Source organism: Pseudomonas paraversuta (genome assembly GCF_904063065.1).
Taxonomy (GTDB): Bacteria; Pseudomonadota; Gammaproteobacteria; order Pseudomonadales; family Pseudomonadaceae; genus Aquipseudomonas; species Aquipseudomonas paraversuta.
This window is the reverse complement of the sequence record NZ_CAJFCL010000006.1, coordinates 1-56,630: the sequence shown is the minus strand read 5'-3', so window position 1 is coordinate 56,630 and position 56,630 is coordinate 1. Positions and strand designations below refer to the sequence as shown.

General features: G+C 59.0%; 57 protein-coding genes (1 of these 57 running past the window's edge). 49 read left to right on the top strand and 8 right to left on the bottom strand.

Translation table 11 applies throughout. The features are described from left to right. From JQ845_RS13500 to JQ845_RS13475, 6 genes are all read left to right on the top strand, one after another. Positions 1-698, top strand: the 3' portion of a protein-coding gene (locus JQ845_RS13500) for a fatty acid desaturase (protein WP_203009144.1). 244 nt of this gene lie to the left of the window's left edge; 698 of the gene's 942 nt are visible here — the last part of the coding sequence; the start codon falls outside the window, past its left edge; it ends in the stop codon at positions 696-698. A gap of 18 nt (positions 699-716) precedes the next feature. After that, positions 717-1,508 carry a phosphate/phosphite/phosphonate ABC transporter substrate-binding protein gene (locus JQ845_RS13495; protein ID WP_161718151.1) on the top strand — a complete coding sequence of 264 codons (792 nt, stop codon included), beginning with the start codon at positions 717-719 and terminating at the stop codon, positions 1,506-1,508. A gap of 124 nt (positions 1,509-1,632) precedes the next feature. Further along, positions 1,633-2,181: a sigma-70 family RNA polymerase sigma factor gene (locus JQ845_RS13490; protein ID WP_003442573.1), complete on the top strand. Its 549-nt coding sequence runs from the start codon at positions 1,633-1,635 to the stop codon at positions 2,179-2,181. Next, on the top strand, positions 2,178-3,200 hold the full coding sequence (locus tag JQ845_RS13485; protein WP_003442572.1) for an ABC transporter substrate-binding protein: 1,023 nt from the start codon (positions 2,178-2,180) through the stop codon (positions 3,198-3,200). Before JQ845_RS13490 ends, JQ845_RS13485 begins: the two co-directional genes overlap by 4 nt. Before the next feature lie 26 nt (positions 3,201-3,226). Continuing rightward, positions 3,227-4,078, top strand: a complete 852-nt coding sequence (locus tag JQ845_RS13480) for an ABC transporter permease (protein WP_003442571.1) — start codon at positions 3,227-3,229, stop codon at positions 4,076-4,078. Further along, positions 4,075-4,908: a quaternary amine ABC transporter ATP-binding protein gene (locus JQ845_RS13475; RefSeq protein ID WP_127196186.1), complete on the top strand. Its 834-nt coding sequence runs from the start codon at positions 4,075-4,077 to the stop codon at positions 4,906-4,908. Before JQ845_RS13480 ends, JQ845_RS13475 begins: the two co-directional genes overlap by 4 nt. Here JQ845_RS13475 and JQ845_RS13470 read toward each other — a convergent pair. Beyond that, positions 4,901-5,527, bottom strand: a complete 627-nt coding sequence (locus tag JQ845_RS13470) for an alanyl-tRNA editing protein (protein ID WP_203009143.1) — start codon at positions 5,525-5,527, stop codon at positions 4,901-4,903. The two genes, JQ845_RS13475 and JQ845_RS13470, sit on opposite strands and share 8 nt — an antisense overlap. An 87-nt stretch (positions 5,528-5,614) precedes the next feature. Between JQ845_RS13470 and JQ845_RS13465 the strand changes: the two genes are divergently transcribed. Continuing rightward, positions 5,615-6,541, top strand: coding sequence for a LysR family transcriptional regulator (locus JQ845_RS13465; RefSeq protein WP_003442568.1), 927 nt, complete (start codon positions 5,615-5,617; stop codon positions 6,539-6,541). Positions 6,542-6,631: 90 nt separating this feature from the next. Here JQ845_RS13465 and JQ845_RS13460 read toward each other — a convergent pair whose 3' ends face one another. Together JQ845_RS13460 and JQ845_RS13455 are read right to left on the bottom strand one after the other, a co-directional pair. Then, positions 6,632-7,048 (bottom strand): PA2817 family protein, encoded by a 417-nt coding sequence (locus tag JQ845_RS13460; RefSeq protein WP_003442567.1) that lies wholly within the window; start codon positions 7,046-7,048, stop codon positions 6,632-6,634. Positions 7,049-7,110: 62 nt separating this feature from the next. Beyond that, a complete protein-coding gene (locus JQ845_RS13455; RefSeq protein WP_003442566.1) occupies positions 7,111-9,558 on the bottom strand; it encodes an acyl-CoA dehydrogenase in 2,448 nt (815 codons plus the stop codon). A gap of 149 nt (positions 9,559-9,707) precedes the next feature. Between JQ845_RS13455 and JQ845_RS13450 the strand changes: the two genes are divergently transcribed. From JQ845_RS13450 to JQ845_RS13440, 3 genes are all read left to right on the top strand, one after another. Next, complete coding sequence (locus tag JQ845_RS13450; RefSeq protein WP_003442564.1) at positions 9,708-10,331, top strand: glutathione S-transferase family protein; 624 nt, start codon at positions 9,708-9,710, stop codon at positions 10,329-10,331. Positions 10,332-10,477: 146 nt separating this feature from the next. Then, a complete protein-coding gene (locus tag JQ845_RS13445; protein ID WP_003442562.1) occupies positions 10,478-11,410 on the top strand; it encodes an ABC transporter ATP-binding protein in 933 nt (310 codons plus the stop codon). Further along, on the top strand, positions 11,407-12,186 hold the full coding sequence (locus JQ845_RS13440; RefSeq protein ID WP_003442560.1) for an ABC transporter permease: 780 nt from the start codon (positions 11,407-11,409) through the stop codon (positions 12,184-12,186). Before JQ845_RS13445 ends, JQ845_RS13440 begins: the two co-directional genes overlap by 4 nt. Positions 12,187-12,404: 218 nt before the next feature. Here JQ845_RS13440 and JQ845_RS13435 read toward each other — a convergent pair whose 3' ends face one another. Beyond that, complete coding sequence (locus JQ845_RS13435; protein ID WP_003442559.1) at positions 12,405-12,920, bottom strand: DUF2062 domain-containing protein; 516 nt, start codon at positions 12,918-12,920, stop codon at positions 12,405-12,407. A 133-nt stretch (positions 12,921-13,053) separates the two neighbouring features. On the opposite strand from JQ845_RS13435, the gene JQ845_RS13430 reads away from it, so the two are divergent. The 9 genes from JQ845_RS13430 to JQ845_RS13390 all read left to right on the top strand — a co-directional run bounded on the left by JQ845_RS13430 (position 13,054) and on the right by JQ845_RS13390 (position 20,549). Then, on the top strand, positions 13,054-15,270 hold the full coding sequence (locus JQ845_RS13430; RefSeq protein ID WP_203009142.1) for a DNA internalization-related competence protein ComEC/Rec2: 2,217 nt from the start codon (positions 13,054-13,056) through the stop codon (positions 15,268-15,270). 118 nt (positions 15,271-15,388) lie between these two features. Further along, positions 15,389-16,024, top strand: a complete 636-nt coding sequence (locus JQ845_RS13425; RefSeq protein WP_003442555.1) for a MotA/TolQ/ExbB proton channel family protein — start codon at positions 15,389-15,391, stop codon at positions 16,022-16,024. Then, the gene (locus tag JQ845_RS13420; protein ID WP_003442553.1) at positions 16,021-16,449 is read left to right on the top strand and encodes an ExbD/TolR family protein; all 429 of its coding nucleotides are present in this window, start codon (positions 16,021-16,023) and stop codon (positions 16,447-16,449) included. The genes JQ845_RS13425 and JQ845_RS13420 overlap by 4 nt, the downstream gene beginning before the upstream one ends. Further along, the gene (lpxK, locus tag JQ845_RS13415) at positions 16,449-17,459 is read left to right on the top strand and encodes a tetraacyldisaccharide 4'-kinase (protein ID WP_202210361.1); all 1,011 of its coding nucleotides are present in this window, start codon (positions 16,449-16,451) and stop codon (positions 17,457-17,459) included. Before JQ845_RS13420 ends, lpxK begins: the two co-directional genes overlap by 1 nt. A 26-nt stretch (positions 17,460-17,485) precedes the next feature. Beyond that, positions 17,486-17,671, top strand: coding sequence for a Trm112 family protein (locus JQ845_RS13410; RefSeq protein ID WP_003442540.1), 186 nt, complete (start codon positions 17,486-17,488; stop codon positions 17,669-17,671). Then, positions 17,668-18,432, top strand: a complete 765-nt coding sequence (gene kdsB / locus JQ845_RS13405) for a 3-deoxy-manno-octulosonate cytidylyltransferase (RefSeq protein WP_003442538.1) — start codon at positions 17,668-17,670, stop codon at positions 18,430-18,432. The genes JQ845_RS13410 and kdsB overlap by 4 nt, the downstream gene beginning before the upstream one ends. Continuing rightward, positions 18,432-18,896, top strand: coding sequence for a low molecular weight protein-tyrosine-phosphatase (locus tag JQ845_RS13400; RefSeq protein ID WP_003442536.1), 465 nt, complete (start codon positions 18,432-18,434; stop codon positions 18,894-18,896). The genes kdsB and JQ845_RS13400 overlap by 1 nt, the downstream gene beginning before the upstream one ends. Then, complete coding sequence (gene murB, locus JQ845_RS13395) at positions 18,893-19,912, top strand: UDP-N-acetylmuramate dehydrogenase (RefSeq protein ID WP_010655786.1); 1,020 nt, start codon at positions 18,893-18,895, stop codon at positions 19,910-19,912. The genes JQ845_RS13400 and murB overlap by 4 nt, the downstream gene beginning before the upstream one ends. Before the next feature lie 25 nt (positions 19,913-19,937). After that, positions 19,938-20,549 (top strand): transglycosylase SLT domain-containing protein, encoded by a 612-nt coding sequence (locus JQ845_RS13390; protein ID WP_029612302.1) that lies wholly within the window; start codon positions 19,938-19,940, stop codon positions 20,547-20,549. A gap of 121 nt (positions 20,550-20,670) precedes the next feature. Here the strand turns inward: JQ845_RS13390 and rne are convergent, their stop codons facing one another. Further along, positions 20,671-23,916: a ribonuclease E gene (gene rne, locus JQ845_RS13385; protein ID WP_459565135.1), complete on the bottom strand. Its 3,246-nt coding sequence runs from the start codon at positions 23,914-23,916 to the stop codon at positions 20,671-20,673. A 698-nt stretch (positions 23,917-24,614) separates the two neighbouring features. Between rne and rluC the strand changes: the two genes are divergently transcribed. Genes rluC through JQ845_RS13370 form a run of 3 tightly spaced genes read left to right on the top strand, consistent with a single transcriptional unit; the run spans position 24,615 to position 27,233 of the window. Continuing rightward, on the top strand, positions 24,615-25,574 hold the full coding sequence (gene rluC / locus JQ845_RS13380) for a 23S rRNA pseudouridine(955/2504/2580) synthase RluC (protein ID WP_003442528.1): 960 nt from the start codon (positions 24,615-24,617) through the stop codon (positions 25,572-25,574). Further along, positions 25,564-26,226, top strand: coding sequence for an HAD-IA family hydrolase (locus JQ845_RS13375; RefSeq protein WP_003442527.1), 663 nt, complete (start codon positions 25,564-25,566; stop codon positions 26,224-26,226). The genes rluC and JQ845_RS13375 overlap by 11 nt, the downstream gene beginning before the upstream one ends. 20 nt (positions 26,227-26,246) lie before the next feature. Next, positions 26,247-27,233 (top strand): S49 family peptidase, encoded by a 987-nt coding sequence (locus JQ845_RS13370; RefSeq protein ID WP_003442525.1) that lies wholly within the window; start codon positions 26,247-26,249, stop codon positions 27,231-27,233. Between the two features lie 49 nt (positions 27,234-27,282). On the opposite strand, the gene JQ845_RS13365 is transcribed toward JQ845_RS13370, so the two are convergent. Then, positions 27,283-27,861 (bottom strand): Maf family protein, encoded by a 579-nt coding sequence (locus JQ845_RS13365; protein WP_161718135.1) that lies wholly within the window; start codon positions 27,859-27,861, stop codon positions 27,283-27,285. 105 nt (positions 27,862-27,966) lie between these two features. Here JQ845_RS13365 and JQ845_RS13360 point away from each other — a divergent pair, with 105 nt between their 5' ends. The 25 genes from JQ845_RS13360 (at position 27,967) to JQ845_RS13240 (ending at position 51,117) form a co-directional block, all read left to right on the top strand. After that, positions 27,967-28,494 (top strand): YceD family protein, encoded by a 528-nt coding sequence (locus tag JQ845_RS13360; RefSeq protein ID WP_003442521.1) that lies wholly within the window; start codon positions 27,967-27,969, stop codon positions 28,492-28,494. A gap of 13 nt (positions 28,495-28,507) precedes the next feature. After that, positions 28,508-28,690 carry a 50S ribosomal protein L32 gene (gene rpmF, locus JQ845_RS13355; protein WP_003442519.1) on the top strand — a complete coding sequence of 61 codons (183 nt, stop codon included), beginning with the start codon at positions 28,508-28,510 and terminating at the stop codon, positions 28,688-28,690. Between the two features lie 4 nt (positions 28,691-28,694). Next, the gene (gene plsX, locus JQ845_RS13350) at positions 28,695-29,705 is read left to right on the top strand and encodes a phosphate acyltransferase PlsX (RefSeq protein ID WP_127196192.1); all 1,011 of its coding nucleotides are present in this window, start codon (positions 28,695-28,697) and stop codon (positions 29,703-29,705) included. Positions 29,706-29,831: 126 nt separating this feature from the next. After that, complete coding sequence (gene fabD, locus JQ845_RS13345) at positions 29,832-30,770, top strand: ACP S-malonyltransferase (protein WP_029612305.1); 939 nt, start codon at positions 29,832-29,834, stop codon at positions 30,768-30,770. 16 nt (positions 30,771-30,786) lie between these two features. Further along, positions 30,787-31,530 carry a 3-oxoacyl-ACP reductase FabG gene (fabG, locus tag JQ845_RS13340; RefSeq protein WP_010655790.1) on the top strand — a complete coding sequence of 248 codons (744 nt, stop codon included), beginning with the start codon at positions 30,787-30,789 and terminating at the stop codon, positions 31,528-31,530. 191 nt (positions 31,531-31,721) lie between these two features. Then, positions 31,722-31,958: an acyl carrier protein gene (acpP, locus tag JQ845_RS13335; protein ID WP_003442511.1), complete on the top strand. Its 237-nt coding sequence runs from the start codon at positions 31,722-31,724 to the stop codon at positions 31,956-31,958. Between the two features lie 111 nt (positions 31,959-32,069). After that, positions 32,070-33,314: a beta-ketoacyl-ACP synthase II gene (fabF, locus tag JQ845_RS13330; RefSeq protein WP_010655791.1), complete on the top strand. Its 1,245-nt coding sequence runs from the start codon at positions 32,070-32,072 to the stop codon at positions 33,312-33,314. Beyond that, positions 33,314-34,132 (top strand): aminodeoxychorismate lyase, encoded by an 819-nt coding sequence (gene pabC / locus JQ845_RS13325; protein WP_010655792.1) that lies wholly within the window; start codon positions 33,314-33,316, stop codon positions 34,130-34,132. The genes fabF and pabC overlap by 1 nt, the downstream gene beginning before the upstream one ends. Positions 34,133-34,135: 3 nt before the next feature. Continuing rightward, positions 34,136-35,221 carry an endolytic transglycosylase MltG gene (mltG, locus tag JQ845_RS13320; protein WP_203009140.1) on the top strand — a complete coding sequence of 362 codons (1,086 nt, stop codon included), beginning with the start codon at positions 34,136-34,138 and terminating at the stop codon, positions 35,219-35,221. 22 nt (positions 35,222-35,243) lie between these two features. Then, positions 35,244-35,876: a dTMP kinase gene (gene tmk / locus JQ845_RS13315; RefSeq protein WP_003442480.1), complete on the top strand. Its 633-nt coding sequence runs from the start codon at positions 35,244-35,246 to the stop codon at positions 35,874-35,876. Continuing rightward, positions 35,869-36,855, top strand: a complete 987-nt coding sequence (locus tag JQ845_RS13310; RefSeq protein ID WP_160626956.1) for a DNA polymerase III subunit delta' — start codon at positions 35,869-35,871, stop codon at positions 36,853-36,855. Before tmk ends, JQ845_RS13310 begins: the two co-directional genes overlap by 8 nt. A gap of 32 nt (positions 36,856-36,887) precedes the next feature. Beyond that, positions 36,888-37,673: a TatD family hydrolase gene (locus JQ845_RS13305; protein ID WP_203009139.1), complete on the top strand. Its 786-nt coding sequence runs from the start codon at positions 36,888-36,890 to the stop codon at positions 37,671-37,673. A 357-nt stretch (positions 37,674-38,030) separates the two neighbouring features. Continuing rightward, positions 38,031-38,672, top strand: a complete 642-nt coding sequence (locus tag JQ845_RS13300; RefSeq protein ID WP_003442473.1) for a TetR/AcrR family transcriptional regulator — start codon at positions 38,031-38,033, stop codon at positions 38,670-38,672. Positions 38,673-38,767: 95 nt separating this feature from the next. Next, positions 38,768-39,736 carry a GTP 3',8-cyclase MoaA gene (locus JQ845_RS13295; protein WP_060781734.1) on the top strand — a complete coding sequence of 323 codons (969 nt, stop codon included), beginning with the start codon at positions 38,768-38,770 and terminating at the stop codon, positions 39,734-39,736. 297 nt (positions 39,737-40,033) lie between these two features. Beyond that, positions 40,034-40,852 carry an SDR family oxidoreductase gene (locus tag JQ845_RS13290; RefSeq protein WP_203009138.1) on the top strand — a complete coding sequence of 273 codons (819 nt, stop codon included), beginning with the start codon at positions 40,034-40,036 and terminating at the stop codon, positions 40,850-40,852. A gap of 60 nt (positions 40,853-40,912) precedes the next feature. Further along, the gene (locus JQ845_RS13285) at positions 40,913-41,917 is read left to right on the top strand and encodes a substrate-binding domain-containing protein (RefSeq protein WP_010655797.1); all 1,005 of its coding nucleotides are present in this window, start codon (positions 40,913-40,915) and stop codon (positions 41,915-41,917) included. 12 nt (positions 41,918-41,929) lie between these two features. Continuing rightward, positions 41,930-43,462 (top strand): L-arabinose ABC transporter ATP-binding protein AraG, encoded by a 1,533-nt coding sequence (gene araG / locus JQ845_RS13280; protein WP_203009137.1) that lies wholly within the window; start codon positions 41,930-41,932, stop codon positions 43,460-43,462. 25 nt (positions 43,463-43,487) lie between these two features. Continuing rightward, positions 43,488-44,456, top strand: a complete 969-nt coding sequence (gene araH / locus JQ845_RS13275; protein WP_203009136.1) for an L-arabinose ABC transporter permease AraH — start codon at positions 43,488-43,490, stop codon at positions 44,454-44,456. Between the two features lie 113 nt (positions 44,457-44,569). Continuing rightward, a complete protein-coding gene (locus JQ845_RS13270) occupies positions 44,570-45,175 on the top strand; it encodes a DUF4823 domain-containing protein (protein ID WP_003442451.1) in 606 nt (201 codons plus the stop codon). A 15-nt stretch (positions 45,176-45,190) separates the two neighbouring features. Next, positions 45,191-45,757, top strand: a complete 567-nt coding sequence (locus tag JQ845_RS13265; protein WP_003442449.1) for a DUF1285 domain-containing protein — start codon at positions 45,191-45,193, stop codon at positions 45,755-45,757. A gap of 244 nt (positions 45,758-46,001) precedes the next feature. Then, complete coding sequence (locus tag JQ845_RS13260) at positions 46,002-46,991, top strand: 2-dehydro-3-deoxygalactonokinase (protein ID WP_203009135.1); 990 nt, start codon at positions 46,002-46,004, stop codon at positions 46,989-46,991. A gap of 1 nt (position 46,992) precedes the next feature. Further along, positions 46,993-47,622, top strand: coding sequence for a 2-dehydro-3-deoxy-6-phosphogalactonate aldolase (locus JQ845_RS13255; protein ID WP_003442445.1), 630 nt, complete (start codon positions 46,993-46,995; stop codon positions 47,620-47,622). 38 nt (positions 47,623-47,660) lie between these two features. Further along, a complete protein-coding gene (gene dgoD, locus JQ845_RS13250) occupies positions 47,661-48,809 on the top strand; it encodes a galactonate dehydratase (RefSeq protein WP_003442443.1) in 1,149 nt (382 codons plus the stop codon). A 108-nt stretch (positions 48,810-48,917) separates the two neighbouring features. After that, complete coding sequence (locus JQ845_RS13245; protein ID WP_003442438.1) at positions 48,918-50,228, top strand: MFS transporter; 1,311 nt, start codon at positions 48,918-48,920, stop codon at positions 50,226-50,228. Positions 50,229-50,325: 97 nt separating this feature from the next. Then, positions 50,326-51,117: an IclR family transcriptional regulator gene (locus JQ845_RS13240; protein WP_003442435.1), complete on the top strand. Its 792-nt coding sequence runs from the start codon at positions 50,326-50,328 to the stop codon at positions 51,115-51,117. Between the two features lie 70 nt (positions 51,118-51,187). Here the strand turns inward: JQ845_RS13240 and calA are convergent, their stop codons facing one another. Beyond that, positions 51,188-52,240, bottom strand: coding sequence for a vanillin reductase (gene calA, locus JQ845_RS13235; protein WP_003442432.1), 1,053 nt, complete (start codon positions 52,238-52,240; stop codon positions 51,188-51,190). A 179-nt stretch (positions 52,241-52,419) separates the two neighbouring features. On the opposite strand from calA, the gene JQ845_RS13230 reads away from it, so the two are divergent. Further along, positions 52,420-53,313, top strand: a complete 894-nt coding sequence (locus JQ845_RS13230) for an AraC family transcriptional regulator (RefSeq protein WP_003442430.1) — start codon at positions 52,420-52,422, stop codon at positions 53,311-53,313. 612 nt (positions 53,314-53,925) lie between these two features. Here the strand turns inward: JQ845_RS13230 and JQ845_RS13225 are convergent. After that, positions 53,926-55,590, bottom strand: a complete 1,665-nt coding sequence (locus JQ845_RS13225) for an electron transfer flavoprotein-ubiquinone oxidoreductase (RefSeq protein ID WP_003442427.1) — start codon at positions 55,588-55,590, stop codon at positions 53,926-53,928. Positions 55,591-56,207: 617 nt separating this feature from the next. Between JQ845_RS13225 and JQ845_RS13220 the strand changes: the two genes are divergently transcribed. Further along, on the top strand, positions 56,208-56,630 hold a 423-nt coding region (locus tag JQ845_RS13220), incomplete at its 3' end, for an electron transfer flavoprotein subunit beta/FixA family protein (RefSeq protein ID WP_203009134.1).

Here is a 56,630-nt window from a genome sequence, read left to right as displayed (position 1 = left end):
GGTTCAACAAGCTGCTGGGCTATGCCCCTTTTGCCGTGTGGTATCCATACACCCTGTACCGCGACAGCCATTTGTTGCATCACCGCGACCATGACCTGACTGTGCCGGGGGTTGATCCGGAAAGCCGCTATTTGAGCCAGGCGCGCTGGCAAGGCAGCTCTAAAATGCTGCGCGGCGTGCACTGGTTGAACAAAACCGTGCTGGGACGACTGCTGCTGGGGGCGCCTCTGTCGTTGGCCGGCCTGGCTGGACAAGAACTGCAACGCTTGCTCAGTGGTGATGCCCGGGCCTGGCGCATGTGGCTGACCCACGGTTGTCTGACGCTGCTGATGTTTGCTTTTATTGCCCGCTACAGTGAAGTGACAGTTTGCCAGTATGTATTTTTTGTCAGCGTGCCGGCGCTGTCGGTGGGCGCCATTCGCTCCTTTTATGAACATCGGCCCGCTGTACGTCCCGAGCAGCGCACGGTGCTTAACGAAGCGGGCTGGCCCTGGACCTGGCTGTTCCTGAATCTGAACCTGCATCTGGTGCACCATGATCTGCCTGGTGTGCCATGGTTTTACTTGCCCGCAATCTATCAGGCGCGGCGTGCCCAATGGCAACATCGCAGTGGCGGCTTTCTGGTACGGGGGTATGGCGAATTGATTCGTGGTCACGGCCTGCAGCCGATTGATAGCCCGCAGCACCCGTTCAATTGAACCCACAGGGAGCACCCGATGCCGGGACGTTATGCAGAACTCGTGATGTACGTTGCGCCGCAACCGGTGAAGGTTGCCAGTGAGCAGTGGCTGACTCGAATTGTGGAGCTACTGGATGTACCTCGGCGTGATGGCCGGGGGCTGGAGTTGCTTGAGTTGTTCAGGTCCCCGGATCTGTTGCTGACCCAGACCTGTGGTTACCCGCTGATGACCCTGTTGCGCGGTCAGGTGCAGCTGGTGGGTCGCCCGCGCTATGAACTGAATGACAGCAGCGCGGGCAACCACTGCAGTTTGATCGTCAGCCGCGCCACCGACCCGCGTACCGATCTGGCTGACTTCAAGGGCAGTCGCGGGGTGATCAACGACCTGCACTCCAACAGCGGCATGAACCTGTTTCGTCACCGTCTGGCGCCGTTGCAGCAGGGTGGACGATTCTTTGCCAGCGTGGCCATCAGCGGTGCCCATCAACAAAGCCTGCGCCATGTGCGTGAAGGATGGGCTGACCTGGCTTGCATCGACAGTGTCACCTTTGACTGTCTGGCCCGTTACGCCCCGGCAGAGGTTGCGGGCTTACGCACTGTGGCACGTACCGAAAACAGCCCCACCTTGCCTTACATCACCGCGCTCGGCACCGGGCGCGGTGGTGCAGAGCAGATTCGCCGGGCAATGAATCAGGCTTTGCAGCAATTGCCGCAGGTCAGGGCTGTATTGGGTGTGCAGGAGGTATTGCCGGTCAGCGAAGTGGATTATCAACCTGTACTCGATCTTCAGCGAGTCGCCACCGAATGTGGGTATGCAGTACTGGCTTAGATGTTTTTTAGTCAAATAACGAATAACTAAATGTGTTTTTAGTATTTAAATTGAATAAAGGCCTTTGATAGGATCGCCGCACCGGATCACCGGACATACCGTTTTTACTTCTTTTGGAGCCTTTATGTCCGGCGCCGACACCTCTCACCGAGACTATGTGGGACTGCTTTATCGCACCCATCATGGCTGGCTGCAGGCGCGTTTGCGCCGCTACCCCGGTTCCAGCAGCTACGCTGAAGACATTGCGGCCGAAACCTTTACCCAGCTTTTGAGCGTCGGGCAGGGGATGTCGATCCGCGAACCCCGTGCCCTTTTGACCACCATTGCCCGACGCTTGATTTACCAGCGCTGGCGCCGCCGAGACGTGGAGCAGGCGTATCTGATGAAGATGCAGCATGAACTTGCGCTTTGTTCGCCATCACCCGAGGCGCTGGCCCAGGCTCATCAAGCCTTGCAGATGATTGATGCGCTGCTCGACGGCTTGCCGCAAAAGGTTCGGAACACTTTTCTGCTCTCAAGGGTCAATGGTCTTACGTATCCAGAAATAGCGGCGCAGTTGGGTATTTCCCGGCGCTCTGTCAGCGATTACATGAGCCTTGCCCTTGGCCGCTGCTTGATAAGCGACGCTGCACTGCCGAAACAAAGCCCCTTCATAACAAGAGACTCGCTATGAACAACCTTAAACAATGGCTCGGCGGCACGCTGCTGGCACTGGGGATCGCAACGCAACCGGTATTGGCCGCGCCTGCGGCTGCACCCGTGCACTTCGGTGATATCACTTGGGAAAGCGGCAGCCTGATCACTGAAGTACTGCGTTTAATTACCGAAAAAGGCTACGGCGTTGCCACGGATACCTTGCCCGGCAGTACCGTCAGCCTCGAAGCGGCGCTGGCCAAAAACGACATCCAGGTGATTGGCGAAGAATGGGCAGGGCGCAGCCCGGTGTGGGTCAAGGCCGAGGCTGAAGGCAAGGTGTTCGGTCTGGGTGACATCGTCAAAAACGCCAGTGAGGGTTGGTGGGTGCCGGAGTACGTGGTCAAGGGCGACCCTGAAAAAGGCATCAAGGCCGTGGCCCCCGACTTGAAGTCGGTAAAGGATCTGGCGCGCTATAAAGAAGTATTCCGCGATCAGGAAGACCCGAGCCGCGGGCGTTTTCTCAATAGTCCGACCGGCTGGACCTCTGAAATTGTAAACAGTCAAAAGCTCAAGGCTTATGGCCTGGACAAGGATTTTGTAAATTTCCGCACCGGCTCGGGCGCTGCGCTGGACGCAGAAGTCAGTTCTTCGATTCGCCGTGGCAAGCCCGTGTTGTTTTACTACTGGTCGCCAACCCCGCTGATCGGGCGCTATAAGCTGATCAAGCTGGAAGAACCGGCGTTTGATGCCGAGGCCTGGAAAACCCTGGCTGATGCCAGCAACCCCAACCCCAAAGGTACGAGCTCATTACCGGCAAAACTGGCCATTGGTGTATCGGCCCCCTTTAAAGCTCAATACCCGCAGTTAGTGGAGTTCTATGAAAAAGTCGATTTCCCTATCGACCTGTTGAACACCACCCTGGCCCGGATGAGCGAAAAACGTACCGAGCCACGCAAGGCGGCAGAAGCCTTTTTACGTGAACAGCCGCAGATCTGGCATGCCTGGGTCACCCCCGATGCCGCGGCCAAGGTCGATGCGGCCCTCAAAGCCGATTAACGCTTTCAATCAAGCAAGAGCACGGCATGTTCCCTGAAAATTTGACGTTTTCCATCGCCGGTTGGGTCAATGATGGAGTTGATGCACTGGTGAGCAATTACGGGGATGTGTTCCGGCACATTTCCGACACTTTGCTTTGGGCCATTATCAACCTCGAAACCCTGCTGCGCCTGACACCCTGGTGGTTGATGCTGGCCATTGTCGGTGCCATAGGCTGGCACGCCACACGTAAAATCCTCAGTACCCTGTTGATTGTCGGCCTGTTGTTTTTAGTGGGGGCGGTCGGCCTGTGGGACAAACTCATGCAAACCCTGGCATTGATGATGGTGGCCACGGTTATTTCGGTGTTGCTGGGGATTCCGCTGGGGATTCTGGCGGCCCGCAGCAATCGCTTGCGTGCGGTGATGATGCCGTTGCTGGACATCATGCAAACCATGCCCAGTTTTGTGTACCTGATTCCGGTGCTGATGCTGTTCGGCCTGGGCAAGGTTCCGGCGATCTTTGCCACGGTGATCTATGCCGTGCCGCCACTGATCCGTCTGACTGATCTGGGCTTGCGCCAGGTCGACCGGGAGGTGATGGAAGCGATCAACGCTTTTGGTGCCAATCCATGGCAGCAACTGTTCGGTGTGCAATTGCCGCTGGCCATGCCCAGCATCATGGCCGGGATTAACCAGACCACCATGATGGCGCTGTCGATGGTAGTCATCGCCTCAATGATCGGTGCCCGGGGGCTGGGTGAGGATGTGCTGGTGGGCATTCAGACACTCAACGTCGGCAAAGGCCTTGAAGCGGGGCTGGCGATTGTGATTCTGGCCGTGGTTATCGACCGGATCACCCAGGCCTATGGCCGTACTCGGCACGGGGAGCAAAAATGACCCCGGTGGCCCTCGACAAGATCGAAGTACGCAACGTTTTCAAGGTGTTTGGCAGCCGCGAAAAAGAAGTCATGACCCTGCTCCGGGAGGGCCTGAAAAAGGAACAGGTACTGGCGCAAACCGGTTGTGTGGTGGGGGTCAATGATCTGTCCTTGTCGATTCGCGCGGGTGAGGTGTTCGTCATCATGGGGTTGTCCGGCTCGGGCAAGTCGACGCTGGTGCGCCACCTCAACCGTCTGATCGACCCCACCAGTGGCCAGATCCTGGTGGATGGTGAAAACATCCTGGATTACGACATGCCTGCCTTGCGCCAGTTTCGACGGCACAAAATCAGCATGGTGTTTCAGGGCTTTGGCTTGCTGCCCCATCGCAACGTGCTGGAAAACGTGGCCTACGGCCTCAAGGTGCGCGGCGAGAGTAAAGGTCAGTGCAATGAGCGGGCGCGGCACTGGATATCGATGGTCGGGCTGCAGGGCTATGAACAGGCGTTCGTGCAGCAACTGTCGGGAGGCATGCGCCAGCGAGTAGGGCTGGCGCGGGCTCTGGCGACTGACACCGACATTATTCTGATGGATGAAGCCTTCAGCGCGCTGGACCCGTTAATCCGTGCAGAAATGCAGGATCAGCTGCTGGAGCTACAGCGAACCCTGGAAAAAACCATTGTTTTTATCACCCACGACCTGGATGAAGCGCTGCGTATTGGTAATCGCATCGCCATGCTCAAGGACGGGCAGCTGATTCAGGTGGGGACGCCGCAGGAAATCCTGCTGAGCCCCGCGGACGATTACGTGGAGCGTTTTGTACAACGTCACCGGGCCAGGCTTATTTGACCTCATAGCGCACGGACAGCACGCCCTTTTTCTGGCCAACCGACAGCACGCTGACGGCATGTAACGCGGCCAATGAGCGGACATGGGTGCCGCCACAGGGATAACCCGGCAAGTCGCCAAAGCGGATAACCCGTTGCGCGGAGTCGTGCTGCATGTGCCTTGGCAAGTCGGCTCTGATCCATTGCTCAAGATGCTGTTCGATGGTTTCGGGCTCCAGCTCTTGCGGATTATCGCTTGGGGTGAAGCTTACCCGGCATTCACCCGGCCAGTGGTGGGCCTTGGCGGGAATCCAGCCTGCCTGCTCACCCAGCACGCCAATCAAGTGCCCGGCCGAGTGCAGGCGCGCATTTAGATGGCGGCGTGTCGCGTCAACTTCTGCCCGTGCCGGGCCTGGCAAAACCGGCTGTTTGAGGTAATGCACGATGGCGTCCTGTTCTTGCAGTACTTTCACCACTTCACTGTCTGCAATCCAGCCAGTATCAGATGGCTGCCCGCCGCCCTGAGGGTGGAAGGGCGTGGCATTGAGGACCACTGCAAAGCCGTCTTCGTGGGGCGTACAGCGCAGAACCTCGACCTCTGCGGTCAGTGCGTCATCGGTAAAAAACAGGCGTTGGGTCATGGTTCTATCCTGGAGGGTTTCTTTTTCCAGTATAGGGGCGGCCCTTGAGTGTGATAATCCATCCAAATTTCAATGGACCTGTGCGTTGTGAGCATAAATCTCCCGCTGTCGTTATTGGCTGAAATGGTGATTTTCGTAAAGGTGGTCGAGGCCGGGAGTTTTTCCGCAGCTTCGCGTCAGCTTTCAATGTCGCCTTCAGCGGTCAGTCGCAGTATTTCGCGGCTGGAAAAAGCTCTGGCCATCCGTTTGCTGCAACGGACTACGCGCAAGTTGCGCCTCAGCGATGCCGGAGAAGAGGTTTTCAAGCGCTGCCTTGAGGTAACGGGCGCGGCGCAGTCAGTGATGGATTTAAGCGGGCGCTTTACCCTGGAGGCCGAAGGGCTGATCCGGGTCAGCGTGCCCAAAGCCGTGGGGCGCTATGTGATACACCCGCATATGCCCGAGTTCTTGCGGCGCTATCCCGGGGTTGATGTGCAATTAATTCTTGAAGATCGCTATGTCGACCTGATCGATGACAACGTTGACCTGAGCATCCGCATTACCGATCAGCCGCCACCGGGCCTGGTGGGACGCCAGCTGTTTGTGATTGAGCATTTGCTGTGTGCCACGCCGGGTTATCTGGCAGAGCACGGGGTGCCGCAACAGCCCGAGGACTTGCGTGATCACAGCTGTATTTATCTGGGGGAGACCCCGGCGGATGCGCGCTGGAAGTTCAGGCAGGGCGCCAAGTCAGTGACAGTCGGGGTACGTGGCCGTTATGCGGCCAACCATACGGGCGTAAGGCTGGACGCGGTGTTGCAGCATATCGGGATTGGCAGTCTGCCGTACTTCACGGCGTGTCAGGCGCTGGAGCAGGGGCTGATTGTACAAGTGCTGCCGGCGTGGAATTTTATCGCCTCCTACCACGGAGCTGCGTGGTTGTTGCATGCCCCTTCGCGCTATATGCCACCCAAATTGCGGGTGTTTATCGATTATCTGGTGGAGCGCCTGGGGCAAGAACCGCTGCGGCCCTGACAGTGGCATGGGGGCATCAGTACTGGAGGCACAAAAAAGCCCGCCAGGTAAACCGGGCGGGCTTTTAGAATCGGGCGCCTGGCGCGTCAATCAGTGCTGCGGGCTGTCTTCGTTGGTCGGCAGCGCCATAAATTGCTTTTCCTGGTTCCAGTCGAATGGTTCGCCGTTTTGTTCGGCTTCAAAGCGACGTTCTTCCAGGGCTTCGTACATGTCCAGCTCTTCATCGGACAAGAAGTTAAAGCACGCGCCGCCGAAGAACCACAGCAAATCGCGAGGTACCAGGTGGGCGATTTGCGGATAGCGTTCGATCACCTGACACAGGATGTCCTGGCCCAGATACTGGCTGCTGTCAAAGTCGGTCAGCAGGCCGCTTTTCATTTCATCGAAGCGTTCCAGGAACAGGGCATGGCTTTCTTCCGGGATCTGTTCGGCATCACCGACAGCAACCAGGATACTGCGCAACATATCGAGCAGGGCTAGGTTATGGTTGAGATCGTTGGTGGCCATTGCGGTGTCCTCTAGAGCAAAACGGGCGCCGGAGTATAAAGCCCCCGGCGCCTGCTGTCCTGCTAGCGAATCTTTCCTTCGCTGTGGGTGAGCTGCTCTTTGCTGAAGTCATCCACGTCGATCACCTTGCGCCGCGCGGCTTCTGCGGTGCGTAAAGTCTCGGCTTCGGCCGGTTGCAGTACACCTGCCTGCAATGCCGAATCGATAGGCGGTTCGCCCGCAGCCGGTTTGACCTGGCCGCTTTTCAATCCGTCGTGGAGTTTTTTGTGCAGTGGATGTGCGGCTTTGAGCAGGTCGCAGGCGTGTTGCAGGGCGCCTACCGCATCGTCCGGTGACTGCGGGCGATAGCAGCCGGCAAGCACGGCTTCCAGGGCCGGATCGCCTTTGGTGCGACCCAGTACGGCGGCCACTTCAGCATCCAGTGCATCCGACGGTCCGGTATGGCGACGGCCGAACGGGAACACCACGACCCGCAACGCACAGCCCAGCGCACGGCTCGGGAAGTTTTTCAGCAGTTCGTCCAGGGCACGTTCGGCGTGGCCCAGGCTTTCTTCCATGGCCCACCGGAACAGCGGGTTGAGGTACTCGGGGGAGTCCAGATCGTGATAGCGCTTCAGGGCGGCCGAGGCCAGATACATGTGGCTGAGCACATCACCCAGGCGCGCCGACAAGCGCTCGCGACGTTTAAGTTCACCACCGAGCAGCATCATGCTCAAGTCTGCGAGCATCGCAAAGGCCGCTGCCTGACGGTTCAGGGCGCGGAAGTAACCCTGGCTCAGGGCATTGCCGGGGGCGTGTTCGAAACGGCCAAGGCCCAGGTTCAGCACCAGGGTGCTGGCCGCATTACTCACGGCAAAGCCGATGTGCTTGAGCAGCAGGCCATCAAACTCCAGCAGGGCCTGGTCTTTGTCTTCACGCCCGGCCAGGGCCATTTCCTTGAGTACAAAAGGATGGCAACGAATCGCGCCCTGACCAAAGATCATCAGGTTGCGCGACAGAATGTTCGCACCTTCCACGGTGATGAAAATCGGCGCCCCTTGCCAGTTGCGCCCCAGGTAATTGTTGGGCCCCATGATGATGCCCTTGCCGCCATGCACGTCCATGGCGTGGCCGATGCATTCACGGCCGCGCTCGGTGAGGTGGTACTTGAGGATGGCCGACAGCACTGAAGGTTTTTCGCCCAGGTCCACGGCATTGGCAGTCAGCATGCGCGCGCTGTCCATCAGCCAGGCATTGCCGCCAATCCGTGCCAGGGCTTCCTGGATGCCTTCAAAAGCGGCCAGGGGCACGTTGAACTGTTCACGTACTTGCGCGTACTGGCCGGTCACCAGGCTGGTGAACTTGGCAGCCCCGGTGCCGACCGCGGGCAGTGATATGGAGCGCCCGACCGACAGGCAGTTCATCAACATCATCCAGCCTTTGCCGAGCATTTCCTGACCACCGATCAGGTAGTCCAGCGGGATAAACACGTCTTTGCCCGAGTTCGGGCCATTCATGAAGGCCGCGCCCAGCGGCAAGTGCCGGCGCCCGATCTCAACCCCCGGGGTATCTGTGGGGATCAGTGCCAGGCTGATGCCCAGGTCTTCTTTGTCGCCCAGCAGGTGGTCCGGGTCGTGGGCCTTGAACGCCAGGCCCAGCAGGGTGGCAACGGGGCCCAGGGTGATATAGCGCTTTTCCCAGTTCAGGCGCAGGCCGAGTACTTCTTCGCCTTGCCACTGGCCTTTGCAAATGATCCCGGTGTCGGGCATGGCGCCCGCATCGGAGCCCGCCAGTGGACCGGTCAGGGCAAAACAGGGGATATCATCGCCGCGGGCCAGTCGTGGCAGATAATGGTTGCGCTGCTCGTCGGTGCCGTAATGCAGCAGCAGTTCCGCCGGGCCCAGGGAGTTGGGGACCATTACCGTAGAGGCCAGATCACCGCTGCGGGTAGCCAGTTTCATGGCGACCTGGGAGTGGGCGTAGGCCGAGAAACCCTTACCGCCGAACTCCTTGGGAATGATCAGGGCAAAAAAACCGTGGGTTTTGATATGGGCCCAGGCCTCGGGTGGCAAATCCATGGCCTGACCGATTTCCCAGTCGCTGACCATTGCGCACAGTTCTTCGGTCGGGCCATCGATGAAGGCTTGCTCTTCTTCGGTCAACTGCACCTTGGGGTAGGCCAGCAACTGTTCCCAGTCGGGACGGCCACTGAACAGCTGGCCATCCCACCATACGGTCCCGGCATCGATGGCATCGCGTTCGGTTTGCGACATGGGCGGCAGGGTTTTCTGAAACCAGCTGAACAGGGGCGCGGTGAACAGTTTGCGGCGCAGGTCGGGCAGCAGAAGCAGGGCAGCGGGAACCGCCAGTAATACCCACAAAATAACCAGTAGCCAGCCTGGTACATGGCCGATGATGCCCATGGCCAGCAGATAAACCGCCACCACGGCCATGGACGTCAGGGGCGCGATGCGGCGGTGGGCCAACCAGGCTACACCCACGATCAAAACCAGAATCCACAACAACAGCATATTCAATCCTCCGTGAGGCCATTCAGGCACCCTTGTGAGCTTAGTCGCAAGTCCATATCAAGGTAGTTGCAATAGTGACCTCATGCGGGAGACGGAGTTCGACGTCCCGGCGTAGACTCCTGTGGCGTCTATCAATCAGGAGTTGAGTCATGCTGAAAGTGTGGGGTCGCAAGAATTCGTCAAATGTCAGAAAGGCCTTGTGGTGTATTGAAGAGCTGGCACTGCCCTACAGTCGGGAAGAGGCAGGTGGTGCGTTCGGCGTGGTAAACAGCCCGCAATACCGGGCGTTGAACCCGAATGGACAAGTGCCGACGATCGAGGATGACGGCTTCGTGCTGTGGGAATCCAACGTCATCGTGCGTTATCTGACCGCCCAATATGGCGCGGACACGTCCTGGTATCCCACCGATCCCAAGGTGCGGGCCCAGGCGGACAAATGGATGGACTGGACCAGCACTTCCTTTGCCGCAGCCTTCCGCCCGCTATTTTGGGGTGTCTTGCGTACTCCGGCCGAGCAGCAGGACTGGGTGGCGATCAATGCCGCCATCCAGGCTTGCGGGCAGTTGCTGGAAATCGTGGATCAGGCCCTGTCTGAAAAACCTTACTTGTCGGGTGATGAAATCGGTATGGGTGACATCCCGCTTGGCTCGTTCATCTACGCCTGGTTTGAAATGCCCATCGAACGTCCGTCCCTGCCGCATCTCAATGCCTGGTATGAGCGTTTGAAACTGCGTCCGGCCTACCGCAGTGCGGTCATGACTGCGTTGACTTAATACCTACTATTAATACGGGCGACTGTACTTGTGCGGCCGGGCCAAGCACCATACGAGGTGTTTAAAGGCCTTGCCGGACTTGTCATGCAGACAGTTCGTCCTTACTTGGGTCTCTCCCTTTCCTTCATCTTGGTGCGTAATCCGATATGAGTTCCGCTCTGTCCATACGGCAGCTAACCAAAACCTACGGCAACGGTTTCCAGGCCCTGAGTGGTATCGATCTGGATGTTGCTGAAGGTGACTTTTTTGCCTTGCTGGGCCCCAACGGCGCCGGCAAATCCACCACCATCGGCATTCTCTCTACCCTGGTCAACAAGACCAGCGGCACAGTGAATATCTTCGGCCATGATCTCGATCGTGACCCTGCGGCACTCAAACGCTGTATTGGCGTGGTGCCGCAGGAGTTCAATTTCAATCAGTTTGAAAAGACCTTCGATATCGTGGTGACCCAGGCCGGGTATTACGGTATCCCGCCGAAAATCGCCAAGGAACGCGCCGAGAAGTACCTGACGCAACTGGGGCTCTGGGACAAGCGCGAAACCCCTTCGCGTTCGTTGTCGGGCGGCATGAAGCGGCGCCTGATGATTGCCCGGGCACTGGTGCACGAGCCGCGGCTGTTGATTCTCGACGAGCCCACTGCAGGCGTGGACATTGAGCTGCGTCGTTCAATGTGGACCTTCCTCACCGAATTGAATGAGCAGGGCACCACCATCATCCTCACCACGCATTACCTGGAAGAGGCTGAGCAGCTGTGCCGCAACATCGGGATCATCGATCACGGCACCATTGTCGAGAACACCAGCATGCGTCAATTGCTGGGCCAGCTGCATGTCGAGACCTTCTTGCTTGACCTGAAGAAGCCGCAGGCGGTGCCGGTGCAACTGATCGGTTATCCGAGCCAGTTGCTCGACGATCACACCCTGGAAGTGCAGGTGGATAAAGCGGTGGGCATTACCGGTCTGTTCACTCAGTTGGCCGCTCAAAACGTTGAAGTGGTCAGCCTGCGTAATAAAACCAATCGTCTTGAGGAGTTATTCGTGTCGCTGGTCGAGAAAAACCTGGCAAAGGTGGCGATATGAGCTCGGAGCTGCGCCCCAACCTGATTGCGTTGAACACCATTATTTATCGTGAGGTGCGGCGTTTTACCCGCATCTGGCCGCAAACCCTGCTGCCGCCTGCGATTACCATGGTTTTGTATTTTGTAATTTTCGGCAACCTGATCGGTCGGCAAATCGGTGATATGGGTGGCTTCACCTATATGGAGTACATCGTACCGGGCCTGATCATGATGTCGGTGATCACCAACTCCTACGGCAACGTGGTGTCGAGCTTCTTTGGCGCCAAGTTCCAGCGCTCGATTGAAGAGCTGATGGTATCGCCGGTATCGCCCCACACTATTTTGATCGGCTTCACGGTCGGCGGGATTCTGCGCGGGTTGATGGTGGGCGTGATCGTGACCCTGCTGTCACTGTTCTTCACCCATTTGCAGGTGCATCACCTGGGCCTGACCATAGTTGTGGTGGTGCTGACGGCAACGATCTTCTCTCTGCTGGGGTTTATCAACGCCGTATTTGCGCGCAACTTCGACGATATCTCGATCATCCCGACGTTCGTGCTGACGCCGCTGACGTACCTGGGCGGGGTGTTTTATTCAATTACCCTGCTGCCGCCGTTCTGGCAGACCGTATCGCTGGCCAACCCGGTGCTGCACATGGTCAACGCCTTCCGCTACGGCATTCTTGGGGTTTCGGACATCAAGATCAGCGTGGCCCTGACTTTTATGGTGGTGGCAACGATCGTGCTGTACATCGCTTGCGCACGCTTGCTGGTCAGTGGTCGCGGGATGCGCCAGTAGTCTTTCATCAGCATGCAAAAGGCCCCGTAGCGGCTAATGCTGTTCACATGAATAAACCCTGCCTTGGCAGGAGCGAGCTTGTCTCGCGATGATTGTTAACAAGAATGCGTGTTTACAGGTTGAACACGGCGCTCTGGAGACCATCGCGAAACAAGCTCGCTCCTGCAGTTGAGACAGCAGGCGTTTAAGTGAGCAGCATTACCCTTACGGGGCCTTTTTTATGGGCGCTTGTTATGTCGGCGTTTCCATTGGCGGCTGACCCACCAGCGCCAGTACAACTGGGTCAGGCAATAGGCCAGCGCCCCGAGTACGACGCCACACACCACTGACCCAAGCAAAAATGGCTGCCACAGGGTGGACAACTGGCTGCTGATCCATTCCCAGGTCAGTTCGTCGGGCAGTGAGCGGGCCGGGACATTCATCAGCCATGCCCCCATTTGGTAAGTGCAATAGAACACGGGCGGCATGGTGATCGGGTTGGTCAGCCAGACCAGACTCACCGAAATGGGCATGTTGCTGCGCACCGTGATCGCCAGAAAGGCGGCCAGCAGCATCTGGAAAGGCATGGGAATAAACGCGGCGAAGATCCCCACCGCCATTGCACGGGAAACGGAGTGCCGATTGAGGTGCCAGAGGTTGGGATCATGCAGCAAGGTGCCCAGGAAACGTAAGGACTTGTGTTCCCTGATGCTGGCCGGATCCGGCATGTAGCGTTTGAAAATCCGCCGTGGCATAGGCTTCTCGCTCGGAGTAAGAGTGCAGTATGCCCAAGTTAAGCTAGCCGCTTGCTCAGACTTTGTGACAATTCTTAAAACCTGGAGCGCAGCTTCCGACTAATCCGATAAAACGGCTTTATTGGATCGGGTTATGCATACGGGAATGTTGGCACTGGCGTCGGGTTTGATGGCGTTGCGGTTTTTACCCGGGTTGCCACCGGGCGGGTGGTTGTTGTCAATGCTGGTTGCGGGACTGTTGCTGCTCATCATTCGTTTCTATCCGGTGGGGCTGTTCCTGATCGGGCTGACATGGGCCTGTTTTCAGGGGCAGAGTGCACTGGATGATCGATTGCCCGGCGCACTGGATGGTCGAACGCTGTGGGTTGAAGGGCGTGTAGTCGGGTTGCCCCGGCAGACTGATAGCACCGTGCGCTTTGAATTGCGCGATGCCCGCTCGCGGCACACTGCTTTGCCCGGGACTATCCGGCTGGGCTGGTACGGCGGGCCGCCGGTCAACAGTGGCGAGCGCTGGCGGCTGGCGGTGAAACTCAAGCAGCCCCGGGGTCTGCTTAATCCCCAGGGCTTTGATTATCAGGCCTGGTTGCTGGCGCAGCGGATTGGCGCGACTGGAACTGTCAAGGCGGGTCAACTGCTCGAACCGGCCAGTCATGCCTGGCGCGACGATTTGCGCAAGCGTGTGCTGCACACCGATACCAATGGGCGAGCGCCGTGGCTCGCCGCGCTGGTCATGGGCGACAGCTCGGGCCTGAGCAGTGACGACTGGAGGCTGCTGCAGGCTACCGGAACCGTGCACTTGCTGGTGATCTCGGGTCAGCACATTGGTCTGTGTGCCGGACTGATTTACGGCCTGGTCGCCTGGTTGGCACGCCGTGGCTGGTGGCCGCGGCGTCTGCCATGGCTGCCATGGGCCTGTGGCCTGGGGTTTGCCGGCGCGCTGGGTTACGGCTTGCTGGCAGGCTTTGAAGTACCGGTTCAGCGGGCATGCGTCATGCTGGGGCTGGTGCTGATATGGCGTCTGCGGTTTCGTCATCTGGGGGTTTGGCTACCGTTTTTGCTGGCGCTCAACGGGGTGTTGATCATTGAGCCGCTGGCCAGTCTGATGCCGGGATTCTGGCTGTCCTTCGCCGCCGTGGCGGTGCTGATTTTCACCTTCAGTGGACGCCTGGGGCCCTGGGATTGGCACGTGGCATGGGCCCGGCCCCAAGCAATGATTGCCCTGGGGCTGTTTCCGATGCTCTGGATCCTGGGCTTGCCCATCAGCCTGAGCGGCCCGCTGGCCAATCTGGTGGCTGTGCCGTGGATCAGTCTGCTGGTATTGCCCACGGCACTTCTGGGTACGTTGCTGTTACCGGTGCCCTGGTTTGGCGAAACCCTGCTTTGGGTGTCAGGCGGTTTGCTTGATGGGTTGATCAGGGGGCTGACCTTGCTGGCCGGGTATTTTTCCCCCTGGTTGCCTGTAACAGTTCCCTTGGCAGTGTGGCTGTTGAGTGCTTTCGGGGCGCTGCTGTTGATGCTGCCGGCAGGCGTGATACTGCGGCCGCTGGGGTGGCCGCTGGTGCTGCTCGCAGTTTTCAGCCCGCGTGAGCAAATCCCTCGCGGTCAGGTTGAAGTGTGGCAGCTGGATGTGGGGCAGGGGCTGGCCATTGTGCTGCGCACCCGCAATCACGCCGTGCTCTATGACGCGGGACCGAAAGTCAGGGATTTTGACCAGGGCGAGCGGGTGGTGGTACCGGTGTTGCGCTCCTTGGGGATAGCCAGGCTGGACCTGATGCTGATCAGTCACGCGCACGCCGATCACGCCGGCGGGGCCCTGGCGGTACAGCAGGAAGTCGGTGCCCTGCGGGTCATCGGCGGTGAGTTGCCGGGGTTGGCGGAGCCGTTGCGGGCGCAGCCTTGTACCAGCGGCGAGAGTTGGGAGTGGGATGGCGTGAAGTTTTCGCTCTGGCAGTGGTCAGGGGCGAGTGACAGCAATCAGAGGTCCTGTGTGATGCAGGTTGAAGCCGGCGGCGAGCGGCTTCTGCTGACGGGGGATATTGACGCCCGGGCCGAACGGGCCTTGTTGCAAACTTCGTTGGGCGTCCCCACCCGCTGGCTGCAAGCCCCGCACCACGGCAGTCGCACGTCATCCTCGGTGGATTTGCTCAAGGCCCTGGCACCCCGGGTGGTGCTGATCTCCCGGGGCCACGGCAACAGCTTTGGCCATCCGCACCCTCAAGTGCTGGCGCGCTATCAGGGGTTGGGGGTGCAGATACTGGACAGTGCCGAGCAGGGAGCGCTGCGGTTTCGCTTGGGCACCTTCGGCAAGGCTGAGAGTCTGCGCGATCAACCCCGTTTCTGGCGTGATTGATGCTTGAAGCCGGCTGCTGTGCGTTGCATGCCCAAACGGCGAGACAGGCATGGCTGCTACAAGAGGGAGAGTTCAATCATGTGGTAAAGTGGCGCACTTTTTCGAGGGGATTTTCACTGTGTGGGAACTGGTCAAATCCGGCGGCTGGATGATGCTGCCGATCATTCTGAGCTCTGTTGCCGCGCTGGGCATTATTGTCGAGCGCCTGTGGACCCTGCGTGCCAGCCGCGTGACTCCGCCCCATCTGCTCGGGCAGGTCTGGGTCTGGATCAAGGACAAGCAGCTGGACAAGGAAAAACTCAAGCAATTGCGCGCCGATTCGCCATTGGGTGAAATCCTGGCTGCCGGCCTGGCCAACTCCAAGCATGGTCGCGAGATCATGAAAGAATGCATCGAAGAGGCCGCCGCCCGGGTCATTCACGAGCTTGAACGTTACCTCAATGCATTGGGCACCATTGCCGCCATGGCGCCGTTGCTGGGACTGCTGGGCACGGTTCTGGGCATGATCGATATTTTCAGTTCGTTCATGGGCTCGGGCATGACCACCAACGCTGCGATACTCGCGGGCGGTATTTCCAAAGCGCTGATTACCACTGCTGCGGGACTGATGGTCGGTATTCCGGCGGTGTTCTTCCATCGCTTCCTGCAGCGCCGGGTCGATGAACTGGTGGTTGGCATGGAGCAGGAAGCGATCAAACTGGTCGAAGTGGTGCAAGGCGACCGCGAAGTCGACATGGTCGGGAGCAAAGTGTGAAGTTTCGCCGCAAGCCACGGGAAACGGTCGATATCAACCTCGCGTCGTTGATTGACGTGGTGTTTATCCTGTTGCTGTTCTTTGTCGTAACCACCACCTTTACCCGCGAAACCCAGTTGCGGGTGGATCTGCCGGAAGCCGTCACCGGCTCGCCCAGTGACGAGCAGAACACCAGGCAGCTGGATATCGCCATCAGCGCAGACGGGGTGTTTTCGGTGAACGACCAATTGCTGCCAAAAAACGATCTGGCGAGCCTGATCGAGGCCCTGCAGAGGGAGTCCGGTGGCGATACCAGCTTGCCATTGTCGATCAGTGCCGATGGCAAGACCCAGCATCAGGCGGTCATTATTGCGATGGATGCGGCCGGCAAGCTCGGCTTCAGCCATTTGCGCATGACCACCGTTGAGGCGCAGGCGCCTCACTGATGGCCATGTCCGATCGTTTGCTGCGTGCCTGGTATGCCGGGCATCCGCTGCTCAAGCTGTTGAGCCCGCTGGAATGCCTGTACCGCAAAGTGGTAGAGCGCAAGCGCGCGCGTTTTATCGCGGGAGAGGGCGAGATCTATCGTGCGCCCGTACCGCTGGTGGTGGTAGGCAATATCACCGTCGGCGGTACCGGTAAAACACCGCTGATTTTGTGGCTGATCGAGCATTGCCAGCGCAATGGTCTGCGGGTTGGGGTGGTGAGCCGTGGTTATGGCGCCAGGCCGCCTCAATTGCCGTGGCGTGTCAGCGCCGATCACAGCGCCAGAATAGCGGGGGACGAGCCCTTGCTGATCGTGCAGCGAACCGGCGTACCATTGATGATCGACCCCGATCGCAGTCGTGCGGTTCAAGCCTTGCTGGCCAGCGAGCCACTGGATCTGATTCTTTCGGACGACGGTTTGCAGCATTACCGCTTGGCCCGGGATCTGGAGTTGGTGCTGATCGATAACGCCCGGGGCCTGGGCAATGGTCATTGCCTGCCGGCGGGGCCGTTGCGGGAACCGGCGGAGCGATTACTGAGTGTGGATGCGGTGCTGTATAACGGCGCTGCCAGCGACCCCCAAGGTGGATTTGCGTTTCAGTTGCAGCCGACTGCGCTGATCAACCTGCTCAGTGGCGAGCGCAAGGCGCTGGACTTTTTCCCGCCTGAACAGGCCTTGCATGCCGTGGCCGGGATCGGTAATCCGCAGCGTTTCTTCACCACCCTCGAAACGCTACACTGGCGGCCAATCGCCCATGCTTTTGCAGACCATGCGCCCTATAGTGCCGAGGTCTTGAATTTCATGCCGCCATTGCCTCTGGTCATGACCGAAAAGGACGCGGTGAAGTGCCGCGACTTTGCGTCACCTGACTGGTGGTACCTGGCGGTTGACGCTGTTCCTTCCGAAGCCTTCGTGCTGTGGTTTGACCGGCAGTTATTGCGTCTTTTACCCAATCGTCTTTTGCCCTAACCGATCTTTATTCAGGGGAACATTTTATGGACACCAAGCTGCTCGATATCCTCGCGTGCCCTGTTTGCAAAGGCCCGCTCAAGCTCAGCGCCGATAAAACCGAACTGATCAGCAAGGGTGCAGGCCTGGCTTACCCGATCCGCGACGGGATTCCGGTGATGCTTGAAACCGAAGCCCGCACCCTCAGCACTGATGAGCGTCTGGATAAATGATTCCGGTTTTTACCGTCGTAATTCCCTCGCGCTTCGCGTCGACCCGTTTGCCCGGCAAACCGCTGCTGACGATTGCCGGCAAGCCGATGGTTCAACACGTCTGGGAACAGGCCTGTAAAAGCAGTGCGCAGCGGGTGGTAGTGGCCACTGACGATGCGCGCATTGTCGAGGCTTGCAAGGGGTTTGGTGCCGAAGTATTGCTGACCCGTGCCGATCACGAGTCCGGTACCGATCGCCTGGCCGAAGTGGCCACCCAGCTGGGGCTGGCCAGCGATGCCATAGTGGTCAATGTGCAGGGCGACGAGCCGCTGATTCCACCGCAACTGATTGATCAGGTCGCGATCAACCTGGCGGCCCACAGCGAAGCAAGCATGGCGACGCTGGCCGAGCCGATCACAGACGTCGAGACCCTGTTCAACCCGAATGTGGTCAAGGTGGTCAGTGATATCAACGGGCTGGCGCTGACATTCAGCCGGGCTACCTTGCCCTGGGCTCGTGATGATTTCGCTTCGCACCCGGAGCAGTTGCCTGCCGGCGTGCCCTATCGTCGCCATATCGGGATCTACGCCTATCGCGCCGGTTTCCTGCATGACTTCGTCAGCTGGGGCCCTTGCTGGCTCGAAAACACCGAGCGTCTGGAGCAGCTGCGGGCACTTTGGCATGGTGTACGAATCCATGTGGCCGACGTGCTCGAGTCGCCTGCGGCCGGTGTCGATACCATTGAAGACCTCGAGCGCGTTCGGCGTTTGCTGGAGGCTTGATGCGCGTCCTGTTCGTTTGTCTGGGTAATATCTGTCGCTCTCCTACGGCCGAAGGCGTACTGCGCCACAAGTTGCAGGTAGCGGGTCTGGCCGGGCGTGTTGAAGTGGCTTCTGCAGGAACGGGCAACTGGCACGTAGGCGGGGCGCCGGACAAGCGTACCCAGCGCGCAGCCATGCGGCGGGGTTACGATTTGTCGGCGCAGCGTGCGCAACAGGTGGTCGCGGCCGACTTCAATCACTATGACCTGATTCTGGCCATGGACCTGAGCAACCTGCGCGACCTTAAAGCCTTGCAGCCTGCCAACGGCAAGGCCGGGCTTGACCTGTTCCTGCGTCGTTTCGATGGCGTTAAAGACGAGGTGCCCGACCCTTATTACGACGGTGAGGCAGGCTTTGAAGAGGTGCTGGATCTGGTTGAGTCTGCCTGCGATTTGCTGGTGATTGAACTGAAGGGGCGTTTATGAGTTTGCTGTTGCAGGTTGATGAGTCGCTCAAGCCGTTCAATAGCTTTGGTGTGGATGTGCGCGCGAGCCTGTATGCCGAGGCCTGTAGCGATGACGACGTGCGCGAGGCATTGCAGTGCTCGGCGCAGCGCAATCTGCCTTTGCTGGTGATCGGTGGCGGTAGCAACTTGCTGCTGACCAGGGATGTCCCTGCGCTGGTGCTGCGCATGGCTAGCCGTGGCATTCGCCAGGTTGAAGACGATGGTCGGGAAGTGGTGGTCGAGGCCGAAGCGGGCGAGGTGTGGCATGCCTTTGTGTTGTGGACCCTGGAGCAAGGCCTGTCGGGGCTGGAAAACCTCAGTTTGATTCCTGGAACCGTGGGTGCCGCGCCGGTACAGAACATCGGTGCTTACGGCGTTGAGATCAAGGACGTTTTTGCGGGGCTGACCGCACTTGACCGGCAAACCGGCGAGCTGCGCGATTTCACCCTGGCGGACTGCGACTTTGGCTACCGTGACAGCGTGTTCAAACAACAGCCGGGGCGCTGGGTGATTCTGCGGGTCCGGTTTGCCCTGAGCCGTGCCGCAAGGCTGCATCTGGAGTACGGACCTGTACGCCAGCGCCTGAGTGAGCAGGGTATCGAACAGCCGACGGCGACCGACGTGAGCCGTGCCATCAGCAGTATCCGCAGTGAGAAGCTGCCGGACCCGGCGGTACTGGGTAACGCAGGCAGCTTCTTTAAAAATCCGCTGGTGTCAGCTGCGCTGGCCGCTGAGCTGAAACTGGCGCATCCCGGCATTATCGGTTACCCACAAGCTGATGGCCGAGTGAAGCTGGCCGCCGGCTGGTTGATCGAAGCCGCGGGGTGGAAAGGCTTTCGTGAGGCTGACGCCGGAGTGCATCGTTTGCAGTCGCTGGTATTGGTCAACTATGGCTCGGCCAGCGGTTTGCAGTTGCTGGCCCTGGCCCGACGCATTCAGGAAGATATCGAGCGGCGCTTTGCAGTGCAGCTGGAGATGGAACCGAACCTGTATTAATGGCTTCTCCCGATCTGGATAATAAATGAAGCAAATACCGGCATGGGCGTTAGCGCTGACCCTGGTGACATTAACCGGGTGTACGACAGCTCCGCCCAAAGACCAGGGCAATCTATGCAGTATCTATCGTCAGTATCCTGCCTGGTACAAGGACTCGGTCGCGATGCAGAGCCGCTGGGGAACGCCTCCCCATGTGGCGATGGCGATCATGAAACAGGAAAGCAGTTTTGTCGCTGATGCGCTTCCTCCCCGCGCTTATCTGTTGTGGGTAATCCCGTGGGGCAGGGTCAGCCCGTCATACGGCTACGCGCAAGCTCAACCGCCGGCCTGGAAGGATTTCGAGCGAAGCATGGGCAGTGGCGGTTCTCGCGATAACTTTGCCGATGCCATCATGTTTATCGGATGGTATGCCGCAGGTACCCAGCAGCAGTTGGGGATTTCCAAATGGGATACCTACAACCAGTATCTGGCGTATCACGAGGGCAGGGGCGGTTACAGTCGCAATACATACCGTGCCAAACCCTGGCTGATGCAGGTGGCCCGTAAAGTTGAGCAGCAGTCGAAAACCTATGGTGCGCAGCTTAACCAGTGCCGCGGCGAGCTGGAGCGTAACAGGCGTTCGTTCTGGTTCTTCTAGCTCCCCCGCAATTCATTGTAGGAGCGAGCTTGCTCGCTCCTACAGTTGATGAGGTAGACAACGGAAATAAAAAAAGCCCCGCCAGTTCAGAACTGGCGGGGCTTTTTAGTGGCCTGCAGGTTTAGACGAGTGGTTTAGACTCGTGTTCCTTGCCTTCGGCTACGGTTTCGCCAGCAGCTGCCTGAGCGGCAGCAGCGGCGGCTGCTTCACGCTTGCGGCGACGTACTTCGCGCGGGTCGTTAGGAGCGCGACCGTTGCTTGGTGCGGTGCTGGCAACCGGAGCTGTAACCACTACTTCAGTCACTTCAGTCACTTCAGTCACTTCAGTCGCGACAACAACTTCTGCCGGAGCAGGTTGTTCAACTACAGCTGTCTCGATCACGGCGGCTTCAGCCACTACGACTTCGACAGCCACAGGTTCAGCCACAGGAGCCGGAGCTGCCTCGACAATAGCCGGCTCGGCAATCGGCTCGCGAACAAAACGGGCTTCCTTGACGTGCTCTAGCGCTTTTTCGATGGCTGGTGCCTCAACAACCGGTGCTTCCACGCTTGGCGCTTCTACTGCCGGTGCTTCGACTACCGCTTCAACCACTGGCTCTGGCGCAGCTACAACAGGCGCTTCGACTGCCGGGGCAGGCTCGGCAACTACCTGAGCTTCAGGCTGTGCTTGCGGTGCTGCAGGCACTTCAACTTCTGGTGCCTTGGCTGCTTCGACCGGGGTGACCGCTTCAACAGCTGGCGCTTCAACTACGGGTGCTTCAACCACAGGGGCTTCTACAACCGGTGTTGGCACAATGGCTACTTCAGTTGTTTGAACCTTTTCAGCAATCACGGTTTCTGCCGGAGCCGATTCCTGGACGGTCTGGGTAGCACGCTCGGCCTGTTGATTGGCCTGGGCTTCAGCAGGAGCGCTGATGACCGAGCTGGCAACGGCTTCAGTGACGGCCAGACCGGCAGCCAGTTCAGTGGTGGAAGGAGCGTTTTCGGCAGTGCCTTCTTCGCTGTTTTCTTCCGAGCCTTCAATCACGTTGCCATTGGCATCGCGTTGACGCTCACGACGGTTGCTGCGACGACGCTGGCCACGGGAGCGGCGGCGTGGACGATCGCCTTCGGCGTTGTCCTGCGACTCGTCCTGGGATTGCTCTTCGTTCGACAGAGCTTCTTCGTCTTCTGCGGCTACTGGCTGTACTTCCCGTGGTGCACGTTCTTCGCGGGGAGCACGCGGCTGGCGTTCTTCCCGTGGAGGGCGCGGTGCGCGCTCTTCTTCGACGACGACGGCTGCAACGGCTGCAGCAGGAACGGCATCCAGAGGCTCGCGCAATTCGCGAACGCGCTCTTCACGGGCTTCGCCGCGCGGTTTGCGTTCTTCACGAGGTGCGCGTGGAGCACGTTCTTCACGAGGTGGACGCGGTGCGCGTTCTTCACGGGCAACTGCAGCTACCGGAGTTTCTTCGCGCGGCTCGCGGACTTCGCGTGGTGCGCGTTCTTCTCGCGGTGCACGCTCTTCGCGTGGCTTGCGCTCTTCATCGCGACGGCCATTGCGATTGCGGCTTTGCTGGCGACCATTGCGGCGCTCTTCATTGCGCGCAGGACGCTCTGTCGTTGCCGGCTTCTCAACCACGGTCGGAGCAGCAGGCTCTTCCTTGGAGGCGAACAGGCTTACCAGCGATTTGACCAGGCCTTTGAACAGGCTTGGCTCGGCGATGGTAGCGGCAGGTGCAGCAGCAGGAGCCGGTGCAGCAGCTTCGGTCGGAACCGGTGCCGAGGTGCGCGGCGGTGCTGTTTTGACTGCAGCTTCCTGGCGAACCAGAGTGCGAGTGGCGGCAGCCGGCTGAACTTCTTCCACTTCCGCAGCAGCGGCAGCGATTTCGTAGCTGGACTGGTTGGTGTGGGCTTCCGGGCTGTCATCACGCAGGCGCTGAACTTCGAAGTGCGGCGTCTCGAGGTGATCGTTCGGCAGAATGATGATGCGTGCACGGGTCCGCAGTTCGATTTTGGTAATCGAGTTGCGCTTCTCGTTGAGCAGGAATGCAGCAACCGGGATTGGCACCTGGGCGCGCACTTCGGCAGTGCGGTCTTTCAGGGCTTCTTCTTCGATCAGGCGCAGAATGGCCAGCGACAGCGATTCAACGTCACGGATGATGCCGGTGCCATTGCAGCGTGGGCAAACGATGCCGCTGCTTTCGCCCAGGGATGGACGCAGGCGCTGACGGGACATTTCCAGCAAGCCAAAGCGCGAGATACGGCCTACTTGTACGCGGGCACGGTCTGCTTCCAGGCACTCGCGGACTTTTTCTTCCACGGCGCGCTGGTTTTTGGCAGGGGTCATGTCGATGAAGTCGATGACGATCAGGCCGCCGATGTCGCGCAGGCGCAACTGACGGGCGATTTCTTCAGCCGCTTCAAGGTTGGTTTGCAGTGCGGTTTCTTCGATATCGCTGCCTTTGGTGGCGCGCGCCGAGTTGATGTCGATGGACACCAGGGCTTCGGTCGGGTCGATAACGATGGAGCCGCCGGAAGGCAGTTCAACGACGCGCTGGAAGGCGGTCTCGATCTGGCTTTCGATCTGGAAACGATTGAACAGCGGAACGCTGTCTTCGTAGAGTTTGATTTTGCTGGCGTACTGCGGCATCACCTGGCGGATGAAGGTCAGGGCTTCGTCCTGTGCTTCAACGCTGTCGATCAGTACTTCGCCGATGTCCTGGCGCAAGTAGTCGCGGATGGCGCGGATGATCACGTTGCTTTCCTGATAGATCAGGAATGGCGCGGAGCGGTCCAGGGAGGCTTCTTTAATGGCGGTCCAGAGTTGCAGCAGGTAATCGAGGTCCCACTGCATTTCTTCGCTGCTGCGGCCCAGGCCTGCAGTGCGCACGATCAGACCCATGTCGGCCGGAGCGATCAGGCCGTTCAGGGCTTCGCGCAGCTCGTTGCGTTCTTCACCTTCGATGCGACGGGAGATACCGCCGGCACGCGGGTTATTAGGCATCAGAACCAGATAACGGCCAGCGAGGCTGATGAAGGTGGTCAGGGCTGCGCCCTTGTTGCCACGCTCTTCTTTCTCGACCTGCACGATAACTTCCTGGCCTTCGCTCAGGACGTCCTTGATGTTGACGCGGCCTTCAGGAGCTTTCTTGAAGTACTCGCGGGAGATTTCCTTAAGTGGCAGGAAGCCGTGGCGCTCAGAGCCAAAATCGACAAAGGCAGCCTCAAGGCTTGGTTCGATGCGAGTAATACGGCCTTTATAGATATTGGCTTTCTTCTGCTCGCGCGCGCCTGACTCGATGTCCAGGTCGTAGAGGCGTTGGCCATCTACCAGTGCAACACGCAACTCTTCAGGTTGAGTTGCGTTAATCAGCATTCTTTTCATGTTGTACCGTCGGTTTCCGGGCTACCGGAAACGGCGTTCGGCACACACGACTTCTCATGGTCGGTGTCAGGTGCGTCAGGAGCAGTTGGCCACTCCTGTGTCCAGCGAGGTTCGACCAATGGGGGCGAAGTCGCGACTTACGCTTCCTGCTTGCTGTGGTGACTTAAGCACTCAGTCAGGAGGAGGAATCAACCAGCGGCTGTGGACGAGATGAAGCGTCTTGATAAAGCCTATTGCTACACAGTCCGGCGGTTGTGCATCTCCACCCTACACGTATCCCTGATAATTCGGGTGCTGCCGCGCGCAGAATCCGCAGCGGGTTGGCATTTACCGTGTTCTCCAAAAGGGGAGTTCACGCATCATGGCTAATAAAGGCGATGTTTCCGAAGCATTCGCTTGATATGCCCGAAGCTGACTGCACTTTGTGAACTGGCCGTGAATATCGGCGTAAAAGGCGAGTTTGCACTCTGCTTTCCAGGCTCGCTTCAGGCCTCATGTCACCTGCGCTTGTTACAACTCCAGGTGTTCCGTATCCAGCAAAAGCCCCGTAGGACGGCCTCGCGTCCTGATTAAGAGCGTTGGGCAGGGCCGGTTATTCACCGTTAATCCGCTGTCCAGGCCGCTTTTGGCGGCGTTCGCGACTATAGCAGCAATGATTAAGTGCTTCAATTCCATAAAAAATTGTTATCATTCGCGGCATGACGACCACTACCCCCCCGACCCCCAGCGTCCAGCTGCTTGAGGTCTCGCCGGAATATGCCGGCCAACGCATCGACAACTTTTTACTTGCACGGCTCAAGGGTGTTCCCAAGACCTTGATTTACCGCATTTTGCGTAAAGGCGAAGTGCGTGTGAACAAGGGGCGGATCAAGCCCGAGTACAAGCTGCAGGCGGGCGATATCGTGCGCGTGCCGCCGGTTCGCGTGCCGGAACGCGATGAGCCGGTGCCGGTGGCTCAAGGTTTGTTGCAGCGACTCGAAGCCGCCATTGTCTACGAAGACAAGGCGCTGATAGTGCTGAACAAACCGGCCGGTATCGCTGTACATGGCGGTAGCGGTCTGACTTTTGGCGTAATTGAAGCCTTTCGTCAGATGCGCCCCGATGCCAAGGAACTGGAACTGGTGCATCGCCTGGACCGGGACACTTCCGGCCTGTTGATGATTGCCAAAAAGCGCAGCATGTTGCGTCACTTGCATGCCGCATTGCGCGGTGATGGTGTCGACAAGCGCTACATGGCGTTGGTGCGCGGTAACTGGGCGGCGTCCATCAAGCAGGTGCGAGCACCGCTGATGAAGAGCAACCTGCGTTCCGGCGAACGTATGGTTGAAGTCAACGAAGAGGGCAAGGAGTCGGTCACCGTGTTCAAGGTGCTGCGTCGCTTCGGTGATTTTGCAACCATGATCGAGGCCAAGCCGATTACCGGCCGTACTCACCAGATTCGAGTGCACACATTGCATGCCGGTCACTGTATTGCCGGTGACACCAAGTATGGCGATGAAGGGTTTTCTAAAGAAATTCGCGATCTGGGTGGCAAGCGGCTGTTCTTGCACGCTTACATGCTGACGGTGCCTCTGCCTGAGGGTGGCGAGTTGAAGCTGCAGGCTCCGGTTGACGAAATGTGGGCCAAGACCGTGGAGCGCCTGCTGAGTGCGCCATGAGTACAAGCTGCTGATCTTCGACTGGGACGGTACGCTGGCCGACTCCATCGGTCGGATTGTCGCCGCGATGAAGGTCGCGGCACATCGCGCAGGCCGTCCTGAGCGTGATGAAGAGGCGATCAAGGGAATTATCGGCCTTGGTTTGCCTGAGGCCATCCTGTCGCTTTATCCCGATATGTCGGACGCCCAGGTGATTGCCTTTCGCCAGCACTATGCGGATGTCTACATGGCTATGGATACCGAGCCGTCACCGTTGTTTGCGGGGGTGGCTGAGTCGCTCGAGGCCTTTCGTGCCGAGGGTTACCGTTTGGCCGTAGCTACGGGCAAGGCGCGCCGGGGGCTTGACCGGGTGCTCAGGGCTCATGGCTGGGAAGATTTTTTCGATATCACCCGCGCTGCCGATGAGACCGCCAGCAAGCCTGATCCATTGATGCTGAATCAAATCCTGGCCCATTGCGACATGCAGCCCGGACAGGCCTTGATGGTGGGGGATGCGTCGTTTGATTTGCTGATGGCCCGCAACGCCGGTATTGATTCAGTTGCAGTGAGCTATGGTGCTCAGTCAATGGAGCGCTTGCTTGCATTTGAGCCGCGGTTGGCGATCGACAGTTTTCCCGAATTGCGTACCTGGCTCAATTGCCAGGTTAATTAAAGTCTTTGCTGGGGTAGAGCATGGTTGATCAATGGAAGGCGCCTTCAGAGTCTGAGCCGGCTGCCGGCGATGACAAAAGCTGGAAGCTGCTGGAAAAAACCCTGTTGGCAGGAATTCAGGAGCAGCGTCGGGCGCGTCGCTGGGGCATTTTTTTCAAGGTGCTGACCTTTTGTTATCTGATTACGGTGCTGATCCTGTTTTCTCCGTTGGTGGATATGGAGCGCAGTGCCACCAGCAGCGGGTATACCGCTTTGATCGATGTGCGCGGCGTGATTGCCGACAAAGAGGCTGCCAGTGCTGACAATATTGTCACCAGCCTGCAGGCTGCGTTCGCCGATCCCAAGGTCAAGGGTGTGGTGTTGCGTATCAACAGTCCGGGCGGCAGTCCGGTGCAGTCGGGCTATGTCTACGATGAGATTCGCCGTCTGCGCGGCTTGCACCCTGATATCAAGGTGTATGCGGTGATTTCCGATCTGGGTGCCTCGGGTGCCTATTACATTGCCAGTGCGGCAGATGAAATTTACGCCGATAAAGCCAGCCTGGTGGGCTCGATCGGGGTGACGGCTGCGGGCTTTGGTTTTGTCGGTGCAATGGACAAGCTGGGTATTCAGCGCCGCGCTTACACCTCTGGCGAACACAAAGCCTTTCTTGATCCTTTCGAGCCTGAAAAACCGGACGAGACCAAGTTCTGGCAGGGCGTGTTGAATGTCACCCATGAGCAGTTCATTGCCAGCGTCAAGCAGGGGCGTGGTGATCGCCTTAAAGACAAGGATCATCCCGAGCTGTTTTCGGGGCTGGTCTGGACCGGGCAGCAGGCATTGCCTCTCGGCTTGATCGACGGGTTGGGTAATGCCAGTTCGGTTGCCCGTGATGTGATCGGTGAAAAAGAACTGATCGACTTCACTGTGCAAGAGTCGGCGTTTGACCGCTTCTCGAAAAAGCTGGGCGCCAGTGTGGCTGAACAGTTGGCGATGTGGATGGGGTTCCAGGGGCCGACCCTGCGCTGATCCATGGATGATTTAAAAAAACCGGCCTTTTCAGGCCGGTTTTTTTGTTTTACGGAATCGCCACGCCTTGCGCGAGCAGCATGTCGACTAGGCGGATAAGTGGCAGGCCGACCAGGCTGGTGGCGTCATCGCCTTCGGTGCGCCTGAACAGGCTCACACCCAGACCTTCCGCTTTGAAGCTGCCTGCGCAGTCATAGGGTTCTTCGGCAAGCAGGTAGCGTTCGACCTGTTCCGGGGTGAGGGGGCGCATGTGCACGGTGAAGGGCACGCAGTCGGTTTGATAGTGGCCTGTCTGGCTGTTGAGCAGGGTCAGTCCGGTGAGGAAGGTTACGCTGGCGCCGCTGGCGTCCAAAAGTTGCTGGCGGGCCTTGTCAAACGTGTGGGGTTTGCCGATGATTCGTCCGTTGAGCGCTGCAACCTGATCGGAGCCGATAATCAAGTGGTCGGGGTGACGGGTGGCAAGTGCTTCGGCTTTTTGCCGGGACAGGCGTTTCACCAGTTCGACGGCTGATTCGCCGGGGCGGTGGCTTTCGTCTATATCGGGGGAGCTGCAGCTGAAAGGCAGGCGCAGGCGAGCCAGCAGATCACGGCGATAAGCCGAGCTTGAAGCGAGTAATAAAGGCAGCATGCGCGTCTCCTGTGGGCGGTCAGGGATTCTAACGATCGTACAGGATGTCGCACAGGCACAATTTCCTTTGACAGGTGAAGGGGTCGTCCCTAGAATGCTGCGCCTATGTTGAATGACCCGATTCCACCTCACGTTGACCCGCGCAAATTAGCTGATCGTGGCACTACCCTCCAAGGTGAAGTGTTGCTGGCTGATTTGGAGAGACTCTGCGACCCGCTTTCCGATACTCTCGGAACGGTCCAGGCGAAATTTGTTTTTGAACGAGATGAACGTAGGTCTGTGGTCATCCACAGCTCTATCGACGCCGAAGTCAAAATGGTTTGCCAGCGTTGTCTTGAGCTGGTCACCCTGCCGATCCACAGCGAGTGCAGTTATGCTGTGGTGAAAGAGGGTGCGAACACCCAGTCGTTACCGCAAGGTTATGACGTGCTGGAGCTGGGCGAGGATCCTTTGGATCTGCTGGCACTGATCGAGGAAGAGCTTCTGCTCGCCTTGCCCATTGTGCCTGCTCATCATCCGGAAGAATGCCAGCAGCCGGCGGGTCTCGATGAGCCCGATCCAGGCGAGGACGAGGTAACGCGGTCCAACCCGTTCAGTGTATTGGCGCAGTTAAAGCGTGACCCAAACGTTTAGGAGTTAATTAATTATGGCTGTTCAGCAGAACAAAAAATCCCGCTCTGCCCGTGACATGCGTCGTTCGCACGATGCTCTTTCGGCTAGCACTCTGTCTGTAGAAAAAACCACCGGTGAAATTCACCTGCGTCACCACGTATCGCCAGAAGGCGTATACCGTGGTCGTAAAGTGATCGACAAGGGCGCTGACGAGTAATCACTTGTCCGTTCAGGTCATCGCGATCGACGCAATGGGCGGGGACTTCGGTCCCCGCAGCATTGTTCAGGCCAGTATTGCTTGCCTGTCTGCTACTCCCTCGTTACACCTGACCCTCGTCGGTCAACCCTCCGAACTTGAAAATCTGATTGCCAGCTATCCGGCTGTGGATCGCACGCGCCTGACTATTACCCCTGCTTCAGAAGTGATCGCCATGAATGAGCGGCCTTCGCTAGCTTTGCGCAGCAAGCCGGACTCTTCTATGCGTGTAGCGCTGGAGTTGTTGCGTGACGGCAAGGTGCAGGCATGCGTGAGCTCAGGTAATACCGGGGCGCTGATGGCGCTGTCGCGGCATGTGCTTAAAACCTTGCCGGGGATTGATCGTCCGGCAATGGTGGCAGCGGTGCCGACCCAAACCGGCTACTGTCAGTTGCTGGATCTGGGGGCCAATGTTGATTGCACTGCCGGGCAGTTGTTTCAGTTTGCCGTGATGGGTTCGGTGGCGGCGCAGGCGCTGGGTATTCTGCGTCCGCGGGTCGCCTTGCTCAATATAGGCACCGAGGACGTCAAGGGTAATCAGCAGGTCAAGGAAGCGGCGGTATTGTTGCAGTCGGCGCCTGGCCTCAATTACATCGGCTTTATTGAGGGTGACGGGGTGTACCGGGGTGAGGCCGATGTGGTGGTGTGCGATGGATTTGTCGGCAATATCTTGCTCAAATCCAGCGAAGGTCTGGCGACGATGATTTCGAGCAGGATCCGGGCGGTATTCAAGCGTACGCTGTTCGGCCGGTTTGTCGGTGCGCTGGCGTTACCGTTAATGCGGCGTTTGCAGGCTGATCTGGCACCCGCCCGGCATAATGGTGCGAGTTTTCTCGGTTTGCAGGGCATTGTTATCAAGAGTCACGGTTCGGCAGGTGCTCAGGGCTTTCAGAGTGCAATAGAGCGCGCACTGATTGAAATCCATGAAGACCTGCCAAAGCGTTTGTATGGGCGCCTTGAAGGGTTGTTGCCGTAGGCGTTTTGCCGGCCGGGTACTGAAATGTGACCGCCCGGTCTAATCAGCCATCCAACTGTCAGTTTCTTGCGTCCGCCACGGCAGGACGTCAATTCTCCGACGACAAGATCATTAGGGGCTTGTTACATGTCTACATCCCTCGCATTCGTCTTTCCAGGGCAGGGTTCGCAGTCCCTCGGCATGTTGGCCGAGCTGGGCGCGGCTCATCCGCTGGTCATTGATACCTTCAAAGAAGCTTCTGATGCTCTGGGTTACGACCTGTGGGCCGTGACCCAGGAAGGGCCGGCAGAAAAACTCAATCAAACTGATGTTACCCAGCCAGCCATTCTGACTGCCTCGATTGCCCTTTGGCGTCTGTGGCTGGCCGAAGGCGGCAAGCGTCCGGATTATGTTGCCGGTCACAGCCTGGGTGAATACAGCGCCCTGGTGGCTGCCGGCTGTCTGAGCCTGGCGGATGCGGTCAGGCTGGTTGAGCGTCGCGGGCAACTGATGCAGGAAGCTGTTCCGGCCGGTCAGGGCGCCATGGCGGCGATTCTGGGGCTCGAAGACGCCGTTGTGCTGCAAGCCTGTGCTGAAGCTGCCCAGGGTGAAGTGGTCAGCGCGGTTAACTTCAACTCGCCGGGTCAGGTTGTAATTGCCGGTTCCAAGGCTGCCGTCGAGCGTGCCATGGAGCTGTGCAAGGCCGCCGGAGCCAAGCGTGCGCTGCCATTGCCGGTCAGCGTACCTTCGCATTGTGAGTTGATGCGTCCTGCCGCAGAGCGCTTCGCCGAGTCGATTCAGGCGATTGATTGGCAGGCGCCACAGATTCCTCTGGTGCAGAACGTCAGTGCGGCCATTGTGCAAGATCTGGAAACCCTCAAGCGCGATCTGCTCGAGCAGCTGTACAAGCCGGTGCGCTGGGTTGAATCGGTACAGGCGCTTGCAGCCAGCGGTCCGGTTGACTTGGTTGAGTGCGGTCCGGGCAAAGTCCTGGTAGGCATCAGCAAACGTTGCGCAGAAGGCGTAACCACTCACAACTTGAATACCCCAGATGCCTTCGCCGCTGCGCGTACGGCACTGGCTTGAATTAGGAGAAGCCTGCATGAGCTTGCAAGGTAAAGTTGCACTGGTAACCGGCGCCAGCCGTGGTATTGGCCAGGCTATTGCCCTGGAATTGGGTCGTCAGGGCGCCGTTGTAATCGGCACTGCTACGTCGCAAGCCGGTGCCGAGCGCATCGCTGCCACCCTGAAAGAACACGGTGTTCAGGGTACCGGCATGGAACTTAATGTTACCAGCGATGAATCAGTTGCCGCGGTGCTGAACAGCATTCAGGAACAGTTCGGTGCGCCGGCGATCCTGGTCAATAATGCCGGCATCACCCGCGATAACCTGATGATGCGGATGAAAAATGACGAATGGCATGACGTCGTCGATACCAACTTGAACAGTCTGTTTCGCCTGTCCAAGGGTGTTTTGCGCGGCATGACCAAGGCCCGTTGGGGACGAATTATCAGTATTGGCTCTGTTGTGGGTGCCATGGGCAACGCAGGCCAAGTAAACTATGCCGCCGCCAAGGCTGGCCTGGAAGGTTTCAGCCGTGCGCTGGCACGTGAAGTGGGCTCGCGCTCGATCACTGTGAACTCGGTAGCGCCAGGGTTTATCGATACCGATATGACCCGCGAGTTGCCGCAGGCACAGCGTGAAGCCTTGCTGACACAGATTCCGCTGGGCCGTTTGGGTCAGGCACAAGAGATCGCAAACGTGGTTTCTTTTCTGGCCTCTGACGGTGCAGCCTACGTGACCGGAGCTACAATCCCGGTCAACGGCGGGATGTACATGAGTTAAATGTGACGGATTGCTTCAAAAAAATGTCATACGAGCTGTCTAAAATCCGTTATAAAGCTGCAATCTATTTATAGGCAGAGGGCCGTTGAGGGATGAGTGCAAAGCTTTCAGTTGAAAAACTGAAAAGTCTTTCGATACACTTGCCCGCTGGCCAGCTGCCTGAATTTGTCCATTAGGAGTGAAAACAAGGTATGAGCACCATCGAAGAGCGCGTCAAGAAAATCGTAGCCGAGCAACTGGGCGTTAAAGAAGAAGAAGTAGTAAACACTGCTTCCTTCGTTGAAGACCTGGGTGCCGACTCCCTTGACACCGTTGAGCTTGTGATGGCTCTTGAAGAGGAATTCGAGACTGAAATTCCTGACGAAGAAGCTGAAAAGATCACGACCGTACAAGCTGCTATCGATTACGTGACTAACCACCAGGCTTAATTGCTTGTAATCGTTGCTCGCTGTTATGGAAAAACCGCACTGCCGCTCTGGCGTGCGGTTTTTTCTTTAGGTGTGATGCAAAGTGTCGTCAATAGAATAAAGGAGAGTGCTGTGTCGCGTAGACGCGTCGTAGTCACCGGTATGGGGATGTTGTCGCCGCTGGGTGCAGATGTACCAAGCTCCTGGCAAGGCATTCTGGCAGGCCGAAGTGGCATTGGTCTGATCGAACACACGGATCTTTCTGCCTATTCCACCCGTTTTGGCGGCTCGGTACAGGGTTTTAACGTTGAGGATTACCTCTCCGTCAAAGAGTCCCGAAAACTTGACCTGTTTATTCAATACGGATTGGCAGCCGGATTTCAAGCTGTGCGTAATTCCGGCCTTGAAGTCACAGATGCCAATCGTGAGCGCATCGGTGTAGCAATGGGCTCCGGTATTGGTGGTCTGACCAATATCGAAGAAACCAGCCGTACCCTGCATGAGCAAGGCCCGCGACGGATCTCTCCGTTTTTCGTGCCTGGCTCGATCATCAATATGATTTCCGGCTTTCTGTCTATCCACCTGGGTACGCAGGGTCCGAACTACGCCATTGCCACAGCCTGTACCACGGGTACGCACTGCATCGGCATGGCGGCACGCAACATTGCTTACGGCGAAGCCGACGTAATGATTGCCGGCGGCGCCGAGATGGCCGCGTGCGGTCTGGGCATGGGCGGCTTTGGTGCCTCGCGTGCGTTGTCGACCCGTAACGACGACCCGACGCGTGCCAGCCGTCCCTGGGACAAAGGCCGTGACGGTTTTGTGCTTTCTGATGGTGCCGGTGCGCTGGTGCTTGAAGAGCTTGAGCATGCCAAGGCCCGTGGTGCGACCATCTATGCCGAACTGATAGGTTTTGGCATGAGCGGTGATGCTTATCACATGACCTCGCCTCCGGCTGACGGTGCGGGCGCTGCACGCTGCATCACCAACGCCTTGCGCGACGCCAGAATTAACGGCGATCAAGTGCAGTACATCAACGCCCATGGCACGTCGACGCCTGCGGGTGACCTGGCGGAAGTGTCGGCGATCAAGTCGGTGTTTGGCGAGCACGCCTACAACCTGGCGGTGAGCTCGACCAAATCCATGACCGGTCACTTGCTGGGTGCTGCAGGCGCGGTAGAGGCAATCTTCAGCGTGCTGGCGATCAACAGCCAGATAGCTCCGCCGACCATCAACCTCGATGAGCCGGATGAAGGCTGCGACCTCGACTTCGTGCCGCACAAGGCGCGGGAAATGCCGATCGATGTAGTGCTGTCCAACTCATTCGGTTTTGGCGGCACCAACGGCTCGTTGGTGTTCCGCCGGTTCACCGACTGATGCAAAGCTGGGTCGACGGCCAGCCAGCGAACGCCTTGGCGTCGCTTAAAGACCGTGGGCTGGCCTACGGTGATGGTCTGTTCGAGACCATTGCCGTCAAGGCCGGCAAACCGCAGCTGCTGGACCTGCACTTGCAGCGTCTGGCACTCGGTTGTACCCGACTGGCGATTGTTGCGGATCAGGCATTGATCCGCAGCGAATTGCTGGCGTATGCGCAGGCCATGGGGGAGGGCGTTCTCAAGCTCATCCTGACCCGTGGCGACAGTCTGCGCGGTTACAGCGCCAACCCCGAGGCGCAACCTCGAAGAATTCTTCAAGCCGGTCCGGCTGCTACTTACCCGCAGGCCCATGCCGAGCAGGGCATCCAGCTGTTTGACTGCGCCACCCGTCTGGCCGAGCAGCCGCTGTTGGCGGGGCTCAAGCACCTTAATCGCCTGGAACAGGTGATCGCCCGTTCTGAATGGCAAGACCCGGCCTACGCCGAGGGCTTGATGCGTGACACCTCGGGCCGGATCATCGAAGGCGTGTTCAGCAATCTGTTTCTGGTCCGCGACGGTGCCTTGCTCACCCCCGACCTGCAGCGTTGCGGTGTGGCCGGCGTGATGCGCGCAGCGCTACTGGCCGAGGCCGGACAGCTGGGCATCCCTTGTCATGTTTCTGACATCAGCCTGAAGCAATTGCAGCAGGCCGATGAACTCTTTCTCTGCAACAGCGTATATGGCATCTGGCCTGTTCGCGGGTTTGCAGAGCTGAGCTGGCCGGTGGGGCCGCTCACCCGTAAACTGCAAGGCATTGCTCGCACCCTATTGGATGTTTGATTCGTGAAACGTAAATTCTTGGTGCTGCTGGAGACAGGTCTGGTGCTGGCGGGATTGTTGCTGGGCGCTAGCGCCTGGAAGCTCAACTCGGCGCTGGAACAACCGCTTAACCTGACACAAGAGCAACTGCTCGACGTACCGGCTGGCGCCACGCCGACCGGCACCTTCAATCGGCTAGAGGCCGATGGCACGCTGGATGACGCTTTCTGGCTACGCCTGTACTGGCGCTTCAATCTCGAGGGCCAGCCCCTGCACAGCGGTGAGTACCGCATGACTCCCGGCATGAGCGCCCAGGACCTGATTGGCCTGTGGAAGCGTGGTGAAGTGGTGCAGTACAGCTTGACCCTGGTCGAAGGCTGGAACTTCCGCCAGGTACGCAGCGCCCTGGCAAAACACGAAAAAATCGAGCAGACCCTGGACGGTTTGAGCGACAGCGAAGTCATGGCCAAACTCGGTCATCCCGGAGAATTCCCGGAAGGCCGGTTCTTTCCGGACACCTATCGCTTCGTGCGGGGCATGACTGACGCTCAATTGCTCGAAAAATCCTACAACCGTCTGGAGAAAGTGCTGGCCCAAGAATGGGAGCAACGAGACCCGGACGTACCCTATGCCGACCCTTACCAGGCGCTGATCATGGCCTCTCTGGTAGAGAAAGAAACCGGTGTGCCCCAGGAACGCGGGCAGATTGCCGGGGTATTCGTGCGCCGCATGAAAATCGGTATGCCGCTGCAAACCGATCCCACCGTGATCTACGGGCTGGGCGAGCGCTACAACGGTAAGCTCACCCGTAGCCATCTGCGTGAACCCACGCCGTACAACACCTACACCATTGCGGGTTTACCGCCGACACCGATTGCCATGGTCGGGCGTGAAGCGATTCATGCCGCCTTGCACCCGGTCAGTGGCAGCAGCCTGTATTTTGTTGCCAAGGGCGATGGCAGCCACACCTTTTCCGATGATCTGGATGCGCACAACAATGCCGTGCGCGAGTTCCAGATCAAGCGTCGTGCCGACTACCGTTCAAGTCCGGCGCCGACCCCGGCAGCGGAGCCGGTGAGCCCTGCGGCCGAGCCGCAAAGCCCGCAATGACATTGATTAAGGATTGCTGCCTGTGACTGGCTTGTTTATTACCCTGGAAGGCCCCGAAGGCGCGGGCAAAAGCACCAATCGCGAATACCTGGCCGAGCGCCTGCGCAGCGCCGGTATCGACGTGGTTCTGACCCGCGAGCCCGGCGGCACGCCATTGGCCGAGCGAATTCGCGAGCTGTTGCTGGCACCCAGCGATGAAGCCATGTGCGCCGACACCGAGCTGCTGCTGGTGTTTGCCGCCCGTGCCCAGCATCTGGCCGAGGTGATTCGTCCGGCACTGGCCCGTGGCGCCGTGGTGTTGTGCGATCGTTTCACCGACGCCACTTATGCCTATCAAGGTGGCGGCCGCGGTTTGTCGCAAGAGCGTATCGCCAGCCTTGAAACCTTCGTGCAAGGTTCATTGCGCCCGGACCTGACCCTGGTGTTTGATCTGCCGATTGAAGTCGGCATGGCCCGGGCCAGCGCCCGTGGGCGGCTTGACCGCTTCGAGCAGGAAGGCCGGACATTCTTTGATGCGGTGCGCAGCACCTACCTCAAGCGTGCCGGGGCTGAGCCCGGGCGTTATCGTCTGGTGGATGCCGCCCAGTCACTGGAAAACGTACAAGTGCAGCTGGATGCCTTGTTGCCAGAACTGCTGGAACTGCACCGTGGCTGAGGCTTATCCGTGGCAGGACGGCCTGTGGCAGCAAATGGCCGGGCGTGCCCAGCATGCTCACGCCTATCTGTTGCACGGGCCGGCGGGCATCGGCAAGCGCGCGCTGGCCGAACGCCTGATGGCCAGCCTGTTGTGCAAGCAGCCGGTCGGGCTGGAGGCCTGCGGGGCGTGCAAGTCCTGCTCGTTACTGGCTGCGGGCAGTCATCCCGACAACTACATCCTGGAACCCGAAGAAGCCGACAAGGCGATCAAGGTTGACCAGGTACGGGATCTGGTCAGCTTTGTGGTGCAAACCGCGCAGCTGGGCGGGCGCAAGGTGGTGCTGGTCGAGCCGGTTGAATCGATGAACATCAACGCTGCCAACGCCCTGCTCAAAAGCCTTGAAGAACCGTCCGGCAATACCATTTTGTTGTTGGTCAGCCACCAGTCCAGTCGCCTGCTGCCGACCATCCGCAGTCGTTGTGTGCAACAAGCCTGCCCACTGCCGGGTGAGGCCCTGAGCCTGGAGTGGCTGGCCGGGGCATTGCCCGAGTGCAGCAGCGAAGAGCGGGCTGAATTGCTGACGCTGGCAGCGGGCTCGCCCCTGGCCGCGGTCAAGCTGCAGGCCCAGGGTGTGCGTGAACAGCGGGCTGCGGTAGTGGCCGGGGTAAAAAAACTGTTGAAGCGCGAGCTGTCAGCGACGCAACTGGCGGAAAGCTGGAATGCCATACCATTGCTGCTGCTGTTTGACTGGTTTTGCGACTGGTCGAGTTTGATCCTGCGTTATCAGTTGACCCAGGACGAGTCCGGTCTTGGTCTGGAAGACATGCGCAAAGTACTGCAGTACCTGGCGCAGAAAACCCCGCAGGACAAAGTCCTGAATATTCAGGACTGGATTCTCGCCCAACGGCAAAAAGTGCTGAGCAAAGCCAACCTCAACCGGGTGTTGTTGCTTGAGGCACTCTTGGTGCAGTGGGCGGGTCTGCCCGGCCAGCGCTGATTTGATTGAATTGTGAAACAGGTGATTTTTGTATGCTCGTAGATTCCCATTGCCACCTCGATCGCCTTGATCTGAGTGCCCATGACGGTTCGCTGGACGCCGCCCTTGCAGCGGCACGCCAGCGCGGTGTCGGGCACTTTCTGTGCATTGGCGTGAGTGCCGACAATGCGGGCGATGTCAAAGCCCTGGCGGATCGCTATGCCGATGTCGATTGCTCGGTGGGTGTCCACCCGCTGGATGTTCAGCCAGGGGCCGCGCCAGCGCTGGACTGGTTGCTGAACGAGTTGAATCACCCGCGGGTGGTGGCCATTGGCGAGACGGGTCTGGACTATCACTACGAGCCGGAAGCCGCCGAGTTACAGCAACTGTCGTTTCGGGTTCACCTGGAGGCGGCGCAGCAGACCGGCAAACCTGTGGTGATCCATACCCGTGGAGCTCGCGCCGATACCCTGGCCATGCTGCGTGAAGCGGCGCTGCCCAATGCCGGCGTGTTGCATTGCTTCACCGAAGACTGGGACATGGCCAAGGCTGCGCTGGACATGGGCTATTACATTTCGTTGTCGGGCATTGTCACCTTCCGTAATGCCGACGCCCTGCGCGATGTGGCCAGCAAAGTCCCGGCGGATCGCCTGCTGGTTGAGACCGACTCGCCGTATCTGGCGCCGATTCCCTATCGTGGCAAGCCGAACCTGCCGCAATACGTGCGCGAAGTCGCCGAATTTCTGGCCATGTTGCGCGGCGAGTCCTACGAGCGTTTTGCCGAGCAGACCACCGAAAACTTCAAGCGCCTGTTCCCCCTGGCCCGGGTTCAGGGCTAGCCCCCAACGCCTTGCGGGAGCGAGTGGGTGAGTGGCAAAAAAAAACCCGGACTCTGGGGAATCCGGGTTAAGACCATTAGGAGTAAAACAAAGGCCTACATTCCATTGTCGCCTTGATCGGCGAAACACTTGGGGGGGATGCTGCGCCGACTCCTTAAGTATTGGTCAGCTTTGTTGAACGTCCAGTCTCTGTTGGTCATTTTTTAAACAGATTTGGAATACGCGTGATTCGTTTGAGTGCTCATAGTGTTTATATGAAATTCTCGGTAAACGTCTATACGCAGGATGGTCCGTGCAATTTAGCGTGACTAATGCATAATACTCCGCTTCGATTTTGACCCGAACAGACCTTTTCTTATGCACAAAGAACCCCGTAAGGTCCGTGAGTTTCGTCGCCGCGAGCAAGAAATTCTCGATACCGCGCTCAAGCTGTTCCTCGAACTTGGTGAAGACAGCGTCACCGTCGAGATGATTGCTGATGCCGTAGGTATCGGCAAAGGCACGATTTACAAGCACTTCAAGTCCAAGGCCGAGATCTATTTGCGCCTGATGCTCGACTACGAGCGCGATTTGAATGAATTGCTGCAATCCGCTGACGTTGATAAAGACAAAGAGGCGCTGTCGCGCGCCTACTTTGAATTTCGCATGCGTGATCCCCAGCGCTACCGCTTGTTTGACCGCCTCGAAGAAAAGGTCGTCAAAGGTAATCAGGTGCCTGAACTGGTTGAAGAGCTGCACAAGATCCGTGCTTCCAACTTCGAACGCCTGACCCTGCTGATCAAGGGTCGCATCAGCGAAGGCAAGCTCGAAGACGTGCCACCTTACTTCCACTATTGCGCGGCCTGGGCGCTGGTGCACGGCGCTGTAGCGCTGTACCACTCGCCGTTCTGGAGCAACGTGCTGGAAGACCAGGAAGGGTTCTTCCAGTTCCTGATGGACATCGGCGTGCGCATGGGCAACAAGCGCAAGCGTGATACGGACACCCCGGCTGTCGAGTAAGGCTGCAAGGCATATACTTGGATCTGGGTCTTGCCAAAACTTGATTTCTAAGTCAAGTTTTGGCGCGCTCTATATTCCCCGTGCCGGAGTCATCCATGATTGTTGATCGCCAAGGCAGACGTTTTCGCAATTTGCGTATCAGTCTGACCTCTGCCTGCAACTACGCCTGTACCTACTGCGTGCCCAACGGCAAGCGACTGGTCGCAGCGCAGGATGAACTGTCGGCCGAGGCCATGGTGCGCGGGGTGGCCTACCTGATCGAAGCCGCAGGCATCGAGCGCTTGCGTATTACCGGCGGCGAACCGCTGGTCAGTCCCAAGCTCGAAACCTTTATGCGTGAAGTTGGCCAGTTGGGCCTGGGTGATATCAGCCTGACCACCAACGGCCAACTGCTTGCGCGAAAATTGCCGCTGCTGGTGGATGCCGGTATTCGCCGCCTCAACGTATCCCTCGATACCCTTGATCCTGTTGCGTTTCGCACCATTGCCCGGGGCGGCGATCTGCCGACCGTCCTCGACGGCATGCAACAGGCCAGCGCCGCGGGGATGAAAATCAAGGTCAACATGGTGCCGTTGCGCGGGCAGAACCTGGATCAGGTCATGCCGCTGCTGGAGTACTGCCTTGAGCGCGGCTATGAGCTGCGCTTTATCGAACTGATGCGCATGGGGCATCTGGCCAGTGATGGCAACGCCTTCCTGCAACAGTTCGTCAGCCTGCAACAACTGTTGTCGCTGATTGGCGAGCGCTATGAATACCTGCAGGCCGATGCACCGGTGGATGCCACGGCGGTGCGCTACCAGATCCCGGGGTTCGGTCACTTCGGTGTGATCGCCAACGAAAGCGTCCCGTTCTGCCGTACCTGCTCGCGGTTACGGCTGTCGTCCACGGGCTGGCTGCATGGCTGTCTTTCGTCGAGCAATCGCCACTATGTCGGCGACCTCCTGAACAAACCCCGCCACCAGGCCCTGCCAGCCTTGCAAAGCTTGTTGATGAAAGCCCTGGGCGACAAGCAGGACGTTGCCTTCTCGGGCGGCGCCACTGTGATGAAAATCATCGGCGGCTAAGCCCCCTGCGTATCAATGCCCGCAGGAGCGAGCCCTTGACCGGCCCGTGAGCCAGCTTTTACATCTGATCCCTGTATATGGGATGCAAAATTATATATTGAGACTTTTCCGTTTCCGGGTTTATAGTCGGCAGCAGCTCCACGCACTCACACTAAAAAAATAAAACAGGTGAAGTGATGCCCAGATATCCCAGGATTCCCCTGCGCGCCCGTGCGACTCCCCCATTCCACAGATTTCTCGGCCGGCCATCGACAGATGTCCGGTTTTCGTCGTGCTTTCATTTTGGAGTCCTGATCCATGGCTGAAGCCCTTTCACTGCCGCCGGCAGTCGAGCCGCCCCGTGGCGAGCGCCTTAAAAACAAGGTGGTGCTACTGACCGGCGCCGCTCAGGGTATCGGCGAGGCCATCGTTGCCAGCTTCGTCTCGCAACAGGCGAAAATGGTCATCAGCGATATCCAGGCCGAGAAGGTCGAGAAAGTCGCAGCCCGTTGGCGTGAGCAAGGGGGCGACGTGCAGGCCATCAAGGCCGATGTGTCCTGCCAGGCCGACCTGTATGCCATGGTCGCGCTGGCCATGGAACTGCATGGCCGGGTCGATGTGTTGGTCAATTGCGCCGGGGTCAACGTGTTCCGCGATCCGTTGGAAATGACCGAGGAAGACTGGCGTCGCTGTTTCGCCATCGATCTGGACGGCGCCTGGTATGGCTGCAAGGCGGTATTGCCGCAAATGATTGCGCAGGGCATCGGCAGCATCATCAACATTGCCTCCACCCATTCGAGCCACATTATTCCGGGCTGCTTTCCGTACCCCGTGGCCAAGCATGGCCTGCTGGGGCTCACCCGTGCGCTGGGCATCGAGTACGCCGCCAAAGGCATCCGCGTCAATGCCATCGCCCCCGGTTACATCGAGACCCAGTTGAACGTCGATTACTGGAACGGTTTCGCCGACCCCCATGCCGAGCGCCAGCGCGCCCTTGATCTGCATCCGCCGCGGCGTATCGGCCAGCCGCTGGAAGTGGCAATGACGGCTGTATTCCTGGCCAGCGATGAGGCGCCGTTCATCAACGCCTCCTGCATCACCATCGATGGCGGGCGCTCGGTGCTTTACCACGACTGATCCCGCATCCGGACCTGTCAGGCTTTCAAACACCTCAAAAATAACAACAAGGAGTTTGCCATGTACCGTCGTCCCTTCATTCGTACCCTGTGCTGCGCGGCCCTGGCGGCCAGCGCATTGAGTCTGAGCAGTGCCTTGCTGGCTGGCGATCCGGTAAAGATCGGTTTTCTGGTCAAACAGGCGGAAGAACCCTGGTTCCAGACCGAATGGGTGTTCGCAGAAAAGGCCGCCAAGGACAAAGGCTTCGAGCTGATCAAAATTGCTGTGCCGGATGGTGAGAAGACCCTGTCGGCCATCGACAGCCTGGCAGCCAACGGCGCCCAGGGCTTTGTCATCTGCCCGCCGGATGTCGGTCTGGGCCCGGCGATCATGGCCAAGGCCAAGGCCAACGGTTTGAAAGTCATCGCTGTCGATGACCGCTTTGTCGATGCCAACGGCAAGTTTATGGAAGAGGTGCCGTACCTGGGAATGGCAGCCTTCGAAGTCGGCCAGAAACAGGGCAATGCGATGGTCGCCGAAGCAAAAAAACGCAACTGGGACTGGAACGACACCTACGCCGTAATCAACACCTTCAATGAACTGGACACCGGTAAGAAACGCACCGACGGCTCGGTCAAATCCCTCAAGGACGCGGGCCTTGCCGATGATCATATCCTGTACTCGGCGCTTAAAACCCTCGATGTCCCCGGCAGCATGGATGCCACCAACTCGGCACTGGTCAAACTGCCCGGCGGCGCGAAAAACCTGATTATTGGCGGCATGAACGACAGCACCGTGCTCGGCGGGGTACGGGCCACGGAAAGCGCCGGTTTCGCCGCCGCCAACGTCATCGGGATCGGCATCAACGGTACCGACGCCATTGGCGAACTGAAAAAGGCCAACAGCGGTTTCTACGGCTCCATGCTGCCGAGCCCGCATATCGAAGGCTACAAGACCGCAACCATGATGTTTGAGTGGATCACCGAAGGCAAAGAGCCGCCTCTGTACACCGCCATGGACGAAGTAACGCTGATCACCCGGGACAACTTCCAGGAAGAGCTGACCAAGATCGGTTTGTGGAATTGAGTCGAGGTCACTATGCCGCAGCCATTAGCCACTCAAGCACTGACAAGCAATACCGACAGCCTGCGCTTCAACGGCATCGGCAAGCATTTCCCCGGGGTCCAGGTGCTGGCCAATATCAGCTTTGTCGCCCATCCCGGCCAGGTGCATGCACTGATGGGCGAGAACGGTGCCGGTAAATCCACCCTGCTGAAAATCCTTGGCGGTGCCTACGCGCCAAGCAGCGGCAACCTGCAGATCGGCGAGCAGTCGCTGGTCTTCAGATCCACCGCTGAAAGCATCGCCAACCGGGTCGCCGTGATCCATCAGGAGCTGCATCTGGTACCGGAAATGAGCGTGGCCGAGAACCTGTTTCTCGGCCATCTGCCGGCGCGCTTTGGTCTGATCAAGCGCGGCGAATTGCGGCACCAGGCCCTGCAGTTGCTCAAGGGGCTGGCCGATGAAATCGATCCGCAAGAGAAGGTTGCCCGCTTGTCCCTGGGCCAGCGGCAACTGGTGGAAATCGCCAAGGCGCTGTCCCGCGGGGCTCATGTCATTGCCTTCGATGAGCCCACCAGCAGCCTCTCGGCGCGGGAAATCGACCGCCTGATGACCATCATCGGGCGCCTGCGGGATGAGGGCAAAGTGGTGCTCTACGTGTCCCACCGCATGGAAGAAGTATTCCGCATCTGCAACGCGGTCACGGTGTTCAAGGATGGCCGCTATGTTCGCACCTTCGAGCAGATGAGCGAGCTGAGCCACGACCAGCTGGTGACCTGCATGGTCGGCCGTGACATTCAGGACATCTATGACTACCGCCCCCGTGAGTGTGGCGAAGTGGTGCTCAAGGTCGACCGCCTGCTCGGGCCGGGGTTGCGCGAGCCGGTGAGTTTTGCAGTGCGCAAGGGCGAGATTCTCGGCCTGTTCGGGCTGGTGGGCGCCGGGCGTACCGAGCTGTTGCGCCTGCTCGGCGGGCTGGCCCGTCACAGTGGCGGTCAGGTAGAACTGCAAGGCGTTGCGCTCAAGCTGCGCTCGCCCCGGGATGCGATTGCTGCCGGGGTGCTGCTGTGCCCGGAGGATCGGAAAAAGGAAGGCATCATTCCTTTGGCCAGCGTCGCGGAGAACATCAACATCAGTGCCCGCGGCGCCCATTCCACCCTGGGTTGCCTGTTGCGCGGGGTATGGGAGCGCGACAACGCCGACCGGCAGATCCATGCCCTGAATGTGAAGACTCCGACGGCGTCGCAGAAAATCATGTTCCTGTCCGGCGGCAATCAGCAAAAAGCCATTCTCGGGCGCTGGCTGTCGATGCCGATGAAAGTGCTGCTGCTTGACGAGCCGACCCGGGGCATCGATATCGGCGCCAAGGCCGAGATCTACCAGATCATCCATCGTCTGGCCGCCAGCGGAATTGCGGTGATAGTGGTGTCCAGCGACCTGATGGAAGTGCTGGGGATCAGCGACCGCATTCTGGTTTTGTGCGAAGGCGTGGTCAGCGGTGAGCTGCCAAGAGCCCAGGCCAATGAATCGAACCTGTTGCAAATGGCCTTGCCCCGCCAGCGCGGCTAACGGCGTGACCCACTGAGAGGTTTGTATGACAACCCAAGATTCGACACTGGCGACACCCCGTAAAAAACTCGACATGCGCCGCTTCCTCGACGATTGGGTCATGTTGCTGGCAGCGTTTGCGATTTTCCTCCTCTGCACCTTGCTGATCGACAACTTCCTGTCGCCGCTCAACATGCGCGGCCTGGGCCTGGCCATCTCCACCACCGGGATTGCTGCCTGCACCATGCTCTATTGCCTGGCGTCGGGGCATTTCGATCTGTCCGTGGGATCGGTGATTGCCTGCTCCGGAGTCGTTGCCGCGGTGGTCATGCGTGACACCGACAGTGTGTTCCTGGGTGTCTGCGCGGCGCTGGGCATGGGCCTGATTGTCGGTCTGATCAACGGCATCGTTATCGCCAAGTTGCGGGTCAACGCGCTGATCACCACCCTGGCCACCATGCAGATCGTGCGCGGACTGGCGTATATCTTTGCCAATGGCAAGGCGGTGGGGGTGTCCCAGGAAGCGTTTTACGTCTTTGGTAACGGCCAGGTGTTCGGCGTGCCGGTGCCGATCCTGATCACCATCGTCTGCTTCCTGTTCTTTGGCTGGCTGCTCAACTACACCACCTATGGCCGCAACACCATGGCCATAGGCGGCAATCAGGAAGCGGCGATGCTGGCCGGGGTCAATGTCGACCGCACCAAAATCATCATCTTCGCCGTACACGGGCTGATTGGCGCGCTGGCCGGGGTGATCCTGGCTTCGCGCATGACCTCGGGCCAGCCCATGATCGGGCAGGGCTTCGAGCTGACCGTGATCTCGGCCTGTGTACTGGGCGGGGTGTCGTTGAGCGGCGGGGTGGGGATGATCCGGCATGTGATCGCCGGGGTGCTGATTCTGGCGATTATCGAGAATGCGATGAACCTGAAGAACATCGACACGTTCTACCAGTACGTGATTCGCGGTTCGATCCTGTTGCTGGCGGTGGTGATCGACCGCTTGAAGCAGCGCTGACTCTGAATACCGGCTGCCACAGGTTTTGCGCCATGGCATGCAGCAAACTGGCGCGCAAACTGCATTACGCGACTATTCGCCGGTTTTCTGTCACCGGCCATCGGGAGATCAGGATGCGTAGTCTGTTTGTGGTGCTGTCGGCGCTGGCGCTGGGTGGCTGTATGACGGTCAGCGATCTGGGGGAGGGCGCACGTTATCAAATGAGCGACGCCGGTCTGCTCGATCACAGCAATACCCGGCGCAGCAATTCACTGCGCATCCAGCCGGACTCCTATATCTACATTGCCCAGGGGCCATTCGCCCCCGTAGGCGATCCTTATGTACGGCCCAATGTGGTGGCTGAAGAAGCCTATAACGGCTTTATCGAATACTTCCCAATGGTGCGCCGCGCCAAAGCGCCGCTGGGGCTTGACCAGGCCATGACTGAAGCCCGTGGCTATGGAGCGCATTACTTGCTCTACACTCGCTTTGCACGGGCCGACGACCGTATCGGCAACAGTGACGAATGGCTGGATCAGGAAGAAATCAGCCGCCTGGGGGTTGATGGCGGCGTGATCCAGGTGATGTTGATCGAGACCAGCACCCAGTACCTGATCGATACCGCGACCATTCGCAGCCGTGGCGGCTTGCTGACGTTCCATGAGCAAAAGCCGGCGGACCTGATCGGGCCGCCACTCGCCAAGTACGCGCGCAGCTTGATAGGCTTGAGCGACCAATAAGACCAGGAGAGCAGCATGAGTGAGCCGGTAGACGTCAGTAACCTGTTGGCGCAAATTCCCAAAGCCGACAAAGGCCTGCCTCCGGTTCATCTATGGGATACGGCATTCTGCGGTGATATCGACATGCGTATCGCCCGTGACGGCACCTGGTACTACATGGGCACGCCGATTGGCCGCAAGCCCATGGTCAAACTGTTCTCGACCATCATTCGCCGCGACGGCGATGATTATTTCCTGATCACCCCGGTGGAAAAGGTCGGAATCAAGGTCGATGACGCGCCGTTTGTGGCGGTCACGCTTGAGGTTCAAGGGCAGGGCGAGCAGCAGGTACTGCGCTTTACCACCAATGTTGAAGAACAGATCACCGCCGGCAGCGAACATCCGCTGCGCATCGTGATTGACCCCGACACCCAGGAACCCGCGCCCTACCTGCTGGTGCGGCGCAACCTTGAAGCGCTGATCCACCGCAATGTGTTCTACCAACTGATCGAGCTGGCGGTTGCCCGGCCCATCGACGGCCAGAGCTGGCTGGGGGTCTGGAGCAGCGGCGTGTTCTTCCCTATAGGCCCCGAGCCGGTCTGAATCCCTGCGCCACACCTGTAACAACCTGTGGGAGCCGGCTTGCCGGCGATTGCCTGTGCGCGGTGAACCAGACCTGCGCACTGTTGCATCGCCGGCAAGCCGGCTCCCACAAGGGTTTTACGGATACATTGTTATCCCTATATATGGGAGTGCAATTTATATATTGAGATTTGGCCGCCCCAAGGTTTATAGTCGCCTGCACTGATTCACAGCATTCACTGCTAAAAACAAAACAGGTGAAGCGATGCAGGCGCAATTGATCGCCCTCGATTGGGGGACAACTTCCCTTCGTGCGTATTTACTCGGATCCACCGGCCAGGTGCTGAAAGTGCGCACCCTGGCCTGCGGCATCATGCAGTTGCCCGGCACTGCCCGACTGGTCGCAGGCCAGTGGTGCGCTGACGGCTTTGAGCTGGCGTTCGACGATGCCTGCGGCGACTGGCTGGATGCCAACCCGGGAGTGCCGGTGATTGCCTGTGGCATGGTCGGCAGTGCCCAGGGCTGGCGCGAAGCGCCTTACCGGGAAACCCCGGCCAGCCTCAATGCCCTGGGCACGGCCTTGCAGAGGGTACGCAGCGTGCGCGGTGTCGACCTGCATATCGTGCCGGGTGTCATCCAGCGTTCAGCCTTGCCCAATGTGATGCGCGGCGAAGAAACCCAGGTGCTGGGGGTAGTGCAAAGTTTCCCGCAACTCAACGACTGCTTGATCGGCTTGCCCGGCAGCCACTCCAAATGGGTGCAGGTGCAGGACGGCAATCTTGTGCACTTCGATACCTTCATGACCGGCGAGCTTTACGCCGCCGTCTGTGAACACACAATTCTGGGGCGCACCCAACAGCGCTCCGAGCAGTTTGATCCAGCAGCCTTTGATCGCGGCGTGCAGGTGGCCTTGTCACCCGACGGCCGGCTCGGGCCGCTGTCGACCCTGTTCAGCGCCCGTACTCTGGGGCTGACCGGGCAGTTGAGCCCCACCCAGCAACCCGACTATGTGTCCGGCCTGTTGATTGGCCACGAGCTGTCAGCGTTGGGCGGCGCAGTACGTGAGCGCCGAGGCGCAGCGCCGATGCCCGCGATCATCCTGATTGGCAATTCCCGACTCTGTGAACGCTACCAGCGGGCCCTGGCCGCCTGCGGGTTCGCGGATGTGCGCCTGGCTGAACAGGCCACCGAGCAAGGTTTATGGCACCTGGCCCAAGCCGCCGGGTTACTCCGTCACACGCAACTGGAGGGCTGAGATGCTCAAGCAAGCACTGGCAAAAAACGGACTGATCGCCATTCTTCGTGGGCTGCGTCCACAAGAGGCGCAGGCCATCGGCAAGGTGCTGTATGACGCGGGTTTTCGTACCCTCGAAGTGCCACTTAATTCCCCCGAGCCGTACGAAAGCATCCGCATTTTGCGCAGTACCCTGCCTGCCGACTGCCTGGTCGGTGCCGGCACGGTGCTGACCCCGGCCCAGGTCGAGCTGGTCAAGGCGGCGGGCGGGCAGGTGATTGTGATGCCCCACAGTGACCCGCAAGTGTTGCGTGCGGCCAAGGCGGCCGGTCTGTACCTGTCACCGGGAGTCGCGACACCGACCGAAGCCTTTGCTGCACTGGCCGAAGGTGCCGATGTACTGAAAATGTTCCCGGCCGAGCAAATGGGCCCGGCCGTGGTCAAGGCCTGGCTGGCGGTGTTGCCTGCAGGAACTTTGCTGATCCCGGTCGGCGGGATTACCCCGGACAACATGCAGGTATTCCTTGATGCCGGGGTGTCCGGTTTCGGGCTGGGTTCGGGGCTGTTCAAGCCCGGCATGAGTGCCGAGGACGTGGCGGTTACCGCCAAAGCTTATGTGCAGGCCTGGAATGCCCGGCGCAAGGCTGACTGAAAGGCGCTTGCGCCCCATCGAACAAGAGAGACAAGACGATGAAAATTACCAAACTGACTACCTATCTGGTCCCGCCGCGCTGGCTGTTCCTGAAAATCGAGACCGACGAAGGCGTCACCGGCTGGGGCGAGCCCGTAGTCGAAGGCCGGGCCCACACCGTGGCGACTGCGGTGGATGAATTGTCGGATTACCTGATCGGCAAAGACCCGCGCAATATCGAAGACATCTGGACCGTGCTCTATCGCGGCGGTTTTTACCGTGGCGGCGCGGTGCACATGAGCGCACTGGCCGGTATCGACCAGGCGCTGTGGGACATCAAGGGCAAGGCGCTGGGGGTGTCGGTCAGCGACCTGCTGGGCGGCCAGGTGCGGGACAAGATCCGTGTGTATTCGTGGATCGGCGGCGACCGTCCGGCCGACACGGCCAGGGCCGCCAAAGAAGCGGTCAGCCGCGGCTTTACGGCGATAAAGATGAACGGCACCGAAGAGCTGCAGTTTGTCGACAGCTTTGAAAAGGTCGATCTGGCGCTGGCCAACGTGGCCGCGGTGCGGGATGCCGTGGGCCCTAACGTGGGGATCGGCGTGGACTTCCATGGCCGGGTGCACAAGCCCATGGCCAAGGTGCTGATGAAGGAACTGGACCCGTACAAACTGATGTTTATCGAAGAGCCGGTGCTCAGCGAAAACTACGAGGCCCTCAAAGAGCTGGCGCCGTTGACCAGCACCCCGATTGCCCTGGGCGAGCGGCTGTTCTCGCGCTGGGACTTCAAGCGCGTGCTCAGTGAAGGCTATGTCGACATCATTCAGCCCGATGCTTCCCACGCCGGCGGCATTACCGAAACCCGCAAAATCGCCAACATGGCGGAAGCCTACGATGTAGCGCTGGCCTTGCACTGCCCGCTGGGGCCGATTGCGCTGGCCGCGTGCCTGCAGCTGGATGCGGTTTGCTACAACGCGTTTATCCAGGAGCAAAGCCTGGGCATCCACTACAACGAAAGCAACGACCTGCTGGATTACGTCAAGGATCCGGCGGTGTTCGACTACGACAAAGGCTTCGTCAAAATCCCCAATGGGCCGGGCCTGGGTATCGAGATCAACGAAGAATACGTGCGCGAGCGCGCGCTGGTTGGCCACCGCTGGCGCAACCCGATCTGGCGCCATGCCGATGGCAGCTTTGCCGAGTGGTAAGTCCCTGATCTGATGCAATACCTGTGGGAGCTGGCAAGCCAGCTCCCACAGGGGTGTCGGACCCTGTATTTGAAACGACCTCAATAACCATAAAAAAGAGGCATGCCCATGTCATCTTCAAGCACTGTCGCGCCTGCGTCTTTGGTGACGCCGAGCCGCAAGCGTTTTTTCATCATGGTCCTGCTGTTCATTACCGTGGTGATCAACTATCTGGACCGCAGCAACCTGTCGATTGCCGCGCCGGCACTGACCACCGATCTGGGGCTGGATCCGGTACATGTCGGGCTGATTTTTTCGGCCTTCGGCTGGACCTATGCGGCCATGCAAATCCCCGGTGGCTGGCTGGTAGACCGGGTGCCGCCGCGCATCCTGTACAGCGTGGCGCTGCTGCTGTGGTCGGTGGCCACGGTGATGCTCGGTTTCGCTGCCAGTTTTATCGCACTGTTTGTATTGCGCATGGCGGTGGGCGCCCTGGAAGCGCCGGCGTATCCGATCAACAGCCGGGTGGTGACCACCTGGTTCCCCGAGCGCGAGCGCGCCACGGCCATCGGCTTCTACACCTCGGGGCAGTTTGTCGGGCTGGCGTTCCTGACTCCGGTACTGGCCTGGCTGCAGCATCAGTGGGGTTGGCACATGGTGTTTGTCAGCACCGGTGTGGTGGGGATTATCTGGGCCGTGATCTGGTACGCGGTGTACCGCGAGCCGCGGGATTTCAAGGGTGTCAATCAGGCTGAGATCGAGCTGATCAGTGAGGGTGGCGGGCTGGTGGATATCCAGAGCCAGACCGCCAAGCGCAAGGCACCGTTCAGTTGGCTGGACCTGGGCATCGTGCTCAGCAAGCGCAAGCTGTGGGGGATTTATCTGGGGCAGTTTTGCCTGAACTCGACGCTGTGGTTTTTCCTGACCTGGTTTCCCACTTACCTGGTGAAATATCGCGGCATGGACTTTATCAAGTCCGGCTTGCTGGCTTCCTTGCCGTTTCTGGCAGCGTTTGTGGGCGTGCTGTGTTCAGGGTTCTTCTCCGACTGGCTGATTCGTCGCGGCTACTCCGTGGGCTTTGCCCGCAAGCTGCCGATCATTGGCGGGCTGCTGATTTCAACGTCAATCATCGGGGCCAACTTTGTCGACTCGACGCCGCTGGTGATTGCGTTTCTGGCGCTGGCGTTTTTCGGTAACGGCCTGGCATCGATTACCTGGTCGCTGGTTTCGACCCTGGCCCCGGCCCGCCTGCTGGGACTGACCGGCGGGGTGTTCAATTTCATCGGCAACCTGTCGGCCATCACCACCCCGATCGTGATCGGTTTTCTGGCCACCGGCGACTCGTTTGCCCCGGCCATCACCTACATTTCGGTGCTGGCGTTGCTGGGTGCGCTGTCCTACATCCTGCTGGTAGGCAAAGTCGAGCGGATCGAACTGTAGGGGCGGGGCCACAGGCAAACCTCAACGGACCCTAGCCGTCAGACAACCGGGCGACCATAATGCCGCCCGGTTCTTCTCCTTAAAGCAAAGGCTGGCTATGCAGGACGACTCCCCGAAAGTTGCACCCACCGGCACGCAAACCCTACTTCGCGGTCTGGCGGTGGTACACGCCGTGGCCAATGGTGCGCGCGACCTCAAAGACATCGCCCGGGCGATTGGCACGACGCGCAGCACGACCCATCGCCTGGCCAGTTGCCTGGTGGACGAGCGTTACCTGCGGGTGTTGCCGCAAGTGGGTTATCTGCTCGGGCCCAAGTTGATCGAACTGGGGTTTCAGGCGCGGGAAGAGGTGCCGCTGGTGACGCTGGCCGGGCCGTACCTGGATGAGTTGTCGTTGCTGACCGGCGATACCATCCATTTGGCGGTGCGCGAAGGCGACGAGGTGCTGTACCTGCATAAAAATCCGGGGCGCAATGGCCCGGAGATGCGTTCGCGGGTAGGGCACCGCATGCCACTGGCACGTACCGGGATCGGCAAGGCGATGTTGCTGGATGCGCCGTTGGGAGAGTGGCGACGCCTGTACGAAGCCAGCCATCCTGCCGATGGCAAAAACCCGTTGTGGCCGGAACATCAGGAAGTGTCGTGGGAACAGTTTGAACAGCGCATGCGCAGTTATGTGGCGGGGGGCTATGCGTTTGACCTGGAAGACAACGAGCCTTCGATCCGTTGTGTAGCTGCACCGATACGCGATGCCAGCCGCAAAATCGTGGCTGCCATCAGTATCGCCAGCACCGTGCCGTATATGTCACTGGAGAAAATGACCGGCTTGATCCCGGTCGTTACCCAGGCCGCGCAGCAGATATCGGCGGAGCTCGGGGCTGTCGGCTGACCCGATCCCCACTGCAGCAACCGGCTTGCCAGCGATGGCAAGCCGGTTTTCTACAGACAGAAGGTGAGTCTTAAGCCTTCAGGGTTTTCATGTCGATCACGAAACGGTATTTCACGTCGCCTTTAACCACGCGTTCAAAGGCTTCGTTGATGTTTTTGATATCGAGCATTTCGATGTCGCAGGTGATGCCGTGTTCGGCACTGAAATCGAGCATTTCCTGGGTTTCAGCAATGCCGCCGATCAGGGAGCCGGCCAGTACGCGGCGCTTGAACACCAGGTTGAACGCATTCAAGGCTGGCTCAACAGGTTCGATCAGACCGACCAGAATGTGTACCCCGTCAAAGCGCAGTGTTTCCAGGTACGGGTTCAGATCGTGTGGCACCGGAATGGTGTCCAGCAGGAAGTCGAAGCTGTCAGCCGCCGCTTTCATCTGCTGCGGGTCGGTGGACACGATCACGTGGTCGGCACCTTGACGGTAGGCCTCTGCAGCCTTGGCTTCAGAACGGGTGAACAGGGTGACTTCGGCGCCCATGGCTTTGGCGAACTTGATGCCCATGTGGCCCAGGCCGCCCATGCCCAGAATGCCGACTTTATCGCCAGCTTCGACACCGTAGTGCTGCAGCGGCGAATAGGTGGTGATGCCGGCGCACAACAGTGGGGCCGCGCTGGCCAGGTCGAGTTTTTCCGGGATGCGCACCACGAAGTGTTCGCTGACCACGATGCTGTCGGAGTAGCCGCCCATGGTGTTGCTGCCATCCACCCGATCGGGGGTACAGTAGGTCATGGTCGCGCCTTCAAGGCAGTATTGTTCCAGGTCTTCTTTGCACGCTGAACACTCGCGGCACGAATCAACCATGCAGCCCACGCCGACCAGATCGCCGACCTTGTGTTTGGTGACCTTGTCGCCTACAGCCGTAACTTTGCCGACAATTTCATGGCCCGGCATTACCGGGTAAACAGCAAAGCCCCAGTCGTTGCGTGCCTGGTGAATGTCGGAGTGACAAACACCGCAATACAGGATTTCGATGGCCACATCATCCGGCCGTGGATCGCGGCGGGTGAACTTCATGGGGGTCAGGGGAGCGGTAGGTGTCTGTGTGGCATAACCGATGGCGTTGTACATGGGGAACCTCGAAAAGCGTTAACGGTGAACAGGGGGCAATTTTGCGCTTACAAATCTTGCAGGACTATGACGATTCCTCCGTCTGTCATGCCTATTCCTCCGGCGACGCGGATGAACTGTCGCTTTAATGACCAGTTCTGCGAAGATGCGGCTGTCTATTCCTCTTGTGAACTTATTTCATGTTTCTGACTCGTCACCGCGATGAGAACGCCGTGCTGGTATCGCTTATCAAGCCTCTGGCGACCCGGCTGGGTTTTGTCCATACCTTGATGCCTGAGGTGAGGGTGGTCTCGGCGTGTAATACCGTGGCCCGGATGCCGCAGATCTATGAGCCTAGTCTAATGGTGATCGCCCAAGGCAGTAAGTTGGCCTATCTGGGGCAACGCACCCTGGAGTACGGTGCCGGCCACTACCTGGTACAGGCGCTGTCGGTGCCTTTCGAGTGTGAAACCTTCGCCTCCGAGGACATGCCATTGCTGGGGGTGGCGATCAGTATTGATCGTGCGGTATTGGGCGAACTGGTGCTGGCCATGGGCCTGGACCCTGAGCGCAGTTCGGTGGCGCAGACTCCGGAGTCCATGACCTCGGCAGTGCTGGATGAGGAAATGCGCCAGGCTGTGGAGCGCTTGTTGCGGTGTCTGCATGACCCGCTTGAGTGCCGGATCATGGGTCGTGCGCGATTGCGCGAGGTGCTGTTTGCCGCCTTGCGCGGTCCCCAGGCCGGAGTGTTGCGGGCGCTGGTCGAGCAACAGGGGCAATTCGCCCGGGTGGCCGCCTCGCTGAGCCACTTGCACGAGCACTTTGCCGAACCGTTGAATGTCGAGACGCTGGCCCGCTGCGCCAATATGAGCGCGTCCACCTTTCATGAGCATTTCAAGCGCAGTACCTTGCTGTCGCCGGTGCAGTACCTCAAACGCCTGCGCCTGTTGCGGGCCCAGCAGTTGCTGCTGAGCGAAGGGCTGGGAGTGGCACAGGTAGCAGAGAGGGTTGGCTATCAAAGCACCTCGCAGTTCAGTCGCGAGTACAAACGCTACTTCGAGCGCAGCCCGGGGCATGAAGGCGCGGGCTGCTGACGCGCAACTGCATATTCCTCTGTAGGAGCGAGCTTGCTCGCGAGCTCTTCCACGCCTTCAAAGCTCGCGAGACAAGCTGTTGTGTCGGTTTTGATTTGTATGGTGCTGCAGGTGTCGAGCGGGCATGAAGATGCGGGAAGCTAAAGCGCATCTGCACATTCCTCTGTAGGAGCGAGCTTGTCTCGCGAGCTCTTCAGCGCCTTCAAAGCTCGCGAGACAAGCTCGCTCCTACAGGGGGGGGGGTGTCGATTTTGATTTGTGTGGTGTTGCAGGTGGTCGAGCGGGCATGAAGATGTGGGGAGCTAAAGCGCATCTGCACATTCCTCTGTAGGAGCGAGCTTGTCTCGCGAGCTCTTCCACGCCTTCAAAGCTCGCGAGACAAGCTCGCTCCTACAGGGGGGGGGGCGTCGATTTTGATTTGTGTGGTGTTGCAGGTGGTCGAGCGGGCATGAAGATGTGGGGAGCTAAAGCGCATCTGCACATTCCTCTGTAGGAGCGAGCTTGTCTCGCGAGCTCTTCAGCGCCTTCAAAGCTCGCTCCTGCAGGGTTTTTGCTGTTTATCGCCCACTAAAAAGGCTCCCGGGGGAGCCTTTTTAGTGGGCGATAAACGACTTACATGTTCGGGTAAGTCGGGCCGCCGCCACCTTCCGGGGTGACCCAGGTGATGTTCTGCGACGGGTCTTTGATGTCGCAGGTTTTACAGTGCACACAGTTTTGCGCGTTGATCTGAAAACGCTTCTCGCCGCTTTCCTGGGTGATCACTTCATACACCCCGGCCGGGCAGTAACGCTGGGCAGGCTCGTCGTAGAGCGGCAGGTTGACGTTGATCGGAATGCTCGCATCGCGCAACTTGAGGTGGCACGGCTGCTCTTCCTCATGGTTGGTGCTGGAGATAAACACCGAGCTGAGTTTGTCGAAGCTGAGTTTGCCGTCCGGTTTCGGGTATGCGATCTGCTTGCAGTCTTTGGCCAGCTTCAGGCAGGCATAGTCCGGCTTGGTGTCGTGCAGGGTAAACGGCAGTTTGCCGCCGAAGATGTTCTGGTCGAGCCAGTTGAAACCACCCCCCACAATAGGGCCGAACTTGTGCAGTGCCGGGCCAAAGTTACGGCTGGCGAACAGTTCGTCGAACAACCAGCTGGCTTTGAAGGCTTCAACATAAGTGTTGAGTGCATCACCGCCCTCGGAGCCACCGAGCAGGGAGTCAGCCACCGCCTCGGCTGCGAGCATGCCGGACTTCATTGCGGTGTGGCTGCCCTTGATCTTGGAGAAGTTCAGGGTGCCCAGATCGCAACCAATCAGTGCGCCACCGTCAAAGACCATTTTTGGCAGCGAGTTCAGGCCGCCCTTGCAGATGGCGCGGGCGCCGTAGCTGATGCGCTTGCCGCCTTCCAGATACTGCTTGAGTACCGGGTGATGCTTGAGGCGCTGGAACTCATCGAACGGCGACAGGAAGGTGTTGCTGTAGGACAGGTCTACGATCAGACCCACCACTACCTGGTTGTTTTCCAGGTGGTACAGGAACGAACCCCCGGTGTTTTCGCTGCTGATAATGTCCAGCGGCCAGCCGGCAGTGTGAACCACCAGGCCTGGCTGGTGCTTGGCCGGGTCGATTTCCCAGATTTCCTTGAGGCCGATGCCGTAGTGCTGGGTATCGGCTTCGCTGTCGAGCTTGTAGCGCTCGATCAGTTGCTTGCCCAGGTGGCCGCGGCAGCCTTCCGCGAACAGGGTGTACTTGCCGCGCAGTTCCATGCCGGGGGTGTACAGGCCTTCTTTCGGGTTGCCTTCACGGTCAACACCCAGGTCACCGGTGATAATCCCGCGAACTACGTTGTTCTCATCGAACAGGACTTCCTGGGCAGCGAAGCCCGGGTAGATTTCCACACCCAGGTTCTCGGCTTGTTGTGCCATCCAGCGGCACAGGTTGCCCAGGGAAATAATGTAGTTGCCTTCGTTGTGCATGGTTTTAGGCACAAACAGGTCAGGCACCTTGGTTGCGGTGCTGTCACTGCGCAGTACATAAATATCGTCGCGGGTGACCGCGGTGTTGAGAGGAGCACCCAGTTCTTTCCAGTCCGGGAACAATTCGTTCAGGGCACGGGGTTCGAACACAGCACCGGACAGAATGTGAGCACCGACTTCGGAGCCTTTTTCAACCACGCAGACGCTTATTTCTTTACCGGCTTCGGCGGCCTTCTGCTTTAAACGGCAGGCGGCGGACAAACCGGCAGGGCCGGCGCCGACGATGACCACGTCGAATTCCATGTATTCGCGTTCCACAGGTTCTCTCCTACTCAAGGCTCAACGGTATTTTTCTAATTGGAGGTTTGGCACTTCATCCATTATTCCCTGCGCCGCGTGCGGAAGAAGCAATGGATGACGCGCCGCTCTCTCTAGGGGCGGCATTATATCTACACCACTAGCAGGGTCCAATACAAACGTTTGTTTGAATCTGCTGCAGGCCAGACAAATCAAAGAAGCACGGCTCAAAAGTGGCGGATTTGCTGTATTGACCGCAAAAGGCGTTCCGGTCAAGATACGGTCGGTTTTGCGCTCGCCGTAGGCTGATTATTGGTTTCAAGAGCACCTCTAAAGACAGGGCCAGGCACGAGCCTGTAGGAGCCTGCCATTTTTTGAGCGGAGTTTACACGTCCTTTTGGTGGATGACTTGCTAGTCACCCCGCAGAGACGCTCGCAAGGGAAGAATTTGGCGCTCGTCATTCTTTCTATAAGAAGGGCACAGCAACGATCTTTGGAGGTGCCCCAGGGTCTGTTGACGCTTCGTTGTGAACTATCGTCGTGGCCACAACGAAGCTTCAGCAGAACCTATGCGATGAGCATCAACCGCCAGGTTCGCCTAGGCGACTTTCTTTTCACCGGAGAGTAACGAGGAATCCATGAAGGTTCTTGTAGCTGTCAAACGAGTGGTCGATTACAACGTCAAGGTTCGCGTCAAAGCGGACAACTCCGGCGTTGACCTCGCCAACGTCAAGATGTCGATGAACCCCTTCTGCGAAATCGCTGTGGAAGAAGCCGTACGCCTGAAAGAGAAAGGCGTTGCGACTGAAATCGTCGTCGTCTCCATCGGCCCGACCACGGCTCAGGAACAGCTGCGTACCGCGCTGGCTCTGGGTGCCGATCGCGCCATCCTCGTCGAATCTGCCGAAGACCTGACCTCGCTGGCCGTGGCCAAGTTGCTCAAGGCCGTGGTCGACAAGGAACAGCCGCAACTGGTGATCCTGGGCAAACAGGCCATCGACAGCGACAACAACCAGACCGGCCAGATGCTGGCTGCGTTGACCGGCTACGGTCAGGGCACC

Bases quoted from the DNA above. Each gene is read 5' to 3' on its own strand.
- fabG (WP_010655790.1), top strand. From the start codon at position 30,787: ATGAGCTTGCAAGGTAAAGTTGCACTGGTAACCGGCGCCAGCCGTGGT.
- araG (WP_203009137.1), top strand. From the start codon at position 41,930: ATGCCGCAGCCATTAGCCACTCAAGCACTGACAAGCAATACCGACAGC.
- JQ845_RS13480 (WP_003442571.1), top strand. From the start codon at position 3,227: ATGTTCCCTGAAAATTTGACGTTTTCCATCGCCGGTTGGGTCAATGAT.
- JQ845_RS13490 (WP_003442573.1), top strand. From the start codon at position 1,633: ATGTCCGGCGCCGACACCTCTCACCGAGACTATGTGGGACTGCTTTAT.
- calA (WP_003442432.1), bottom strand. From the start codon at position 52,240: ATGTACAACGCCATCGGTTATGCCACACAGACACCTACCGCTCCCCTG.
- acpP (WP_003442511.1), top strand. From the start codon at position 31,722: ATGAGCACCATCGAAGAGCGCGTCAAGAAAATCGTAGCCGAGCAACTG.
- kdsB (WP_003442538.1), top strand. From the start codon at position 17,668: ATGATTCCGGTTTTTACCGTCGTAATTCCCTCGCGCTTCGCGTCGACC.
- murB (WP_010655786.1), top strand. From the start codon at position 18,893: ATGAGTTTGCTGTTGCAGGTTGATGAGTCGCTCAAGCCGTTCAATAGC.
- JQ845_RS13390 (WP_029612302.1), top strand. From the start codon at position 19,938: ATGAAGCAAATACCGGCATGGGCGTTAGCGCTGACCCTGGTGACATTA.
- rne (WP_459565135.1), bottom strand. From the start codon at position 23,916: ATGAAAAGAATGCTGATTAACGCAACTCAACCTGAAGAGTTGCGTGTT.
- JQ845_RS13430 (WP_203009142.1), top strand. From the start codon at position 13,054: ATGCATACGGGAATGTTGGCACTGGCGTCGGGTTTGATGGCGTTGCGG.
- JQ845_RS13230 (WP_003442430.1), top strand. From the start codon at position 52,420: ATGTTTCTGACTCGTCACCGCGATGAGAACGCCGTGCTGGTATCGCTT.
- JQ845_RS13435 (WP_003442559.1), bottom strand. From the start codon at position 12,920: ATGCCACGGCGGATTTTCAAACGCTACATGCCGGATCCGGCCAGCATC.
- JQ845_RS13240 (WP_003442435.1), top strand. From the start codon at position 50,326: ATGCAGGACGACTCCCCGAAAGTTGCACCCACCGGCACGCAAACCCTA.
- JQ845_RS13295 (WP_060781734.1), top strand. From the start codon at position 38,768: ATGATTGTTGATCGCCAAGGCAGACGTTTTCGCAATTTGCGTATCAGT.
- JQ845_RS13400 (WP_003442536.1), top strand. From the start codon at position 18,432: ATGCGCGTCCTGTTCGTTTGTCTGGGTAATATCTGTCGCTCTCCTACG.
- JQ845_RS13475 (WP_127196186.1), top strand. From the start codon at position 4,075: ATGACCCCGGTGGCCCTCGACAAGATCGAAGTACGCAACGTTTTCAAG.
- JQ845_RS13290 (WP_203009138.1), top strand. From the start codon at position 40,034: ATGGCTGAAGCCCTTTCACTGCCGCCGGCAGTCGAGCCGCCCCGTGGC.
- JQ845_RS13300 (WP_003442473.1), top strand. From the start codon at position 38,031: ATGCACAAAGAACCCCGTAAGGTCCGTGAGTTTCGTCGCCGCGAGCAA.
- JQ845_RS13305 (WP_203009139.1), top strand. From the start codon at position 36,888: ATGCTCGTAGATTCCCATTGCCACCTCGATCGCCTTGATCTGAGTGCC.
- JQ845_RS13270 (WP_003442451.1), top strand. From the start codon at position 44,570: ATGCGTAGTCTGTTTGTGGTGCTGTCGGCGCTGGCGCTGGGTGGCTGT.
- JQ845_RS13410 (WP_003442540.1), top strand. From the start codon at position 17,486: ATGGACACCAAGCTGCTCGATATCCTCGCGTGCCCTGTTTGCAAAGGC.
- rluC (WP_003442528.1), top strand. From the start codon at position 24,615: ATGACGACCACTACCCCCCCGACCCCCAGCGTCCAGCTGCTTGAGGTC.
- rpmF (WP_003442519.1), top strand. From the start codon at position 28,508: ATGGCTGTTCAGCAGAACAAAAAATCCCGCTCTGCCCGTGACATGCGT.
- JQ845_RS13360 (WP_003442521.1), top strand. From the start codon at position 27,967: ATGTTGAATGACCCGATTCCACCTCACGTTGACCCGCGCAAATTAGCT.
- pabC (WP_010655792.1), top strand. From the start codon at position 33,314: ATGCAAAGCTGGGTCGACGGCCAGCCAGCGAACGCCTTGGCGTCGCTT.
- JQ845_RS13455 (WP_003442566.1), bottom strand. From the start codon at position 9,558: ATGCTGTTGTTGTGGATTCTGGTTTTGATCGTGGGTGTAGCCTGGTTG.
- JQ845_RS13370 (WP_003442525.1), top strand. From the start codon at position 26,247: ATGGTTGATCAATGGAAGGCGCCTTCAGAGTCTGAGCCGGCTGCCGGC.
- JQ845_RS13495 (WP_161718151.1), top strand. From the start codon at position 717: ATGCCGGGACGTTATGCAGAACTCGTGATGTACGTTGCGCCGCAACCG.
- JQ845_RS13485 (WP_003442572.1), top strand. From the start codon at position 2,178: ATGAACAACCTTAAACAATGGCTCGGCGGCACGCTGCTGGCACTGGGG.
- fabD (WP_029612305.1), top strand. From the start codon at position 29,832: ATGTCTACATCCCTCGCATTCGTCTTTCCAGGGCAGGGTTCGCAGTCC.
- JQ845_RS13285 (WP_010655797.1), top strand. From the start codon at position 40,913: ATGTACCGTCGTCCCTTCATTCGTACCCTGTGCTGCGCGGCCCTGGCG.
- JQ845_RS13460 (WP_003442567.1), bottom strand. From the start codon at position 7,048: ATGGCCACCAACGATCTCAACCATAACCTAGCCCTGCTCGATATGTTG.
- JQ845_RS13450 (WP_003442564.1), top strand. From the start codon at position 9,708: ATGCTGAAAGTGTGGGGTCGCAAGAATTCGTCAAATGTCAGAAAGGCC.
- JQ845_RS13260 (WP_203009135.1), top strand. From the start codon at position 46,002: ATGCAGGCGCAATTGATCGCCCTCGATTGGGGGACAACTTCCCTTCGT.
- JQ845_RS13255 (WP_003442445.1), top strand. From the start codon at position 46,993: ATGCTCAAGCAAGCACTGGCAAAAAACGGACTGATCGCCATTCTTCGT.
- JQ845_RS13265 (WP_003442449.1), top strand. From the start codon at position 45,191: ATGAGTGAGCCGGTAGACGTCAGTAACCTGTTGGCGCAAATTCCCAAA.
- JQ845_RS13445 (WP_003442562.1), top strand. From the start codon at position 10,478: ATGAGTTCCGCTCTGTCCATACGGCAGCTAACCAAAACCTACGGCAAC.
- lpxK (WP_202210361.1), top strand. From the start codon at position 16,449: ATGGCCATGTCCGATCGTTTGCTGCGTGCCTGGTATGCCGGGCATCCG.
- araH (WP_203009136.1), top strand. From the start codon at position 43,488: ATGACAACCCAAGATTCGACACTGGCGACACCCCGTAAAAAACTCGAC.
- JQ845_RS13440 (WP_003442560.1), top strand. From the start codon at position 11,407: ATGAGCTCGGAGCTGCGCCCCAACCTGATTGCGTTGAACACCATTATT.
- JQ845_RS13365 (WP_161718135.1), bottom strand. From the start codon at position 27,861: ATGCTGCCTTTATTACTCGCTTCAAGCTCGGCTTATCGCCGTGATCTG.
- JQ845_RS13470 (WP_203009143.1), bottom strand. From the start codon at position 5,527: ATGACCCAACGCCTGTTTTTTACCGATGACGCACTGACCGCAGAGGTC.
- dgoD (WP_003442443.1), top strand. From the start codon at position 47,661: ATGAAAATTACCAAACTGACTACCTATCTGGTCCCGCCGCGCTGGCTG.
- JQ845_RS13245 (WP_003442438.1), top strand. From the start codon at position 48,918: ATGTCATCTTCAAGCACTGTCGCGCCTGCGTCTTTGGTGACGCCGAGC.